The sequence below is a fragment of the Stenotrophomonas sp. C-A genome (genome assembly GCF_054030835.1).
This window is the reverse complement of sequence record NZ_CM132916.1, coordinates 3,830,014-3,886,877: the sequence shown is the minus strand read 5'-3', so window position 1 is coordinate 3,886,877 and position 56,864 is coordinate 3,830,014. Positions and strand designations below refer to the sequence as shown.

General features: G+C 66.8%; 48 protein-coding genes and 1 riboswitch (2 of these 49 only partly in view). Of the genes, 25 read left to right on the top strand and 23 right to left on the bottom strand.

Going from position 1 to position 56,864, the window contains the following annotated elements; genetic code table 11:
* Positions 1-547, bottom strand: partial view of an LpxL/LpxP family Kdo(2)-lipid IV(A) lauroyl/palmitoleoyl acyltransferase gene (locus ACW5IY_RS18085; RefSeq protein WP_010480797.1) — the 5' portion only. It extends 371 nt beyond the left edge of the window; 547 of the gene's 918 nt are visible here — the first part of the coding sequence; the start codon lies at positions 545-547; its stop codon lies beyond the left edge, outside the window.
* 60 nt (positions 548-607) lie between these two features.
* Between ACW5IY_RS18085 and waaA the strand changes: the two genes are divergently transcribed.
* Both waaA and ACW5IY_RS18075 read left to right on the top strand, forming a co-directional pair.
* Complete coding sequence (waaA, locus tag ACW5IY_RS18080; RefSeq protein WP_049435320.1) at positions 608-1,906, top strand: lipid IV(A) 3-deoxy-D-manno-octulosonic acid transferase; 1,299 nt, start codon at positions 608-610, stop codon at positions 1,904-1,906.
* A 230-nt stretch (positions 1,907-2,136) separates the two neighbouring features.
* Positions 2,137-3,372, top strand: coding sequence for a hypothetical protein (locus ACW5IY_RS18075; RefSeq protein WP_049435319.1), 1,236 nt, complete (start codon positions 2,137-2,139; stop codon positions 3,370-3,372).
* Positions 3,373-3,440: 68 nt separating this feature from the next.
* On the opposite strand, the gene ACW5IY_RS18070 is transcribed toward ACW5IY_RS18075, so the two are convergent.
* The 3 genes from ACW5IY_RS18070 to ACW5IY_RS18060 all read right to left on the bottom strand — a co-directional run bounded on the left by ACW5IY_RS18070 (position 3,441) and on the right by ACW5IY_RS18060 (position 6,280).
* The gene (locus tag ACW5IY_RS18070) at positions 3,441-4,799 is read right to left on the bottom strand and encodes a TolC family outer membrane protein (RefSeq protein WP_010480790.1); all 1,359 of its coding nucleotides are present in this window, start codon (positions 4,797-4,799) and stop codon (positions 3,441-3,443) included.
* 16 nt (positions 4,800-4,815) lie between these two features.
* Positions 4,816-5,463 carry a protein-L-isoaspartate O-methyltransferase family protein gene (locus ACW5IY_RS18065; protein ID WP_019338821.1) on the bottom strand — a complete coding sequence of 216 codons (648 nt, stop codon included), beginning with the start codon at positions 5,461-5,463 and terminating at the stop codon, positions 4,816-4,818.
* A gap of 136 nt (positions 5,464-5,599) precedes the next feature.
* The gene (locus tag ACW5IY_RS18060; protein ID WP_019338820.1) at positions 5,600-6,280 is read right to left on the bottom strand and encodes a TetR/AcrR family transcriptional regulator; all 681 of its coding nucleotides are present in this window, start codon (positions 6,278-6,280) and stop codon (positions 5,600-5,602) included.
* A gap of 117 nt (positions 6,281-6,397) precedes the next feature.
* Here ACW5IY_RS18060 and ACW5IY_RS18055 point away from each other — a divergent pair, with 117 nt between their 5' ends.
* Positions 6,398-7,528 (top strand): efflux RND transporter periplasmic adaptor subunit, encoded by a 1,131-nt coding sequence (locus ACW5IY_RS18055; RefSeq protein ID WP_049435317.1) that lies wholly within the window; start codon positions 6,398-6,400, stop codon positions 7,526-7,528.
* Between the two features lie 4 nt (positions 7,529-7,532).
* Positions 7,533-10,694, top strand: a complete 3,162-nt coding sequence (locus ACW5IY_RS18050) for an efflux RND transporter permease subunit (RefSeq protein WP_457326807.1) — start codon at positions 7,533-7,535, stop codon at positions 10,692-10,694.
* Positions 10,695-10,972: 278 nt separating this feature from the next.
* Here ACW5IY_RS18050 and ACW5IY_RS18045 read toward each other — a convergent pair whose 3' ends face one another.
* Positions 10,973-11,878 (bottom strand): LysR family transcriptional regulator, encoded by a 906-nt coding sequence (locus ACW5IY_RS18045; protein WP_049435315.1) that lies wholly within the window; start codon positions 11,876-11,878, stop codon positions 10,973-10,975.
* 118 nt (positions 11,879-11,996) lie between these two features.
* Between ACW5IY_RS18045 and ACW5IY_RS18040 the strand changes: the two genes are divergently transcribed.
* Positions 11,997-12,770 (top strand): SDR family oxidoreductase, encoded by a 774-nt coding sequence (locus tag ACW5IY_RS18040; RefSeq protein WP_019338817.1) that lies wholly within the window; start codon positions 11,997-11,999, stop codon positions 12,768-12,770.
* Positions 12,771-12,877: 107 nt separating this feature from the next.
* Here ACW5IY_RS18040 and leuB read toward each other — a convergent pair whose 3' ends face one another.
* The 9 genes from leuB to ilvC form a co-directional block, all read right to left on the bottom strand.
* Entirely contained in the window at positions 12,878-13,939 is a 1,062-nt protein-coding gene (gene leuB / locus ACW5IY_RS18035; protein ID WP_049435313.1) for a 3-isopropylmalate dehydrogenase, read from the bottom strand.
* Complete coding sequence (leuD, locus tag ACW5IY_RS18030) at positions 13,929-14,507, bottom strand: 3-isopropylmalate dehydratase small subunit (protein ID WP_049435312.1); 579 nt, start codon at positions 14,505-14,507, stop codon at positions 13,929-13,931. Before leuD ends, leuB begins: the two co-directional genes overlap by 11 nt.
* Positions 14,507-15,925, bottom strand: coding sequence for a 3-isopropylmalate dehydratase large subunit (gene leuC, locus ACW5IY_RS18025; RefSeq protein ID WP_049435310.1), 1,419 nt, complete (start codon positions 15,923-15,925; stop codon positions 14,507-14,509). Before leuC ends, leuD begins: the two co-directional genes overlap by 1 nt.
* A 60-nt stretch (positions 15,926-15,985) precedes the next feature.
* Positions 15,986-16,765, bottom strand: a complete 780-nt coding sequence (locus tag ACW5IY_RS18020; RefSeq protein WP_049435309.1) for a class I SAM-dependent methyltransferase — start codon at positions 16,763-16,765, stop codon at positions 15,986-15,988.
* Between the two features lie 10 nt (positions 16,766-16,775).
* Positions 16,776-18,362: a 2-isopropylmalate synthase gene (locus ACW5IY_RS18015; protein WP_049435308.1), complete on the bottom strand. Its 1,587-nt coding sequence runs from the start codon at positions 18,360-18,362 to the stop codon at positions 16,776-16,778.
* Complete coding sequence (locus ACW5IY_RS18010) at positions 18,359-19,450, bottom strand: threonine dehydratase (RefSeq protein ID WP_049435307.1); 1,092 nt, start codon at positions 19,448-19,450, stop codon at positions 18,359-18,361. The genes ACW5IY_RS18015 and ACW5IY_RS18010 overlap by 4 nt, the downstream gene beginning before the upstream one ends.
* Before the next feature lie 96 nt (positions 19,451-19,546).
* On the bottom strand, positions 19,547-19,798 hold the full coding sequence (locus ACW5IY_RS18005; protein ID WP_005410947.1) for an ACT domain-containing protein: 252 nt from the start codon (positions 19,796-19,798) through the stop codon (positions 19,547-19,549).
* On the bottom strand, positions 19,782-21,518 hold the full coding sequence (gene ilvG / locus ACW5IY_RS18000; protein WP_049435306.1) for an acetolactate synthase 2 catalytic subunit: 1,737 nt from the start codon (positions 21,516-21,518) through the stop codon (positions 19,782-19,784). The genes ACW5IY_RS18005 and ilvG overlap by 17 nt, the downstream gene beginning before the upstream one ends.
* A gap of 36 nt (positions 21,519-21,554) precedes the next feature.
* Entirely contained in the window at positions 21,555-22,529 is a 975-nt protein-coding gene (gene ilvC / locus ACW5IY_RS17995) for a ketol-acid reductoisomerase (protein ID WP_049435305.1), read from the bottom strand.
* 688 nt (positions 22,530-23,217) lie between these two features.
* Here ilvC and ggt point away from each other — a divergent pair.
* Entirely contained in the window at positions 23,218-24,936 is a 1,719-nt protein-coding gene (gene ggt / locus ACW5IY_RS17990; protein ID WP_049435368.1) for a gamma-glutamyltransferase, read from the top strand.
* A gap of 629 nt (positions 24,937-25,565) precedes the next feature.
* On the opposite strand, the gene ACW5IY_RS17985 is transcribed toward ggt, so the two are convergent.
* On the bottom strand, positions 25,566-27,143 hold the full coding sequence (locus tag ACW5IY_RS17985) for a BCCT family transporter (protein ID WP_049437218.1): 1,578 nt from the start codon (positions 27,141-27,143) through the stop codon (positions 25,566-25,568).
* A 245-nt stretch (positions 27,144-27,388) separates the two neighbouring features.
* A riboswitch (TPP riboswitch) is annotated at positions 27,389-27,490 on the top strand.
* Between the two features lie 82 nt (positions 27,491-27,572).
* Here ACW5IY_RS17985 and thiC point away from each other — a divergent pair.
* The 6 genes from thiC (at position 27,573) to ACW5IY_RS17955 (ending at position 37,070) form a co-directional block, all read left to right on the top strand.
* Positions 27,573-29,417: a phosphomethylpyrimidine synthase ThiC gene (thiC, locus tag ACW5IY_RS17980; protein WP_010483982.1), complete on the top strand. Its 1,845-nt coding sequence runs from the start codon at positions 27,573-27,575 to the stop codon at positions 29,415-29,417.
* Between the two features lie 93 nt (positions 29,418-29,510).
* Positions 29,511-30,182, top strand: a complete 672-nt coding sequence (locus ACW5IY_RS17975; RefSeq protein ID WP_032128402.1) for an ion channel — start codon at positions 29,511-29,513, stop codon at positions 30,180-30,182.
* A gap of 260 nt (positions 30,183-30,442) precedes the next feature.
* A complete protein-coding gene (locus ACW5IY_RS17970; protein WP_049437216.1) occupies positions 30,443-32,767 on the top strand; it encodes a winged helix-turn-helix domain-containing protein in 2,325 nt (774 codons plus the stop codon).
* 115 nt (positions 32,768-32,882) lie between these two features.
* Positions 32,883-33,782, top strand: a complete 900-nt coding sequence (locus ACW5IY_RS17965; protein WP_010483985.1) for a helix-turn-helix transcriptional regulator — start codon at positions 32,883-32,885, stop codon at positions 33,780-33,782.
* Positions 33,783-33,831: 49 nt separating this feature from the next.
* Positions 33,832-36,690: a TonB-dependent receptor gene (locus ACW5IY_RS17960; RefSeq protein ID WP_010483986.1), complete on the top strand. Its 2,859-nt coding sequence runs from the start codon at positions 33,832-33,834 to the stop codon at positions 36,688-36,690.
* A 170-nt stretch (positions 36,691-36,860) separates the two neighbouring features.
* Positions 36,861-37,070, top strand: coding sequence for a hypothetical protein (locus tag ACW5IY_RS17955; protein WP_019338801.1), 210 nt, complete (start codon positions 36,861-36,863; stop codon positions 37,068-37,070).
* Between the two features lie 55 nt (positions 37,071-37,125).
* Here ACW5IY_RS17955 and ACW5IY_RS17950 read toward each other — a convergent pair whose 3' ends face one another.
* The gene (locus ACW5IY_RS17950) at positions 37,126-38,247 is read right to left on the bottom strand and encodes an HDOD domain-containing protein (protein WP_049437215.1); all 1,122 of its coding nucleotides are present in this window, start codon (positions 38,245-38,247) and stop codon (positions 37,126-37,128) included.
* A gap of 152 nt (positions 38,248-38,399) precedes the next feature.
* Positions 38,400-38,936: an inorganic diphosphatase gene (gene ppa / locus ACW5IY_RS17945; RefSeq protein ID WP_005410935.1), complete on the bottom strand. Its 537-nt coding sequence runs from the start codon at positions 38,934-38,936 to the stop codon at positions 38,400-38,402.
* Positions 38,937-39,119: 183 nt separating this feature from the next.
* Here ppa and ACW5IY_RS17940 point away from each other — a divergent pair, with 183 nt between their 5' ends.
* The 4 genes from ACW5IY_RS17940 (at position 39,120) to ACW5IY_RS17925 (ending at position 44,353) form a co-directional block, all read left to right on the top strand.
* Positions 39,120-39,593 carry a hypothetical protein gene (locus ACW5IY_RS17940; RefSeq protein ID WP_049437213.1) on the top strand — a complete coding sequence of 158 codons (474 nt, stop codon included), beginning with the start codon at positions 39,120-39,122 and terminating at the stop codon, positions 39,591-39,593.
* Between the two features lie 72 nt (positions 39,594-39,665).
* On the top strand, positions 39,666-40,166 hold the full coding sequence (locus tag ACW5IY_RS17935; RefSeq protein WP_049437211.1) for an RNA polymerase sigma factor: 501 nt from the start codon (positions 39,666-39,668) through the stop codon (positions 40,164-40,166).
* A gap of 104 nt (positions 40,167-40,270) precedes the next feature.
* Positions 40,271-41,206: a FecR family protein gene (locus ACW5IY_RS17930; protein ID WP_049437209.1), complete on the top strand. Its 936-nt coding sequence runs from the start codon at positions 40,271-40,273 to the stop codon at positions 41,204-41,206.
* Positions 41,207-41,434: 228 nt separating this feature from the next.
* On the top strand, positions 41,435-44,353 hold the full coding sequence (locus ACW5IY_RS17925; protein ID WP_457326806.1) for a TonB-dependent receptor domain-containing protein: 2,919 nt from the start codon (positions 41,435-41,437) through the stop codon (positions 44,351-44,353).
* Between the two features lie 121 nt (positions 44,354-44,474).
* Here ACW5IY_RS17925 and ACW5IY_RS17920 read toward each other — a convergent pair whose 3' ends face one another.
* Positions 44,475-44,732, bottom strand: a complete 258-nt coding sequence (locus ACW5IY_RS17920; RefSeq protein ID WP_029550886.1) for a DUF2789 domain-containing protein — start codon at positions 44,730-44,732, stop codon at positions 44,475-44,477.
* A 106-nt stretch (positions 44,733-44,838) separates the two neighbouring features.
* On the opposite strand from ACW5IY_RS17920, the gene ACW5IY_RS17915 reads away from it, so the two are divergent.
* The 5 genes from ACW5IY_RS17915 to ACW5IY_RS17895 are packed head-to-tail and all read left to right on the top strand — an operon-like array spanning position 44,839 to position 47,791.
* Positions 44,839-45,426: a biliverdin-producing heme oxygenase gene (locus ACW5IY_RS17915; RefSeq protein ID WP_010483994.1), complete on the top strand. Its 588-nt coding sequence runs from the start codon at positions 44,839-44,841 to the stop codon at positions 45,424-45,426.
* A gap of 31 nt (positions 45,427-45,457) precedes the next feature.
* Positions 45,458-45,925, top strand: a complete 468-nt coding sequence (locus ACW5IY_RS17910) for a YbaN family protein (RefSeq protein ID WP_043400233.1) — start codon at positions 45,458-45,460, stop codon at positions 45,923-45,925.
* Positions 45,912-46,640 (top strand): tonB-system energizer ExbB, encoded by a 729-nt coding sequence (gene exbB / locus ACW5IY_RS17905; RefSeq protein WP_049437203.1) that lies wholly within the window; start codon positions 45,912-45,914, stop codon positions 46,638-46,640. The genes ACW5IY_RS17910 and exbB overlap by 14 nt, the downstream gene beginning before the upstream one ends.
* 9 nt (positions 46,641-46,649) lie before the next feature.
* Positions 46,650-47,075 carry a TonB system transport protein ExbD gene (gene exbD / locus ACW5IY_RS17900; RefSeq protein ID WP_049437201.1) on the top strand — a complete coding sequence of 142 codons (426 nt, stop codon included), beginning with the start codon at positions 46,650-46,652 and terminating at the stop codon, positions 47,073-47,075.
* Positions 47,072-47,791 (top strand): energy transducer TonB, encoded by a 720-nt coding sequence (locus tag ACW5IY_RS17895; protein ID WP_049437200.1) that lies wholly within the window; start codon positions 47,072-47,074, stop codon positions 47,789-47,791. The genes exbD and ACW5IY_RS17895 overlap by 4 nt, the downstream gene beginning before the upstream one ends.
* A gap of 86 nt (positions 47,792-47,877) precedes the next feature.
* On the opposite strand, the gene ACW5IY_RS17890 is transcribed toward ACW5IY_RS17895, so the two are convergent.
* The gene (locus ACW5IY_RS17890) at positions 47,878-49,905 is read right to left on the bottom strand and encodes a sodium-translocating pyrophosphatase (RefSeq protein ID WP_049437199.1); all 2,028 of its coding nucleotides are present in this window, start codon (positions 49,903-49,905) and stop codon (positions 47,878-47,880) included.
* Between the two features lie 308 nt (positions 49,906-50,213).
* Between ACW5IY_RS17890 and ACW5IY_RS17885 the strand changes: the two genes are divergently transcribed.
* Positions 50,214-50,717 (top strand): hypothetical protein, encoded by a 504-nt coding sequence (locus tag ACW5IY_RS17885; RefSeq protein ID WP_010484000.1) that lies wholly within the window; start codon positions 50,214-50,216, stop codon positions 50,715-50,717.
* 69 nt (positions 50,718-50,786) lie between these two features.
* Here ACW5IY_RS17885 and ACW5IY_RS17880 read toward each other — a convergent pair whose 3' ends face one another.
* The 3 genes from ACW5IY_RS17880 to ACW5IY_RS17870 form a co-directional block, all read right to left on the bottom strand.
* Entirely contained in the window at positions 50,787-51,176 is a 390-nt protein-coding gene (locus ACW5IY_RS17880; RefSeq protein ID WP_049437228.1) for a DUF488 domain-containing protein, read from the bottom strand.
* A 121-nt stretch (positions 51,177-51,297) separates the two neighbouring features.
* The gene (locus tag ACW5IY_RS17875; RefSeq protein WP_019338785.1) at positions 51,298-52,092 is read right to left on the bottom strand and encodes a hypothetical protein; all 795 of its coding nucleotides are present in this window, start codon (positions 52,090-52,092) and stop codon (positions 51,298-51,300) included.
* Positions 52,093-52,296: 204 nt separating this feature from the next.
* Positions 52,297-53,553 (bottom strand): 6-phosphofructokinase, encoded by a 1,257-nt coding sequence (locus ACW5IY_RS17870; protein ID WP_049437197.1) that lies wholly within the window; start codon positions 53,551-53,553, stop codon positions 52,297-52,299.
* Between the two features lie 136 nt (positions 53,554-53,689).
* Between ACW5IY_RS17870 and ACW5IY_RS17865 the strand changes: the two genes are divergently transcribed.
* The 3 genes from ACW5IY_RS17865 to ACW5IY_RS17855 all read left to right on the top strand — a co-directional run bounded on the left by ACW5IY_RS17865 (position 53,690) and on the right by ACW5IY_RS17855 (position 56,521).
* On the top strand, positions 53,690-54,253 hold the full coding sequence (locus ACW5IY_RS17865) for an adenylate kinase (RefSeq protein WP_010484004.1): 564 nt from the start codon (positions 53,690-53,692) through the stop codon (positions 54,251-54,253).
* A 328-nt stretch (positions 54,254-54,581) separates the two neighbouring features.
* Positions 54,582-55,946 (top strand): UDP-N-acetylmuramate:L-alanyl-gamma-D-glutamyl-meso-diaminopimelate ligase, encoded by a 1,365-nt coding sequence (gene mpl / locus ACW5IY_RS17860; protein ID WP_049437195.1) that lies wholly within the window; start codon positions 54,582-54,584, stop codon positions 55,944-55,946.
* Entirely contained in the window at positions 55,943-56,521 is a 579-nt protein-coding gene (locus ACW5IY_RS17855) for an LON peptidase substrate-binding domain-containing protein (protein WP_049486877.1), read from the top strand. Before mpl ends, ACW5IY_RS17855 begins: the two co-directional genes overlap by 4 nt.
* Positions 56,522-56,698: 177 nt before the next feature.
* Here the strand turns inward: ACW5IY_RS17855 and ACW5IY_RS17850 are convergent, their stop codons facing one another.
* A protein-coding gene (locus ACW5IY_RS17850; RefSeq protein ID WP_457326805.1) for a bifunctional DedA family/phosphatase PAP2 family protein crosses the window boundary here: on the bottom strand, positions 56,699-56,864 show its 3' end. The gene runs 1,832 nt beyond the window's last position; 166 of the gene's 1,998 nt are visible here — the last part of the coding sequence; the start codon falls outside the window, past its right edge; it ends in the stop codon at positions 56,699-56,701.

The following is a 56,864-nucleotide window of genomic DNA, read 5'->3' as shown; positions in this document are numbered from 1 at the left end:
TGTCTTCATTGGCGAACATCGCCTTGGCATAGCGCAGGCGGCCGAACTTCACCGCCCACTCGTACACCGGGTTCTTGTGCTTGCGGTACATGCCTGAAAGATCGACGTAGTCGCACAGCAGGCGGCCGCACATCTCCAGGGTCATGAAGTGGCCGGACACCAGCAGCACGCCGCGGCCTTCGGCCTGCATCTGCCGCAGATGCTCCAGGCCTTCGATCTTCACCTGTGGGCGGATGCGGTCGATGCTGCCCCACCAGGCGCGGATGCACTCAAGCACGCCCACGCCCAGCGCGTCGAAGCTGTCGCGCACCAGGCGCTGGCGCCAGGCTTCGTCCTTCTCCGGGAAGCACAACTTCAGGTTGACCTCGGCGGCGCGACGACGGCTGCCGAGCAGGCGCCAGCTGATCCAGCCGACGCCACGGCCGAGCGCACGCTGCAGCATCCACGGCAGGCGGGCGATGGCGAAGGCGCCGAGCATGGCGGTGAACATCGGCCAGTTGCGGGGATCGCGCAGCGACGGGCGGATGGCGGTGGTGGCATCGGACATGGCGCCATTCTACCAACCCGGCTGCGTGTCTTTCCCGGGGGGCTCCCGTATCCTTGCCGCATGCGTAAAGACCCTGTCGAATGGATCCTGCGCGGCCTGTATTCGGCCGTGCTCTACATCCTGCTGCCGATCACCGTGTACCACCTGGTCTGGCGCGGTTTCCGGGTCCGTGAATACTTCCGGCGCTGGGATGAGCGCTATGCCTCGTATCCGCAGCCGACAGGCCAGCCGCGGGTCTGGCTGCACGCGGTCTCGGTGGGCGAGGTCAATGCCGCCGCGCCGCTGGTCAATGCCCTGCGCCAGCAGCGTCCGGACATCCGCTGGGTCATCACCACCATCACCCCGACCGGTTCGGAGCGCGTGCGCGCGCTGTGGGGCGATGCGCTGGACCACGTCTACCTGCCGTACGACGTACCGGGCAGCGTCAACCGCTTCCTCGGCCACTTCCAGCCCAGCCTGGCGCTGATCCTGGAAACCGAGCTGTGGCCGAACATGCTGTTCGGCTGCCGCGACCGCCGCATTCCGGTCTACATCCTCAACGCCCGCCTGTCAGCGCGTTCGCTGCGCGGTTACCGGGTGCTGGCGGCGCTGATCCGCCGTGCGCTGCGTACGGTTACCTGCGTGGCCGCGCAGTCGCAGGACGACGCCGAGCGCTTCGTGCAGCTGGGGGCTGCGCGGGAACAGGTGCAGGCGCTGGGCAACCTCAAGTTCGATATCGCCACGCCGGATGTGCAGGGCTTCGTCGAGCAGTTCCATGCCTGCGTGCCCGCCGGGCGCCCGGTGTGGATCGCGGCCAGTACCCACGATGGTGAGGAGCAGGCGGTGATCGACCTGCATCGGCGCCTGCGCCAGCAGCACCCCGACCTGTTGTTGCTGTGGGCACCGCGGCACCCCGAGCGCTTCCCGAAGGTGGAGGCGCTGGTGCGCGAGCAGGGCTGGAACGTGGCGACCCGTCGCGCGAAGCAATGGCCGGAGGCCGGCACGGATGTTTTCGTCATCGACACCCTGGGTGAGCTGATGCCGTTCTATGCCTGTGCACAGGTCGCCTTCGTCGGCGGCAGCCTGCAGCCGATCGGTGGCCACAATCTGCTGGAGCCGGCGGCGATGGGCACTGCCGCTGTGACCGGTCCGCACCTGCACAACTTCGCCGAGATCTCACGGCGCATGCGAGAGGCCGGTGCCTTGCTGATCGGCGAGGACGTGCAGGCGGTAGGTGACCTGCTGCAGCACCTGCTGGGCGACGCCCAGGCGCGCGAGGACATGGCCCGTGCCGGTTGCACGCTGGTCAGCAACGGCCGCGGTGCCCTGCAGCGCACGCTGGCGCTGGTCGCGCCACACCTGCCGCCCCCGCGCAGCTGAGCCGGGCAGCAACACCGCCAGGGCGGATGCTACGCGGACCGACTGACGTGATCGACTGCATCAATTCTGCTTAGCAGCCGGATTCCTGTCGCAGCAGGACCGGATGCGTGGCTGCGAACGTGTTTGTGGTCACATCGCGGTGCGCACAGTACGGATTCTGATACCGCCACTTGGCGCACGCTGCCAGCCTCCTGTCGACCGCGCTTGTGCGGATATAAAGGGGACTTGCGATGGACAGCGACAACAGCTGCGACCGGGATGCCTGCCTCGGCAGGGATCACGTCGCGACGGTGGCACTGACGCTGCTGCTGGGGGGCAGCGTGATCGCTCTGGTCGGTCAGCACACCGCCGCGCAGGCGGGACCGGCCATCGTACTGAGCCTGCTGGTGGCCGCGCTGGGCACCGTGCCCCTGCTGTGCTGTCTGCACGTCCTGAACCAGCAACTGTCCGTCGATGGCCTGCAGGGTCTGCTGCGCGCGGGATGGGGCAGGGTATCCGCCGGCCTGCTGGGTGGCATGTTGCTGCTGGAGCTGGTGGTGACCAGTGCCGGCGCGGCGCAATCCATGGCCAGTCATCTGCGCGTGTTCCTGCTCCGCTGCGGTATCGATGCCGGCAACGCGATGCCGGATCAGCTGGCGGCGGTCTTCGGCCTGCTTCTGCTGGGCGTGGTCGGGTTGCTGCCGCCACGTCGTTTGGTGTTGGTTGCCTGTGCGCTGCTGACGATGAAGATCGGCATCGGCCTGCTCCTGCTGGCCCTGGCGGCGCGTTACGTGCACTACGCACTTTGGATTCCATGGTTGCCGGAAGCAACGGCGCCTTATCGTTTCGGACTGGGTGGGGTGCTGGCGGCAAGCGTACCGCTGCTCGGTGTGTTCGCCAGTGTTGGCCTTGCACTGGGGTTTCCCGGCATGGGCCGGCAGGAGAGGGCACGACAGCCGCTGCTGCTGGCGGGCATGCTGCTGCTGGCGGGCATGCTGCTGCTGGCCATGCTGCTGCTCATCGTGCTGGCCGCGCTGCAGGCAGGCCTGGTGGAGTTCCCTGCATTGGCCAGTACGCGACCGTTGTCGGTGGCGCTGCAGCAGCACCAGCAGCTGCACTGGATGATGCCGTTGCTGCCATTGGCCGGTGCGGCAGGGTTGGCTGCGTTGCTGCTGGTCTTGATGAGGGTGGCCGTGCGCCTGGCGATGCAGCTGTGGCCTGCGGCCAGCCATGCAGCGCCAGGATTGCGGGCGCGACTGGCGTGCGCCGCTGTGGTGTTGTTGGCGGCGATGCTGGCGCTGGTGCTGCCCGTCGGTGCGCTGCCGGTGCTGCCTGGCCCGGCAACCCTGCTGGTGATGGCGGCCTTGTGCCTGGCCGTGCTTCGCGTGCACGCGTCACCCTCTCGCGTCTTGCCGGTGCTTGCGCCCGCGGCTGCGGCACTGTGCGTGTTGGCCGCCGTGGAGCGGATGCGCGTCTGGCCCGGCTGATCGCCGTGCAGCGCCCACAAAAAAGCCACCCTCGCGGGTGGCTTCTTCGTTGCCGGCAGGGCGACGACTCAGTGCGTGGTCGTTGCCGGGTTGCCGGCGTCCTGGGTCAGCAGGCGGTTCACGTCCTGCAGCTCGGCCACGTCCAGCGCACCCAGCGACTGGCTCAGCAGCAGACGGTTCTGCAGGAAGGTGTAGCGGGCCTGGGCGTAATCCAGCTGCGCCGAGAACAGGATGCGCTGGTTCTGGATCACGTCCAGCACGGTACGGGTACCGACTTCCAGGCCAACCTGCGACGCGTCGTAGGCACTCTGCGCCGAGACTACCGCAAGGCGGCGGGCCTCCACTTCGCTGATGCCCTGCACCAGGGTCTGGTAGGCATTGCGGGTGTTGCGGTCCAGGGCACGCTTCTGCTGCTCGTAGCCATCCTGGGCGATGTCACGCTGGGCCAGCGCCTGGCGCACGTTGGACTGGGTGGCACCGCCAGCGAAGATCGGCACGCTCAGGGTCAGGCCGATGCTGTTGGTGCGCGCGTCCGGCGACAGCGAGCCGGCGCCGGTGCTGTCACCCCAGGTCGCGGTCTTGCCCCAGCTGCCGCCCAGCGACAGGGTCGGGTAGTGGCCACCACGGGCGGCCTGCACACCAGCTTCGGCGGCACTGACCTTCAGTTCCTGCGCCTTCAGCGCCGGATTCTGGGTGGTGGCCTGGTGCACCAGCTCGTCGATGTTGCCGCGGTTGGCCGGCACTTCCGGGCGGAAGTCCGCCGGCAGGCCACGCAGGTTGACCACCGGCTGGCCGGTCAGTTCGGTCAGGGCCTGGTAGTTATCGGCCAGGGTGTTCTGCGCAACGATGGTGTTGGCGCGCGCCTGGTCGTACTGGGCGCGGGCTTCGTGCACGTCGGTGATCGGCGCCAGGCCCACTTCCAGGCGCTTGTCGGCGAAGTCGAACTGCTTCTTCGCGGCCGCTTCGTTGGTCTGTGCGGCGTTCAGCGATTCGATCGCCACCAGCACGTTGAAGTAGGCCGCCGAGGTGCGCACGATCAGGCTGTCGTTGGCCGAATCGAGGGTGAAGTCCGCCGCCTTGCTCAGCTCACGCTGCGAACGCAGGTTGTTGATCTGGGTCCAGTTGAACAGCGTCTGGCTGCCATCGATCGTGTAATTGCGGCGCTTGTTGGTGAACGAGCCGGAGTTGATGTCGGCGTTCGGCTCGCTGCGCGTGCGGTTCAGCGTGGCCTGGCCGTTGATCTGCGGCAGCAGGGCGGCGCGCGCCTGCACGGCGCCTTCCTTGTCGACCAGCCGGGTCGATTCGGCGGCGGACAGCTGCGGATCGCCGTTGCGCGCCATTTCGTAGACCTGCAGCAGGTCGGCGGCATGGGCGGACAACGGCAGCAGGGCAGTGGCCAGCGCAACAGCGAGGGATCGGCGGATCATTGCGGCTTCCTTGGACTCAGAGGTGGAACTGGGGTGCCGGGGCGGCACCGCGCAGGTAATCGATATCGGTCTCGAACAGGGACTCGGTGCTGCCGTCGGCCTTGACCAGCAGGGCCTCCATCGCCGGCGAGCGGCCGTGGATCACGAACAGGCGACCACCCGGACGCAGCCACGAGGCGAACTGTGACGGCACCACGTCGACCGCACCAGTGACACAGATCACGTCAAAGCGGCGTTCGGTCTGCCAGGACAGGGCGTCAGCCACGTCCACGCGGACGTTGGTGCCCAGGCCGGAAGCATCCAGGCGGGCACGCGCGGCGGCGGCCAGTTCCGGGTCGATCTCCAGGCTCAGCACGTCGCGCGCCAGCGCGCCGATGCAGGCGGCCAGGAAGCCGCTGCCGGTGCCGATTTCCAGCACTTCGTCACCCGGCTGCAGATCCAGTGCCTGCAGGGTACGGCCCTCGATGACCGGCTTCATCATCTTCTGGCCATGGCCGATCGGCAGTTCGACATCGGCGTAGGCCAGCGCCCGGTGTGCATCGGCGACAAAGGCCTCGCGCGGCAGGCGGGCCAGGACGTCGAGCACCTTGATGTCCAGCACGTCCCAGGGACGGATCTGCTGTTCCACCATCAGTTCGCGGGCGTGGGCGTAATCAATCGTCATGAGGTTCAAATCCAGCGCAGTGGGCCGGCCATTTTACCGGTGCCGGAGGCCGGCGGCGCGCCCAGAGCATCAGCTGCCGGGTGGCCGGGGTCGCAGTGCCGGAAGTCATCGCGACCTCCGGTTCGTTCAGTTTTGGTTATTCAGCCGTCCCGGCCCCTCGCGGCGCATAAGCGCGCAGGAAGAAGTCGATGCTGGCGGTCACATGGGCAAGAGGGTCGCACTCCACCGGTGACAGTGGCATGCCGCACATCATATGCATGTGCACTTCGCCCTTGACCAGGGTCAGGAACTGCTCGCCAGCCAGCGAATAGTCGGTGATGTCCAGTTCGCCGCGCTCGGCGCGTGCCCGCAGGAAGTCAGCCAGGGCCTCGCAGGTGCGCTCCGGGCCTGCCTTCCAGAACAGCTCGCGCAGGCGTTCATCGGTCTCCGGCGCCATCATCATGCGCTGGATCGAGATCGCCGCATCGGAGGTGATCAGCTCGAAGAAGGCCAGGCCGATGCCGATCAACTGGTCGCGCAGCGGGCCGTCCGCGTCGGCCACGAACAGGGCATCGGGCAGCATTTCAATGCACTTGGACTGCACGGCCTCGGAAAACAGGGTTTCCTTGTCGCCGAAGTGGCTGTACACGGTCAGCTTCGAGACGCCGGCCTGGGCGGCAATGGCGTCCATGCTCACGCCGGTATAGCCCTGTTCGATGAACAGTACCTTGGCTGCTTCAAGGATCGCCGCGCGCTTGCCCAGATCCTTGGGGCGCCCGGGTCCGGCGGCCTTGGCAGCAGGCTTGGCCGACGGCTTGCGGGAAGTGGAAGAACTCATCGCAACAATACTAGACCAAGCGGTTCGATATTTATACTATACCGGCCGGTTTATTAAATTGGGCCGGCAGTCGCGGCTCCCCCTTGTTGCAACCCTGCGTTTTCAGGACGTTGACCGATGAAGATCGTGCGCTGGATGGGCGGTATGGTGTGGGTGGCTGCGCTGGCAGCCTGTTCGGGACAGGAACAGGCGCCGCAGGCGGCCGTGCCGGTACTGGTGGTTCACCCCGGCGAACAGGCCGGGCAGGCGCCGGCGGCGTTCCCGGGCACGGTGCGTGCCCGGCAGGAAAGCCCGCTGTCGTTCCGCGTCGGTGGCAACCTGGTCAAGCGCCACGTCGATGCCGGGCAACGGGTGAAGAAGGGCGACGTGCTGGCCGAGCTGGATGCAGCCGACTTCGCATTGCAGGCCCGCGCTTCGCAGGCGCAGCTGGCCGCAGCTGAAGCCGACCTGGTGCGTGCCCGCGATGATCTCAAGCGCTACCAGGTACTGGCCGACCAGCAACTGGTCAGCCGTTCGCAGCTGGACCAGCAGTCCGCCGCCTTCAAAGCGGCGCAGGGCCAGGCCAACGCCGCCCGCGCCAACCTCGATGTGCTGCGCAACCAGGCCGACTACGCGCAGCTGCGCGCACCGGCTGACGGCGTGATCGCCAGCCGCGAGGCCGAGGCCGGGCAGGTGGTGTCCGCCGGACAGACCATCTTCAACCTGGCCGCCGACGGTGGCCGCGAAGTGCTGATCGACCTGCCCGAAGCCACCATCCGCGACTACGCGGTCGGCCAGCCGGTCGAGGTGGAGTTGTGGAACCGCCCGGGGCAGCGCCTGCCGGGCACGATCCGCGAGATTGCCGCCGCCGCCGATCCGCAGGCACGCACCTACGCGACGCGGGTCAGCCTGGCCGCCGATGCGCTGGCCGATGTCGAGCTGGGCCAGAGCGCGCGCGTCTACAGCAGCGCCGGCCGCCACGGCACCCTGCAGCTGCCGCTGGGCGCACTGCAGCGCGGCGCCAACGGTGCCGCCAGCGTGTGGGTGGTCGATCCGGCCAACAGCACGCTGAAGGCCGCCACCGTCACCACTGGTGCGTTTGGCAGCGAGGCGGTACCGGTGCTGTCCGGCGTGAACGCGGGTGACTGGGTGGTTGCCGCCGGTGGCCACCTGTTGCGGGCGGGCCAGCCGGTGATCGCCGTAGACCGGCAGAACCGCCCGGTGCTGAAGCCGGCCGCGCCGGCGGCAGCCGCCAAGGCCAAGGAGTAAGCCGGTGCGCCGCTTCAATCTCTCCGAGTGGGCGCTGGCCAACCGACCCCTGGTGTTGTTCGCGATGCTGGCGTTCGCGCTGATCGGCGCGTGGTCGTACAAGCATCTGGGCCAGTCCGAGGATCCACCGTTCACCTTCAAGGCGATGGTGGTGCGCACGCTGTGGCCGGGTGCCACCGCCGAACAGGTCTCGCGACAGGTGACCGAGCCGCTCGAGAAGGCGCTGATGAACACCGGCGAGTACGAGTTCATCTGCTCGTACTCGCGGCCGGGCGAGTCGCAGATCATCTTCATGGCGCGCGACAGCCTGCGGTCCAAGCAGATCCCCGACCTCTGGTACCAGGTGCGCAAGCGCGTGGGCGACATCCGCCCGACGCTGCCGCGCGAAATCGTCGGCCCGTTCTTCAACGATGAGTTCGGCGATACCTACGGCAACATCTATGCGTTGACCGGCAAGGGCTTCGACTATGCGGTGATGCGTGATTACGCCGACCGCATCCAGCTGGAACTGCAGCGCGTGCCCGACGTCGGCAAGATCGACCTGGTCGGCCTGCAGGACGAGAAGGTGTGGATCGAGCTGTCCAACACCCGTCTGGCGACGCTGGGCGTGTCGATGCAGCAGGTACAGCAGGCGCTGGCCGACCAGAATGCGGTGACCGGCACCAGCTTCTTCGAGACCGCCACCGATCGCGTGCAGCTGCGCGTGACCGGCCAGTTCAACGACATCGAAGCGATCCGCCAGTTCCCGATCCGCGCCGGTGACCGCACCGTGCACCTGGGCGACATCGCCGAGGTCAAGCGTGGCTTCGCCGATCCCGCGTCGCCGAAGATGCGCTTCATGGGTGAAGAGGCGATTGGGCTGGCGGTGGCGATGAAGGATGGCGGTGACATCCTCAAGCTCGGCGCCAACCTCGATGCCGAGTTCGAACGCCTGCAGAAGACCCTGCCGGCCGGTATGCAGCTGCGCAAAGTGTCCGACCAGCCGCAGTCGGTGGAAGAGTCGGTCGGCGAGTTCGTGCAGGTGCTGACCGAGGCGGTGGTGATCGTGCTGCTGGTCAGCTTCTTCTCGCTGGGCCTGCGCACCGGCCTGGTGGTGGGCGTGACCATCCCGCTGGTGCTGGCGATGACCTTCTTCGTCATGCACTACTTCGACATCGGCCTGCACAAGATCTCGCTGGGCGCGCTGGTGCTGGCGCTGGGCCTGCTGGTGGACGACGCGATCATCGCGGTGGAGATGATGGCCACCAAGATGGAGCAGGGCTACGACCGCCTGCGCGCGGCCAGCTTCGCCTGGGAGTCGACCGCGTTCCCGATGCTGACCGGTACCCTGATCACCGCGGCCGGCTTCCTGCCGATCGCTACGGCCGCCTCGAGCACCGGTGAGTACACCCGCTCGCTGTTCCAGGTGGTGACGATCGCGCTCGTGGTGTCGTGGATCGCGGCGGTGCTGTTCATCCCGTACCTGGGCGACAAGATGCTGCCGGACCTGTTCAATCCGCAGCCGCCGAAGCCGGGCAGCCTGTCCGCGCGCTGGCATGCCAAGCGCCAGCAGTGGGCCGACCGCTACCCCGCGCTGGCCAACCTGATCGCGCCGCCGCAGCACGGGCATGACCATGATCCGTACCAGCGCCCGTTCTATCGCAGCTTCCGTCGCTTCCTGGACACCTGCCTGCGCCGGCGCTGGTGGGTGATCGCCGCGACCATCGCGTTGTTTATCGGTTCGCTGATGCTGTTCCGCTTCGTGCCGCAGCAGTTCTTCCCGGATTCGACCCGGCCGGAACTGATGGTGGACATCGAGCTGGCCGAGGGTGCCTCGCTGCGCTCGACCCAGGCCCAGGCCGAGAAGCTGGAGAAGCTGCTGTCCAGCCGCGAGGGCATCGCCAACTATGTGTCCTACGTGGGCACCGGTTCGCCGCGCTTCTACCTGCCGCTGGACCAGCAGCTGCCAGCCACCAACTTCGCCCAGTTCGTGGTGCTGGCCAAGGACATCAAATCGCGCGAAAGCACCCGCGACTGGCTGCTGCATGAGGTGATCCCGAAGTTCCCGGACGTGCAGATGCGCGTGACCCGCCTGGAGAACGGCCCACCGGTCGGCTACCCGGTGCAGATGCGTATTTCCGGCGAGCACATCGAGAAGGTGCAGGCGATCGCACGCCAGGTCGAGGCCAAGGTGCGCGAGAACCCGCACGTGATGAACGTCAACCTGGACTGGAGTGAGCCGAGCAAGGTGGTGCGGCTGGTGATCGACCAGGAGCGTGCCCGCGCGCTGGGCGTGAGCAGTGCACAGGTCAGCCAGTTCCTGTCCAGTTCGCTGGCCGGGCAGTCGGTGAGCGTGTACCGCGAAGGCAACCGCCAGATCGAGATGCTGCTGCGCGGGCCGGCCGATGAGCGCAACCAGCTGGAGCTGCTGTCGAGCCTGTCGATGCCGACTGCCAACGGCGGCAGCATCACGCTGTCACAGGTGGCGACGATGGAGTACGGCTTCGAGGATGGCATCATCTGGCACCGCAACCGGTTGCCGACGGTGACCGTGCGTGCCGACATCAGCGATGGCATGCAGCCGCTGGACGTGGTGCACCAGATCCTGCCGACGCTGGACGGGATCCGCGCTGAACTGCCCAGTGGCTACCTGCTGGAAACCGGCGGTACGGTGGAGGATTCGGCCCGTGGCCAGAACTCGATCAAGGCCGGCATGCCGCTGTTCCTGGTGGTGGTGGCCACGCTGCTGATGCTGCAGCTGCGCAGCTTCTCGCGTGCGGCGATGGTGCTGGTAACCGCGCCGCTGGGCATCATCGGTGCGACGTTGTTCCTGCTGCTGTTCCGCGCGCCGTTCGGCTTCGTGGCGCTGCTGGGCACGATTGCACTGGCGGGCATGATCATGCGCAACTCGGTGATCCTGATCGACCAGATCCAGCAGGATATCGATGCCGGGCATGACCGCTGGCATTCGATCATCGATGCCACGGTGCGCCGTTTCCGCCCGATCGTGCTGACTGCGCTGGCGGCGGTGCTGGCGATGATTCCGCTGTCGCGCAGTGCGTTCTATGGCTCGATGGCGATCTCGATCATGGGTGGCCTGATCGTGGGCACGGTGCTGACCCTGGTGTTCCTGCCGGCGCTGTATGCGGCATGGTTCCGGGTGAAGCCGGACGAATCCGGGGCATAACGCCCCGGGTTCTACGGCCACCGCCTCTGGTAGGTGCCAACCTTGGTTGGCACTGCGGCTTGCATCCACGCATGGCGCGGATTGATCTGCTCACGGGATCTGCTTTCTGTAGAGCCGAGCCATGCTCGGCCGCTCTTCGCGCGATGATGGGATGAGTCGAGCATGGCTCGACGCTACAGAAGCATCCACGCATGGCGTGGATCTACCGCAATTCGCCACCGCTCGGTGGGTGCCAACCTTGGTTGGCACGGATGCATGCATCCACGCGTGGCGTGGATCTACTGCAACTGCAGGCCCGTTCGCAGCACTGGCAGCAGCCATTCGATGAACACCTGCACGCGCAGCGCACGGTGGTGCCGATGCGGTTGCAACAGCGTCACCGGCAAGGGCTGCGCCACGAACTGCGGCATCACCTCCACCAATGCGCCTGATTGCAGTTCGGCCTGCACGTCGTAGCGCGGAATCTGCAGCAGCCCCAACCCCGCCACGCAGCACGCGATCGACGCCTCCGCGCTGTTCACCCGCACCCAGCCGGGCATCGGTAGCGTGCGCAGCGGGCCGCCGTCCTGCCACTCCCACGGCTCCACCCGCGCCGTGGTCGGCGACGCATAGTTCACTGCGCGGTGCTGCTGCAGGTCGGCGGGATGCTGCGGCACGCCGTGTTCGCGCAGGTAGGCCGGCGCCGCAACGTTGACGAAATCCAGCTGCCCCAGCGTGCGCGCCACCAGGCTGGAGTCACCCAGCTGGCCGACCCGCAGCACCGCATCGCAGCCGTCTTCGATCAGGTTCACCGCGCGGTCGGTCATGCCCAGGTCGACTTCCACCTGCGGATACTGCGCGAAGAACCCGGGCAGCGCCGGAGCGATGATGCGACGGCCGATGCGACTGGGTACGTCGATCTTCAGCAAACCGACCGGTTGCGCGTCGTCCTGGCGGAACAGCGATTCGGCGTCTTCAACCTCGGCGATCAGGCGCAGGCAGCGGGCATGGAACACGTCCCCATCATGGGTGGTGGACACCCGACGGGTCGAGCGCTGCAGCAGGCGGGTGCCAAGCCGCTGCTCCAGCTCCGCAATGGCTGCCGAGACGGTGGAGCGGGGCAGGCCGAGCTGGTCGGCGGCGCGGGTGAAGCTGGCGCACTCCACCACCCGGGTGAAGATGCGGAAGCGATCGATCCGGTCCATTGTTCGCTGGCTCTGGAAAGTTAAGTCAAAGTAGCGGGCTTTATCCGCATTTTCTGCACGATATCGTCGTCAGGGCAGGGTTGCCACCCCGGGCAGCCTCCTCCCCGAGACCGAAGCCATGACCGACCATTCCCTCAAGGGCAAGACCGTGCTGATTGCCGGTGGCGCCAAGAACCTGGGCGGCCTGATCGCCCGCGACTTCGCTGCACAGGGCGCCAAAGCCATCGTCATCCACTACAACAGCGCCGCCACCCAGGCCGATGCAGAGGCGACCGTCGCCGCCGTGCAGGCCGCCGGCAGCAAGGCGGTGGCCCTGCAGGGGGACCTGACCTCGGCGGCAGCGATGGAGCGCTTGTTCGCCGATGCCGTGGCCGCAGTCGGCCGTCCCGACATCGCCATCAATACGGTCGGCAAGGTATTGAAGAAGCCGCTGCTGGACATCAGCGAAGCGGAGTACGACGAGATGAGCGCGGTCAACGCCAAGGCCGCGTTCTTCTTCCTCAAGGAGGCTGGGCGCCACGTCAATGACGGTGGGCGCATCTGCACCCTGGTCACCTCGCTGCTGGGCGCGTTCACGCCGTTCTATTCCAGCTATGCCGGTACCAAGGCGCCGGTCGAGCACTTCACCCGCGCGGCGTCGAAGGAGTTCGGTGAGCGCGGCATTTCGGTGACCGCGATCGGCCCCGGTCCGATGGACACGCCGTTCTTCTACCCGGCCGAGAGTGCCGATGCGCAGGCGTATCACAAGACCGCGGCGGCGCTGTCGGCGTTCACCCGCACTGGCCTGACCGATATCACCGATATCGTGCCGTGGATCCGCTTCCTGGTCACCGATGGCTGGTGGATGACCGGGCAGACGATTCTGGTCAATGGTGGGTACACCACCAAGTAAGGCAGCCACGCATGGCGTGGCTGCCTGCTACCTGTAGCGTCGAGCCATGCTCGACTGCTGTTGAATGAGCCGAGCATGGCTCGGCTCTACAGGCGTTGCCCGATGGGTCAGCGCAGCTTGGCCAGCACCGCGTCGGTGGCTGCAGCGGTGCTGACCGCCTGGCCCTTGGCCGCGAGGTCGGCGGTGAACACGCCGTCATCCAGCACCGCATGCACGGCCGCTTCCACCGCGGCGGCTTCGGCTTCCAGGCCCAGCGAATGGCGCAGCAGCATCGCCGCGCTGAAGATCGTTGCGTACGGATTGGCGATGCCCTTGCCGGCGATGTCCGGGGCCGAACCGTGGATGGGCTCGTAGATGCCAACCGCGCCCGGCTTACCCAGCGAGGCCGACGGCAGCAGGCCCAGCGAACCGGCCAGCATCGAGGCTTCATCGGTGAGGATGTCGCCGAACATGTTCTCGGTCACGATCACGTCGTACTCGCGTGGCTTGGCCAGCAGGTGCATGGCCATCGAGTCGACCAGTTGGTGCTCCAGCGCAACGTCCGGGAATTCCTCGCGGCCGATGCGCGCGGCGACGTCACGCCACAGGCGCGAGGTTTCCAGCACGTTGGCCTTGTCCACCGAGGTGACCTTGCCGCGACGCTGCTGCGCCAGGCGGAAAGCGCTGCGCAGCACGCGCTCGATCTCGGCCACGGTGTAGCGGCACAGGTCGCTGGCGCTGTCCGCATCGCGGGTCTTGTCGCCGAAGTAGATGCCGCCGGTCAGTTCGCGCACCACCACGAAGTCCACGCCCTGCAGCAGCTCGGCCTTGATCGGCGACGCGTGCAGTGCGGCCTCGTGGGTGCGCACCGGGCGCAGGTTGGCGTACAGGCCCAGCGCCTTGCGGATCGCCAGCAGGCCCTGTTCGGGGCGCACCTTGGCGTTCGGGTCGGACCACTTCGGGCCGCCGACGGCGCCCAGCAGCACGGCGTTAGCGGCCTGGCAGGCGGCCAGGGTCGACGCAGGCAGCGGTTCGCCGTGGCGGTCGATGGCGATGCCACCGATATCGTGCTCGCTGAAGGTGAAGGTGTGATTGAAGCGGTCGGCGACGGACTTCAGTACAGCAACCGCGGCGGCGGCCACTTCCGGGCCGATGCCATCACCGGGCAGGACAACAATTTCAGCGTGCATGCTCACTCTCGTAACGTTCGATTTCAGGGACACGGCCCAACAGATACCCCAACTGGTCGACACCTTCCAGCAGGCAGGTCTGCGAGAAGCCGTCCAGCGGGAAGGAATAGACGCGGCCCTCGGGGGTGCGCAGTTCGCGCGCGGCCACATCGATGGTCAGCGCGTCGTCCGGGCGCTGCATCAGCGCCTGTACGTGGGCCTCGTCCAGCACGATCGGCAGCAGGCCGTTCTTCAGCGCGTTGCCGCGGAAGATGTCGGCGATTTCGCTGCTGACGATGGCGCGCAGGCCCAGGTCGGTCAGCGCCCACGGTGCATGCTCGCGCGAGGAACCGCAGCCGAAGTTGCGGCCCGCCAGCAGGATGCTGCGGCCGGCGTTGTGCGGCTGGTTGAAGGCAAAGTCGGCCACCGGCGAACCGTCGGCCTGCCAGCGCCAGTCATTGAAGGCGTTGCGGCCGAGACCAGCGCGTTCGGTGGTGGACAGGAACCGCGCCGGAATGATCTGGTCGGTGTCGATGTTGGTCTGCGCCAGCACAACGCTGGACGAGGTCAGCGTACCGAAACCGGCCATCACGCCACCTCCTGTGCGAACAGTTCGCGGGTATCGGCGACGTGCCCGTTCACCGCGGCCCACGCCGCGCTCATCGGCGAGGCCAACAGCGTGCGCGAACCGGGGCCCTGGCGGCCTTCAAAATTGCGATTGCTGGTGCTCACGGCCAGCTGGCCGGGCGCGACCAGATCGCCGTTCATGGCGATGCACATCGAGCAGCCTGGCTCGCGCCACTCGGCACCGGCCGCGCGCACGATTTCGTGGATGCCTTCGGCTTCGGCCTCGCGCTTGACGATCTCCGAGCCCGGCACCACCAGCATGCGCACGCGGTCAGCGACGCGGCGGCCGCGCAGGACCTGCGCGACTTCGCGCATGTCGCTCAGGCGGCCATTGGTGCACGAACCGACGAACACCACGTCCACCGGCGTACCGGCCAGCGCCTTGCCGGCCTGGAAGTGCATGTAGTCCAGGCCCTTCTGTGCAGCGGCATCGTTGGCCGCCGGAATCGGCGCGTCCACGGCGATGGCCGTGCCCGGATGCGTGCCCCAGGTCAGGGTCGGGCGGATGTCGCCAGCGTCGATGCGTACTTCGCTGTCGAAACGCGCGCCCTCATCGCTGCGCAGCTGCTGCCAGCGTGCGACGGCGGCGTCGAAGTCGGCGCCCTTGGGGCCACGCGGCGTGCGGGCGACGAAGTCGAAGGTGACCTGGTCCGGCGCCACCATGCCGGCACGCGCGCCGGCTTCGATCGACATGTTGCACAGGGTCATGCGCTGTTCCATGTCCATCGCTTCGATGGTGCTGCCACGGAACTCGATGACATGGCCGGTGCCACCGTTGACGCCGATCACGCCGATGATGTGCAGCACCACGTCCTTGGCACCGACGCCTGGCGCCAATGGGCCATCGACGGTGATCCCAAACGTCTTGGCCTTGCGCTGCAGCAGGCACTGGGTGGCCAGCACGTGGCCGACTTCGCTGGTGCCGATGCCGAACGCCAGCGAGCCGAAGGCACCGTGGGTAGAGGTATGGCTGTCGCCGCAGACGATGGTCATGCCCGGCTGGGTAAAGCCCTGCTCGGGCGCGATCACGTGGACGATGCCGCGGTTGTCCGAGGCCATGTCGAACAGCTCGATGCCGTGCTCGGCGCAGTTGCGTGCCAGCGTGGCGACCTGTGCCTCGGAGGCGGCGCTGGCATAGGGCAGCGTGCCGTCGGCGGCGGCCGGCAGGGTCGGCGTGGAGTGGTCCATCGTCGCCTTGGTGCGGTCTGGGCGGCGCGGCGACAGGCCGCGCCCGCGCAGCTCGGTGAATGCCTGCGGCGAGGTGACCTCGTGGATCAGGTGCAGGTCGATGTACAGCACGGCGGGCGCGCTGTCGGATTCGGGAACCACCACGTGGGCGTCCCACAGTTTGTCGTACAGGGTGCGGGGTGCGGAAGTCATGCGTATGCCTGGCAGAAGTACGGAATAGCGAACATCAGTAAAGAAAGCGGAACGGTCAAGTCAGCGACGGCGTGCGAGCACGCGCAGCCGCACGTAGTCCGCCAGCGGCTGGCCGGCGGCATTGCGCGGCAGCTCGGCCAGCAGCGCGGTGGCGGCCTCGCGCACAGTAGCGCGTGCCTCGGCTGGCAGGTCCTCCAGCAGCGGCGCGGCGAAGACGCGCAGCCAGCCGGCCACGCCGGTCGGCAGTGCCGTTGGGCGCGGCGTGCACTCGATCAGTTGCACCTGGAAGCCATGCTGGCGCAGGCGGTCGGCGTAGGCATCGGCCGTCGGGAAGTACCACTGGAAGGCGCTGGCGCCGTGGCCGTGGGCCACGCGCGCGGCCTGCACCGCCGCAATGATCGTGGCCACGTTGCCATGGCCGCCGAACTCGGCGACGAAGCGACCACCGGGGCGCAGGGCGCGGCGGACGCCTTCCAGCACGCGGTCAGGGGTGCCCATCCAATGCAATGCCGCGTTGCTGAACACGGCATCGAACTCGCTGTCGAACGACAGTGCGTGGCCGTCCATCACCTGGGCATCGACACCGCGCGCGCGGGCGGCGATCACCAGTTCCGGCGAGGCATCCACGCCGTGGATGCGTGCGCCGCTCAGCGCCAGTTCGGTGCTGAGCACGCCATCGCCACAGCCCAGGTCGAGGATGCGCTCACCGGCGCGCGGATCGAGCAGGCGCGATACCGCACCGCCGAGCAGCGGCACGAAGCCGGCATCGATCGCATAGTCCTGGGCGTTCCACTGCTGGCCAGCGGCGCTGGCCGGGGTGGGGGTGTCGAAGGCGCTCATGGCGGGTTCCTCAGGCGGTGGCGGGGGTGGGAACGTCGGTGCTGCTGTGGGCGGCGGCCTGGCGCTGGCGCAGCAAACGGTTGGCAACATCCAGCCAGGCCAGCGCGGAGGCTTCGATGATGTCCTTGCTGGTGCCGGTGCCGTCGTACTCCACGCCTTCGTGGCGCACGCTCAGGTTGGCTTCGCCGCGCGCATCGGCGCCGATGCCGACGCTGTGCACGTGGTAGCTGTCCAGCATCAGCTGCACGCCGGTAGCGGCCGACAGCGCGCCGAACAGCGCATCGACCGGGCCATCGCCCTGCGCGGTCTCGGCCACGCGGTTGCCGTCCGGGTCGGACAGTTCGACCAACGCGTTGGCGCGGCTGCCGACATCGCTGATGGTCATCGAGGCCAGGCGGTAGCCCTGCGCGTTGGAGCCGCCCTGCATCAACGTCTGCAGGTCGGCATCGGTGACCACGCGCTGCTGTTCGCACAGGCCTTTGAACTGCTCGAACACCAGCTTCAGCTCGTCCTCGTCCAGCCAGAAGCCCAGTGCACGCAGGCGCGCTTCGACGGCGGCGCGGCCACTGTGGCGGCCCAGCACCATCTGCGAGTCCTCCCAACCCACGTCTTCCGGGCGCATGATTTCGTAGGTGCCGCGATGGCGCAGCATGCCGTGCTGGTGGATGCCCGATTCGTGGGCGAACGCGTTGGCGCCGACGATGGCCTTGTTGCGCTGTACCGGCATGCCGACCAGGCGCTGCAGCAACTGCGAGGTGCCGACGATGCGCGGGGTGTTGATCGCACTGTCCTGCTCGTAGAAGGCCTGGCGTACCTTCAGCACCATCGCGATCTCTTCCAGCGAACAGTTGCCGGCGCGCTCGCCGATGCCGTTGACGGTGCACTCGACCTGGCGCGCGCCGCCTTCGATGGCGGCCAGCGAGTTGGCCACGGCCAGGCCCAGATCGTTGTGGCAGTGCGCGCTGAAGATCACGTTGGCCGCGTTCGGTACATCGGCGACGCCGGCGATGACCTGCTGGAACATCGCGCGGATTTCTTCCGGCGTGGTGAAGCCGACGGTGTCGGGCAGGTTGATGGTGGTGGCACCGGCGGCAATGGCCACGCGCGAGACGTCGATCAGGTAGTCCAGCTCGGTGCGGGTGGCATCCTCGGCCGAGAACTCGACATCGTCGATGTACGAGCGTGCCAGCGATACATGCTTGCGTACCGATTCCAGTACCTGCTCGCGGGTCATGCGCAGCTTGTGTTCGCGGTGCAGCGGGCTGGTCGACAGGAACACGTGCAGGCGCGGGTTGGCCGCGGCTTCCAGTGCACGTGCCGAGGTCTCGATATCGGCCTGCAGGCAGCGCGACAGCACCGCCAGGCTCAGGCTCGGTCGGCGCAGTTCGCGGCCGATCAGTGCCATCGCTTCGCGGTCGGACTGCGAGCTGGCCGGGAAGCCGGTCTCGATGATGTCCACACCCAGTTCGTCCAGCGCACGCGCCATCACCAGCTTCTGCGGCGGGCTCATGCTGCAGCCGGGGGACTGCTCGCCGTCACGCAGGGTGGTGTCGAAGATGCGGATGCGCGGGGTGGTAATTCGTTCGATGGTGGTCACAGGGAAATCTCCTCGACAGCGGGTGCGACGGCTTGCAGGGGGGAAGGGGAAGAGGTGGGGGAAGCGGTGGCGCTGGCCTTGCCGGGCGAGCGCGGTGTTTCGCTGCGCCGTCGCCGCGGTTTGCGTGGCGGGCGCGGACGGATGTCGGTGAGCAGGCCGGCCAGGACACCGGCATCGATGTTCCCGCCGGACACCACCGCGCACTTGCGGCGGCCGGCAACGCGGCGGCCGGCGGCCAGCGCCAGCGCACCGGCGCCCTCAGCGATGATGTGTTCTTCCAGCGCCAGCCGCACCAGGGTCTCGCGCAGCTCGGCCTCGCGCACGATCACCACGTCGTCCAGCAGCGAGGTGCACAGGCGGCGGGTCAGGAAGCCGGGGATCTTCACCCGCACGCCATCGGCCAGCGAGGCGACGGGGGCGATCTCACGGACATCGCCACGGATCGCGCGCGCCATCGAGTCAACGCCTTCCACCTGTGCACCAACCACGCGCACGCCCTGTGATTTCAGTGCCAGTGCAACGCCGGAGGCCAGGCCACCGCCGCCGATCGGCACGATCACCACGTCCGGCGCGTGCGCGGCCAGCTCGATGCCGACCGTACCCTGGCCGGCAATCACATCGGCATCGTCGAACGCGGACAGGAAGCGGTAGCCATGGCGTTGTGCCAGTTCGACCGCGAAGGCGTAGGCCTCGTCGTAACTGTTGCCATGCTGACGCACGGTTGCGCCCCAGTGGGCAACACCGGCGATCTTGGTGGCCGGTGCGCCGTGCGGCATCACGGTGATGGCCGGCACATCCAGGCGATAGGCCGCCCACGCCACGCCCTGGGCATGGTTGCCGGCCGAGGCGCAGATCACTGGCCGGGTGTCACCGCGCTCGCGACCGGCCAGCAGCGCATTCAATGCGCCGCGTACCTTGTAGGAACCGGTGCGCTGCAGGTTCTCCAGCTTCAGCCAGGTGCCGAAGCGCTCGGCATGGTGCAGCGGGGTGGGTGGCAGGAAGCGGCGCAGGCGGGCCTGCGCGGCCAGGACGTCGGCGACGCTTACGTCGCCGACATCGCTTTCCTGGCTGGCATCAGCGGCCGGCATGGGCCACCAGCGGTGTGCGGTCGACCGCCGCATGCGGGCACGGGCGGCGAAGAAGACGCCTCCGTACCGGCACCGTGGTCGCTACGGTACGGGTGTTCATGGCGATACTCCTTCCACGGCGGTGACCTGCACGGACACGCAGTCGTAGATCTTCTCGATCTGCCGGCACAGCGTTTCCGCCGGGCGCTGGCCATCGACGACCAGCTGCAGGTGCCAGCGGCCGTCGTCGGCGGCCACCGGCGCACCGCTGATCGCGCGTGGCGCGAAGCCGCGACGCTCGGCCATGCCGATCACGCGCAGCAGCGCGCCTTCGGCCGGGTGCAGCACCAGGTCAAGCCGGTATTGCATTGGGGGTCTCCTGGCGGGCGTGGGCAGGGTTGCTTTCCAGCATCGTGCTGTTGGCGGTGTTCGGCGGCACCAGCGGCCACACGTTGGCGCGTGCATCGATGGCCACGTGCAGCAGCGCCGGGCCCGGCTCGGCCAGCAGCGCGGCCAGGCCACCCTCGACGTCGTCGCGCGCGTCGATGCGGGTGGCAGCAATGCCGAACACCTGCGCCAATGCCACGAAGTCCGGGTTGTCGGACAGATCGATCTCGCTGTAACGCTCGGCAAAGAACAGCTCCTGCCACTGCCGCACCATGCCCAGCGAGCTGTTGTCCAGCAGCACGATTTTCACCGGCAGGCGGCAGCGCGCGATTGTGGCCAGCTCCTGTACGTTCATCATGAAGCTGCCATCACCGGAGACCAGCACCACGGTGCGGTCCGGGCAGGCGAACTGCGCGCCCATCGCGGCCGGCAGGCCGAAGCCCATGGTGCCCAGCGCGCCACTGGTCAGGTGGTTGCGCGGGTGGTTGAAGCGGCAGTGCTGCGCCACCCACATCTGGTGCTGGCCAACGTCGCAGGCGATCACCGCATCGGCCGGGGCCAGCTCGCTCAGACGCTTCAGCATGGCCGGCGCGTAGATGTGCTGGCCCGGCGCGTCGTAGCGCGCAGCGAAACGATCGCGATGCTGCGCACAGCGCCTGCGCCATGCGTCCTGGTGGGCCTTGGGGGAGGGGAAGGCCGCACGCAGGGCGCGGATGGCGTGACCGACATTGCCGGGCACGGCAACATCGGCACTGCGCAGCTTGGAGATCTCGTAGGCGTCAGCGTCGATATGGACCACGCGGGCGAACGGGGCGAACTCGGCCAGCTTGCCGGTGGCGCGGTCATCGAAGCGGGCACCCAGCACCAGCAGCAGGTCGCTTTCCTGCACCGCCATGTTGGCCGCGCGGGTGCCATGCATGCCCAGCATGCCCAGCGACTGCGGGTGGTTGGCCGGCAGTGCACCCAGTCCGCGCAGGGTCATCACGGTGGGAATCGCGCTGGCTTCAACGAAGTCGCGCAGGTCCTGCACGGCATCACCCAGCGCGATGCCTCCACCGGCGTAGACCACCGGCTTTTCGGCCGCCGCCAGCGCGGCGATGGCCTCGGCGATGGCGGCCTCGGCCGGCGCCGGCGGCGGTTCGACGCTGCTGGGCACATGGGCCGGCAGGTGGCTGGCATCGGCCAGCTGCACATCCTTGGGCAGGTCGATCAGCACCGGTCCGGGACGGCCCTCGCGGGCGATGCGGAACGCGTCGGCCACCACGCGCGGCAGATCATCGACGCTGCGCACCAGCCAGCTGTGCTTGACGATCGGCATCGTCAGCCCGAACACATCCAGTTCCTGGAAGGCATCGGTGCCCAGCAGCGGGGTGCCGACCTGACCGGTGATGCAGACCATCGGCACCGAATCCAGCATCGCGTCTGCGATGCCGGTGACCAGGTTCGAGGCGCCCGGGCCGGAGGTGGCCACGCAGACGCCCACCTGGTTGCTGGCGCGGGCGAAACCATTGGCGGCCAGCGCCGCGCCCTGCTCATGGCGTACCAGGATGTGCTTCAGCGACGAATCCACCAGCGCGTCGTAGAACGGCATGATGGTGCCGCCGGGATAGCCGAACAGCGTACGGACACCCTCGGCCTCCAGCGCCTGGGTCAGCCAGCGCGCGCCGTTGGGCGGCGCGCTGCGGTGTGTGGGAGAGTTCATGGGGGACCTTGCAGAGCGGGTGGGGGTGCCGCGTTGTTACGCGGCTTGACCTTGCAACCAGACCATCTTGGCGCGCAGTTCCTTGCCTACCTTCTCGATCGGATGCTCCAGGTCGGCCTGCTTGAACTTGTTGTAGTTCGGCAGGCCCGCTTCGTACTCGGCCACCCAGTTCTTGGTGAAGGTGCCGTCCTGGATGTCCTTCAGCACTTCCTTCATGCGTGCCTTGGTGCCGGCATCGATCACGCGCGGGCCGCTGACGTAGTCGCCGTACTGCGCGGTTTCGGAGATGAATTCCAGCATGCGCGAGATGCCACCTTCGTAGAACAGGTCGACGATCAGCTTCAGCTCGTGCAGCACTTCGTAGTAGGCGATTTCCGGCTGGTAACCGGCTTCCACCAGGGTCTCGAAACCGGCCTGCACCAGCGCCGAGGCACCGCCGCACAGCACCGCCTGCTCGCCGAACAGATCGGTCTCGGTTTCTTCCTTGAAGGTGGTCTGGATCAGGTTGGCGCGGGCACCGCCGAGGCCACCGGCATAGGCCAGGGCGTAGTCGGCGGCCTTGCCACTCTTGTCCTGGTAGACCGCCCAGATGCACGGCACGCCACGGCCGATTTCATACTCGCGGCGGACCAGCGCGCCCGGGCCCTTCGGTGCGACCAGTACCACGTCGAGATCGTCACGCGGCTTGATCATGTCGAAATGAACGTTCAGGCCGTGCGCGAACAACAGCACCGCCCCCTGCTTCATGTTGGGCGCCAGCACGTCGTCGTACAGCTTCTTCTGCACCATGTCCGGGGTCAGCACGGCAACCAGGTCGGCATCCTTCACTGCATCGGCCGGGGCCTTGACGGTGAAGCCATCGGCCTGTGCCTTGACCTCGGTCGGGCCGCCCGGGCGCAGGCCTACCACCACGTCGAAGCCGGATTCGCGCAGGTTCAGTGCGTGGGCGCGGCCCTGGCTGCCGTAGCCGATGACGGCGATCTTGGTCTGGGGCAGGTCGTTGGTGCTCATGGGGGAGGTTCCTTGCGGTGGGAAGAAAAAGAACGGCCGGTCGTCGAGGTGACGTGCCGGCCGGTCAGGGGAAAGCGGTGGGGGAGGCGCCATGCGTCGCACAGGCACAGCCACCACGAGGCGTCGTGGTGGTGCTGGTCCAGGTTTTGACGGTAGCGTTGTTCATGGTGGTTGCGTCTGAAACCAGGTCCTGAAATGAAAAAACCCGCACCTGGGCGGGTGCGGGTTTTGATGAGTTCCGGTGTGTTTGTTGCTTACACGCTGGCTCGTCCCGCACCTGTTGGTTGGGTAATAAGTACGAGCACAAGAATCGAACGCAGCGAGGCGGCGCCGGTGTCGGCGGCTTCGATGTGGGTTCGCGGTGGCGTGTTGTGATGCAACATGTGATCGAGAGAAACACAGCCATTTCGGCGCTGTCAACCCTCGCGACGGATTTTCTATCGGTTTCCGCTGCATCCAGCGCAATCGCTTGCGGCACAAGGATGGTTGCTGCTGAAAGTGTTTCGGTGAACCCGAATTCACTCCTTTCACTGCGTTTTTTGCGCGGATTCCGGGCTGTTTTCGCCTTGATGGGTGCGGACCTGGGTCCGCACCCACCGAAAGACCATCGCCCATGACCTCTGCCCGATACCGCGTGAAGGCCGCAGCGGCGAAGATCGGGGCACCACCCTTCCATCGGAACCCGACCGTGTCCCGACGCCTTGCCCGTTCCCTGCTCGCCACCGCCGTGCTCGCCGCCGTGCCTGCACTGTCCTTCGCCGCCGACCGCATCACCGGCCAGACCTTCGCCACCCGTTCGGAGGTGATCGCCCCGCACGCGATGGCCGCCACCTCGCAGCCACTGGCCACCCAGATCGCGCTGGACGTGATGAAGGGCGGCGGTTCTGCAGTGGACGCGGCGATTGCCGCGAACGCCGCGCTCGGCCTGATGGAACCCACCGGTAATGGCATCGGCGGCGACCTGTTCGCCATCGTCTGGGACCCGAAGACGCAGAAGCTCTATGGCTACAACGGCTCGGGCCGCTCGCCGAAATCGCTCACCCTGGCCGAGTTCCAGCGCCGTGGCCTGAAGGACATCCCGGCTACCGGCCCGCTGCCGGTCTCCGTGCCTGGCGCGGTCGATGGCTGGTTCGCCCTGCACGACCGCTTCGGCCGCAAACCGATGGCCGACAACCTGGCGCCGGCCATCCGCTACGCGCGCGAGGGTCACCCGGTGGCCGAAGTGATCGCCTACTACTGGGACCGCTCTGTGCCCAAGCTGTCGCAGTACCCGGGCTTCAAGGAGCAGTTCACGATCAACGGACACGCCCCGCGCAAGGGTGAGATGTGGAAGAACCCGAATCTGGCCAGCACGCTGCAGAAGATCGCCGACGGCGGCCGCGACGCCTTCTACAAGGGGGACATCGCCCGCACCATCGGCGACTACTTCAAGGCCAACGGTGGCTACCTGAGTTACCAGGACATGGCCGACCACCATGGTGAATGGGTCGAGCCCGTCAGCAGCAACTACCGTGGCTACGACGTGTGGGAACTGCCGCCGAACAGCCAGGGCATTGCCGCGCTGCAGATCCTCAACGTGCTGGAAGGCTACGACTTCTCGAAGATCCCGTTTGGTTCACCGGAGCATGTGCACCTGTTCGTGGAAGCGAAGAAGCTGGCCTTCGCTGACCGTGCGCGCTTCTACGCCGACATGGCGTTCCAACCGGCACCGGTGCAGAAGCTGATTTCCAAGGAGTACGCGGCGCAGCGCCGCGCGCTGATCTCGATGGACAAGGCGTTGAAGGAAGTGCAGCCGGGCACGCCGAAGCAGCTGGAAGAGGGCGACACGATCTACATGACCGTGGCCGACGCCGACGGCATGATGGTCTCGCTGATCCAGTCCAACTATCGAGGCATGGGCAGTGGGATGGCTCCGCCCGGACTGGGCTTCATCCTGCAGGATCGTGGCGAGATGTTCGTGCTGCAGAAGAACCATCCCAACGGCTACGCACCGGGCAAGCGCCCGTTCCAGACCATCATTCCGGCCTTCATCACCAAGGGCGGCAAGCCGTACGCCAGCTTCGGCGTGATGGGCGGCGCGATGCAGCCGCAGGGCCACGCGCAGATCGTGATGAACCTGGTGGACTTCGGCATGAACCTGCAGGAAGCCGGCGATGCGCCGCGCATCCAGCATGAAGGCTCAACCGAACCGACCGGGCAGGCCACGGCGATGACCGACGGTGGTGAAGTGAATCTGGAAACCGGCTTCCCGTATGAAACGGTGCGCGCGCTGATGCGCAAGGGGCATCGCATCGTGTTCGCCGACGGCCCGTATGGTGGGTATCAGGCGATCATGCGTGATCCGGAGACGGGCGTGTATTACGGCGCGTCGGAGAGCCGCAAGGATGGGCAGGCGGCGGGGTATTGAGGTTTTCCGGCCACCGGGCTGAGCCCCCTCTGCGGTGATGGCAGTGATATGGGGCTTGGCCAGGCGGGTGGATTGTCTGGGGGCCGCTGCAAGTACGTCCATGTAAGCTCGGTCGCCGCTTGCTCGTGTGCGCTGTCCTGCGCACACGGCAAGACCGGGGTTGGGCATCCGGCCCAACCCGCCCGAGGCATGCCTCGGGCCCATGCGGCTCACGCCCCCAGCCAACCCACCCGCCCGGCCACGGACAGTTTCCTGCGGCCGCCACCGCAGGAAGAGAAAGAAGAAGATCAAGAGCAAAGGCAACAGCAACAGCCGCGCGCTGTGGGTTGGGGTCGGATCCGTTTTCCGAAGGAAAACGGATCCGACCCCTTCTTGTTTTCCGACACACCTGATCCACGCATGGCGTGGATCTACTGCCGTCACCGGGAAATTGTCGGAGGCGGGGAGTTGGCCGATGGCGGGACCGTCCACGGCATGGATGCCGTGGCCGAGCCTACAGGGACGTACTTGCGGCGTGTCCCGCCATCGGCCAACTCCCCGCCAGACCAGCAGAAATCCAGAGCCGCTTTTGAAGTTGCTGTTGCCGTTGCCTGAGAAAAGCGGTGCAGCCGCAGGCTGCAAAACAACCCTCAATCCTGATCGTGCGCGCGCGCTGCCTCCGCCTGGGTCTCCTCCTGCGCCGCCATCTCGCGTGCGATCCACGCATCGATCATGTGCCGCTGGCGCTGCGCCTGCCGCCGCTCCCGCGTGTACTCCTGGTCCAGCACCCGGTACAGCGACACCATCACAAGAAGCATCAGCAGCGCGAACGGCAGCGCTGCGATGGTGATCATGCCCTGCAGCGCCTCCAGTCCGCCTGCCAACAGCAAAGAACCCGCCACGAGCGCAATGCCGACACCCCACGCCACTTTGTGCTTGCCCGATGGCTCGCCAGCGTCGTCCGTGGACATGCTGGCCAGTACCAGTACCGCAGAATCAGCCGAGGTCACGAAGAAGATCATCAGCAGCACCAACGCGATGCTCGACAGAAGAAGAGGCAACGGAAGGCTGTCGAACATGGTGAACAGCACCGTCTCGTAGCCGTTGCCCAGTGCCTGCAGGAGGTCGGCCTGGCCGAAGATCTGCATCCAGATGGCGGTGCCGCCGAACACCGAGAACCAGAAGAAACCCAGCAGCGTCGGCGCCAACACCACGCCGATCACGAACTCCCGAACACTGCGGCCTCGCGAGATGCGCGCGATGAACGAGCCCACGAACGGTGCCCAGGAAATCCACCAGGCCCAGTAGAAGATCGTCCAGTCGGCCACCCAGGTGCTGGACGAGAACGGCGACATGCGCAGGCTCATCGTCACCAGCTGATTGAGATAGGAGCCCAGCGTGGTGGTGAAGGTATTGAAGATCGCGCCAGTCGGGCCGAGCACCAGCACCAGTGCCAACAGCAGCGCCGCCAGTGCAAGGTTGAAGTTGGACAGCCATTTCATGCCGCGGCCGACGCCACTGAGCGTGGACGCCATGTACAGAACGAAGGCCACCGCAATGATGGTCAGCTGCAGCGGAACGCCCGCCTGCACCCCGAATACGCGTTCCACGCCGGCTGCGATCTGCACCGTGCCAAAGCCCAGTGCTGTGGCCACGCCAATCGCAGTGGCAACGACCGCGGAGATGTTGACCACACGCCCGATCCAGCCACGATGGTGACGGCCGATGATCGGTTGCAGCATGTCACTGACCTGGCCACGGCCGTTGCGGTTGAACTGGAACCAGGCCATTGCCAGGCCGATCAACGCATAGATGGCCCACGGGTGCAGGCCCCAATGGAAGAACACGTAGCGCATGGCAGCACGCGCAGCGTCCATGCTTTCAGGTGCCAGCCCTTCCGGTGGTTTGCTGAAATGCGAAATGGGCTCGGCGGCGCCCCAGAACACCAGGCCGATGCCCATGCCGGCGGCGAACAGCATCGACATCCAGCTGGCCCGCGAGAATTCCGGTTCGGCGTCTTCGCCACCGATGCGCAGGTTGCCGAAGCGGCCGAAGGCCAGGTACATCAGAAATACCAGGGCCAGGAACACGACCAGCAGGTAGAGCCAGCCGATGCCGCGGATGAGTTCGCCGAGGATGCTCTGCACCACGGTATTGAAGGGGCCGGGTGCAACACCGGCGAGCAGCACCAGCAGCAGAACCAGTGCAATGGAAACGCGAAACACCATGAAGGGGCTTCTCCGATCAAGGGATTGAGGGGAGCGAGCAGAGCTTGCTGCGAGGGGCCGGCGACATGCAGCACAGGCCGGGCAGGGGCCGCGAAGGCGGCGAGGAAACACCGGCCGCAGCGGCACGATGCGCGTGCACGTTACTGAATGCGATGTCACGGTTCTGTTAATACAGAAACAGCGGATCCACGCCGTGCGTGGATGGAACAGCCAGGAGCTGCGGTGCGTTCTATGGTCTAATGCGCACCAAGAAGCGGGGGTACCGCGGCCATGTGGCCACGGTTGAGACAGTCCCTTGGAACCTGATCCGGCTCATACCGGCGTAGGGAAGCTTTGCAGTGCAGCCATGCCCGGACTCCGCCCAAGGACCGTCCGGGAGCGGCAGCAGTGCGCCGCCGCTTCGTCCCTGACCTTCCTGGACGATGCCCGATGAACGCACAGCTCTCTGCCCTGCAGCAACAGGCCCAGCAACTCTCCGAATCCGTGACCCGGCCCATCCCCGGCTCGCGCAAGATCCACGTGCCCGGCTCACGTCCGGATCTGCAGGTACCGATGCGCGAGATCGCGTTGACCCGCACGCCGACGCTGTTCGGCGGCGAAGAGAACGCACCGGTCACGGTCTACGACACATCGGGCCCGTACACCGATCCGGAGGTGCGCATCGATCTGTCGGCCGGTTTGCCGGAACTGCGCCGCGGCTGGGTGGAAGAGCGCGGTGATACCGAGCAGCTCGAAGGACTGAGTTCTTCGTTCGGCCGCGATCGCGAGCAGGACCCGAAGCTCGATGCGGTGCGCTTTCCCGCGCGCAGCCTGCCACGCCGTGCGCGTGCAGGTGCCAACGTCACCCAGATGCACTACGCGCGCCGTGGCATCATCACGCCGGAGATGGAGTTCGTCGCCATCCGCGAAAACCAGCGCCTGGACGCGATCCGCGATGCCGGCCTGCTGCAGCAGCACCCGGGCGAGGCATTTGGTGCCTCGATCCAGAAGATCATCACACCGGAGTTCGTGCGCGATGAGATCGCACGCGGCCGCGCGGTGCTGCCCAACAACATCAACCACCCGGAAAGCGAGCCGATGATCATCGGCCGCAACTTCCTGACCAAGATCAACGCCAACATCGGCAACAGCGCGGTGTCCTCGGGCATTGCCGAGGAAGTGGAGAAGCTGGTGTGGGCGATCCGCTGGGGCGGCGACACAGTGATGGACCTGTCCACCGGCAAGCACATCCACGAAACCCGTGAGTGGATCATCCGCAACTCGCCGGTGGCGATCGGTACCGTGCCGATCTACCAGGCGCTGGAGAAGGTCGACGGCCGCGCCGAGGCGCTCACCTGGGAGATCTTCCGCGACACGCTGATCGAGCAGGCCGAGCAGGGCGTGGACTACTTCACCATCCATGCCGGCGTGCTGCTGCGCTATGTGCCGCTCACTGCCAAGCGCGTGACCGGCATCGTCAGCCGCGGTGGCTCGATCATGGCCAAGTGGTGCCTGGCGCACCACAAGGAGAATTTCCTCTACACGCATTTCGAAGACATCTGCGAGATCATGAAGGCCTATGACGTGACCTTCTCGCTGGGTGACGGCCTGCGCCCGGGCTGCATCGCCGATGCCAACGACGCCGCGCAGTTCGGTGAGCTGGAAACGCTGGGCGAGCTGACGAAGATCGCCTGGAAGCATGACGTGCAGACCATGATCGAAGGCCCCGGCCATGTGCCGATGCAGCTGATCAAGGAGAACATGGACAAGCAGCTGCGCGAGTGCGGCGAAGCGCCGTTCTATACGCTGGGCCCGTTGACCACCGACATCGCGCCGGGCTACGACCACATCACCAGCGCGATCGGTGCAGCAATGATCGGCTGGTTTGGTACCGCCATGCTCTGCTACGTGACGCCGAAGGAACACCTCGGCCTGCCCAACCGCCAGGACGTGCGTGACGGCATCATGGCCTATCGCATCGCCGCGCACGCGGCCGACCTGGCCAAGGGCCATCCGGGCGCGCAGGTGCGCGACAACGCGCTGAGCAAGGCGCGCTTCGAGTTCCGCTGGGAGGACCAGTTCCATCTTGGCCTGGATCCAGAGAAGGCCAAGGAATTCCATGACGAGACGCTGCCGAAGGATGCGCACAAGCTGGCGCACTTCTGCTCGATGTGCGGTCCGCACTTCTGTTCGATGAAGATCACCCAGGACGTGCGCGATTACGCCGAGGCCGGCATGAAGGAGAAGTCGGCGGAGTTCCGCGCGGCCGGTGCCGAGGTCTACCGCCAGGGGTGATGCGGAAGCGGGGGTGCCGGCCAGCGGCCGGCACTACCGCTCATCACGCCGCTCCCGGCTATCCTCGGCTCATCACCCTGGGGAAAGGACGCCATGCCCGTTGCCATCACCACCCGCTGGCTGGCCATTGCCCGCCGTCATCCTTCGGCCTGGCTGCTGGGGGCCCAGTTGATCGCCGTGCTGCTGTATCCCGCGCTTGATGACACCGCCGGTGGCCGTGCGGCGCTGGGCATGTTCGGCATGGCGGTACTCGGCCTGGCGCTGTGGGTGGTCCAGCGCAGCCCGCTGGGCACCTGGCTGGCGCTGCTGCTGGCCATTCCTTCGGTGGTGTTCTCGCTGGCCGGTGCATTGCTGGATCGCAGTGCGCTGCTGACCACCGCGCAGCTGCTGGAAAGCCTGCTGTACTTCTATACGGCCGGTGCACTCATCGCCTACATGCTCCAGGACCATAAAGTCACCCGCGATGAACTGTTCGCGGCAGGTGCGACATTCACCTTGCTGGCCTGGGCCTTCGCGTTTGCTTTCGCCGTGTGCCAGCAGTGGTATCCGGGCAGTTTCCAGGGCACCGGTGGTGGTGCGCAGCGCACCTGGATGGAACTGCTTTATCTGAGCTTCAGTTTGCTCTCGGGTGTCGGCTTGAGCGACGTCGTGCCGCTGCATCCGCAGGCGCGTGCATTGGTCATGCTGGAGCAGTTTTCAGGCGTGATGTACGTGGCTTTGGTGGTTTCGCGACTGGTCGGATTGACCATGCTGCGGCGCATGTGAAAATGAACGCCAGATAAAAATTTCGCGCCCCGCAGGGCGCGAATGGTGCAGCAAATTATGTGAATGCGTCGGCGAGAGAGAGCCTGGATGTCGACCACGCGATAGGCGAGGTAACCCGCATAGGCTAGTATTCGCCCGCTTCATTGTTTTTGCGGTATGCGCCGATGCTTTGTGCGGAGTCTGGCTTTTTGCTGTTCCCAGGACGGGAGGGTATCGAAGGCAAACGCTGCCCCGGACCTGTCTCTACTGTGTAGCGGAAAATGAACAGCAGTGAAAACCAGCCCCCCGGATTCGATCGGATCCGGATCGGAGAGTGCACTGTCACTCTGTCCTCGCGAGAAGTCGAGGTCGTCGGTGCGCGTCGCCCGCGTCGGCTGACGCCGAAGGCGCTGGGCGTGCTGCGTGTACTGCTGCGCCAGCCCGGGCGCGTTGTCACCCGCGATGAACTGTTCGCGGAAGTCTGGCCGGACACGCTGCCGACCAATGATGTGCTTACCCAGGCCGTCACCCAGCTGCGCAAGGCGTTCAGCAACGACGACGACAACGGCCAGGCCTATATCGAGACCATCGCCAAGACCGGCTATCGCCTGCTGGTGCCGGTGCAGGTACTGGACGATGTCGAGCCGGCGCCGTCCGCAGGAGCCGATGACGAAATCGCGGACCTGCAACCGGTGATGGTCATCGCCGAGGAGAAGCCGGCACACGTGCAGGCGTCGCGCCGCCGCTGGCGCCACGTCCGCCGGCGCGTGCTGCTGGTGCTGGGCGTGCTGATGCTGGCCACGGTGGTGGTGCTGGCCGCGCTGCTGCTGCGGCGGGCACCGGCCAGCAGTTCAGCGGTGGATGCGGCCGTGGAGAACGGCACGCGCGTGATCGGCAGCCCGCAGCGCCCCTATCGGTTGATCACCGCAACCAGCGGTTTTGAAACCTATCCCACGCTTTCACCCGATGGTTCGTTGGTGGCCTATGAAGGCGCCAACGAAGACGGGCAAGGGGGTGGGGCGATCAAGGTGCAGACCTCCGGCAACGCGCCAGCGCGGCAGCTGCTGGCTCCGCCGGCCGGCTCGGTTGACCGCTTCCCGAGCTGGTCGCCGGATGGACGCGAGATTGCCTTCGCGCGGTTCAGCAACAACGGCGGCTGCCAGGTGCTGATCGCCAGCGCGACCGGTGGTGCCCTGCGCCAGGCCACGCGGTGCGATGGCACCGAGCTGCTCAGTTTCGACTGGACGCCGGACGGCCGTGGCCTGGTGTTCGGCAGCATGGTGGGGCGCTATGCCCATCGGGGCATCCGCAGGCTCGATCTGGCCAGTGGCCAATGGGAGGCGCTGGACTACGGTGTTGCCGAGGATGACTTCGACTATGCGCCGCGCTACTCGCCTGATGGCAAGTGGCTGGTGTTCGTGCGCAATCCGCAGCTGGGCGACCTGTGGCGCATGCCGGCAGCGGGTGGCACGCCCGAACAGCTGACCAGCGAGGCCGCTGAACTGCGTGGCTGGGCCTGGTTGCGTGATGGCCGGACGATCGTGTTTGGACGCCGTGTCGACAGTGAAGTGCGCCTGTATTACCTGGACGTCGAGAGCCGCACGCTGCGCGATGCCGGGCTCGACGACGCACAGTGGCCGGCCACTGCACGCCGCGCGGGCATGCTGGCCTTCGTCCACCGGCGCGCGCAGTTCGGCATCTTCAAGGTGCCGATGGAGGGCGGCTCGCCGCCGCAGCGCTTGTTTGCATCCAGTGGCCGGGACGGGCAGCCGATGGCGGCGCCGGATGGACGCCAACTGGTGTTCACGTCCGATCGTTCAGGCAGCTTCGCGCTGTGGTGGGCGGACATGGAGCGCCCCGATTCGCTGCGGCCGATCGAAGGCTTGCGGCCCGAGGCACGTCAGGCACCGGACTGGTCGGCCGACAGCCGGCGATTGCTGGTGGTGGGGCGCGACGAGCACGGACGCACAGTGGTCTATGAGATCGCCCCACGTGACGAACGCGTCCAGCCGTTGCCTGTCCCGTCGGAGCAGCCGCTGCAGGCACTGTACGGGGCAAGCCCGGACCAGCTGCTGGTGGTCGAGCGCGATGACCAGCAACAGACCCGGCTGAGCCTGTTTGATCGAAGCGTGCAGCCCTGGCGCCGCCTGGCCAGCATCGACGGTGTTTCGCAGGCGCGGTTCGATCGCAGCAGCGGGCGTGTGCTGTTCACCCGCCTGGCCGCAGGAGGCCTGTGGTCGGTGGATGCGGCGTTGGCACCGGCAAGTGTGCAGCAGATCAGCGATGACCGGCCCAGCCGGTGGCGGTACCGGGCCTGGACCGTGGCCGGCAACAACGCGATCGGCTACCTCGGTACGTCCACCCGTTGTGGCACGACACTGGTGCTGATCCAGGCCGGGCGCGAGGAACCGGAACGCTGCCTGGATGCGGAACGCCTCAGTGCCGGCAACGGGCTGAGTGCCGGCGCCGATGGGCACACGCTGTTCGTGGCAATGGCGGTCAGCGACGGTGCCGACATCGGCGTGATGCGCTTGCCCGAGCGCTCACCGACGCTGCTTCCGGCGTTCTCCAAGTTGTTGTTGTTCAACGGAAATGGGCCTTCGTAATTTCTTCGTGGCGACCTCGCCGCGAATTCGTGGCGATCTCGTCTGACTTTCCTGACGTGGTGCCGCCTGATTTGGCAAAACGGAGGCCTGTACTAGGCAAACCGTGGTGCCCCCCATGCGTCAACTCTCGCTGGCCGATCGCGGCCAAACCGTCTCTCTGGACCGGTCGCTCGACGATGCTGCGCCGACCTGCCTGGGCGTGGCCCGGCTCGGTAGCCTGCAGACCGCAGGCAGCAGCTTCACTGTGTGGATGCAGGTGCGCGGCAGCTCCTGGGTGGAAGCCAAGGAAGGACGCTTCCGCTTGCGCCAGGGCGAGTGGATCGCCTTCGAGAAAGAGTCGCGGCCGCTGGTGCAGGCAGGCCGCAACGGCTTGTGCGTTGGCCTGAACCTGACTGTCGAAGCGCTGCGCGTGCTGGCCGAGATGGCCGACTGCGGCCTGTACGCCGGGCGTGGCCGCATGAGCCGTGGCGATGCCCGCGTTGCGTTGCGCCTGTGGCGCGATGCGCTGGCCAGTGGCCAGCCGGCACAGGCACTGCGCCCGCTGCTGCTGCATCTGGCGGGCCTGCAGCGTGGGCTGGCCGACAACGTGCAGCGTTGCCCGGGTCGCTCGCGCAGCCGCAAGCGCCAGGTATTCGGCCGCATGCAGCGCGCCCGCCTGTACCTGGAAGGCAACAGCCACCGCGTGGTGCGCATCGGTGAACTGGCCGAGCTGACCAACTTCTCCAGCTGGTATCTCTCCAAGACTTTCCAGAGCCTGTACGAGGAAAGCCCGCAGTCGCTTTCAGCACGTTTGCGCCTGGAACGGGCGGCCGACCTGCTGCGTGACACCGACATGATGGTTGGCGAGGTCGCTGCGGCCAGTGGCTTCGACAACTGCTGCAGCTTCGCGCGTGCGTTCCGCGCCCGCTACGGCCAGTCCGCATCGCGCTTCAGGGAAAACGGCGGCTTGCTGCCGCCACAATCTGCAAAGTCTCCGGTTGGCTCGCGCAAATACAGCGCTGCAACGCAATCGTAACGTGCTGGGGTGTTTTAACACGCTGCTAACACGTACCTTGGAGAGATAGATGAACGTTCGTAATCCCGCAGTGCGGCTGGGCCTTCTGCCGGCTGGCATTGCGTTGGCGCTGACGCCCGCCTTTGCTTCTGCGCAGGAAGCAAAGGATGCGACCACCCTGGATCGCATCGAAATCACGGGCTCGCGCATCCGCGGCGCCTCGATGGAGACCCAGCAGCCGGTCCTCACGCTGAGCCGTGAGAACCTGGAAAAGCAGGGCTACACCACCGTCGCCGATGTCCTGCAGAACCTGACCTCGGCAGGTTCGCCGGCCATTTCCCGCGCGGACTCGCTGTCCTCCGGCGAAAACGTTGGCGGCTACTACGTCGACCTGCGCAACCTTGGCGCGCAGCGCACCCTGGTGCTGATGAACGGCAAGCGCCTGGGCGCGACCACTGCCGGCTACCAGGATCTGAGCCAGATTCCGATGGCCGCCGTCGAGCGCATCGAAGTGCTGAAGGATGGCGCCTCCGCCATCTACGGTTCGGACGCCATCGCTGGCGTAGTCAATGTGATCACCCGCAAGCGCTTCGACGGTGCTGAAGCCAGCGTCTACGTTGGCCAGTACGGCCGCGGCGACGGCGACACCAACACCTACTCGTTCACCCTCGGCTCTGAAGGCGAGCGTGGCGGCGTGACCCTGTCGGCCGAGTACTCCAAGCAGGATCCGGTGTGGGCGAAGGATCGTTGGTTCAGCCGCGACGGCGGCCTGGGCCCGAATTCGACCTCTGCCGACTGGAGCCCGCTGAGCCAGAACAGCACCTGGTGCGACCCGCGCGTGTGGGGCGACTGCAAGCCGCGCGCTGCAGGCCAGCCGCAGCCGGAGTGGAAGACCCTGAATCCGGGCGGTGACCCGAAGAATGCGGCCGACTACCACCTGCTGACTCCGGCCGAGTACTCCAACGCCAACCAGCAGATGATGGTGCAGACCGGCATCGAGCGTAAGTCCGTGTATGTCAACGGCAGCTACGATCTGGCTGACTCGATCACCTTCAATGCTGACGTGCTGTACAACCAGCGCACCACCGACCAGCAGATCGCGGGTTACCCGTACCAGTCGCTGTCGTTCGGTACCCCGCTGTCGAAGGACAGCGCGTTCAACCCGATCGGCCAGGACGTTGAGTTCCGTCGCCGCCTGTGGGAAGTGCCGCGTACCACCAAGAGCGACCTCAAGACCCTGCGCTTCGCGCCGAGCCTGAGTGGCTTCTTCGAGTTTGCCGGCAAGACCTGGGACTGGGACGTTGGCGCGCTGTGGAACCGCAACGAGCTGACCAAGACCGGCTACGGCGACATGAGCCTGATCGCTTCCGAGCAGGCACTTGGCAAGTCGTTCATCAACGGCCAGGGCGTTGCTCAGTGCGGGACCGCCGCCAATCCGATCCCGCTGAGCCAGTGCCGCCCGTGGAACCCGCTGCTGCCTTACGGCGTCAACGGCCAGGGCTCGCTTGCCGACCGTGATCTGCAGAACTTCCTGTTCCCGACCTACACCGACACTGGTGTGACCAAGACCACCAGCTACACCGCCAACCTGTCCGGTTCGCTGTTCGAGCTGCCGGCCGGTGACCTGGGTGTGGCCATGGGCTACGAGCACCGCAAGGAAGAAGGCCGCTTCGTGCCGGACGCCTTCCGTCAGTCGGGCCAGTCGACCGGCCTGGCGTCGACCACCACTTCGGGCAACTACTCGCTGGATGAGTTCTACCTGGAACTGAACGTGCCGATCCTGTCGGACCTGCCGTTTGCCAAGGAACTGACCTTCAACGTCGCAAGCCGCTACTCTGACTACAGCAACTTCGGTGACACGATCAACTCGAAGTTCGGCCTGGTGTGGCGCCCGATCGACGAACTGCTGGTCCGCGGTACCTACGCAGAAGGCTTCCGCGCACCGACCGTTGACGATCTGTACGGCGGCACCAACTCGAGCTTCGAGCGTTATACCGATCCGTGCGGTTCGACCTCGCCGGGCAACGTCGCTGGCAATGCTGCCTGCGCCGCGGCTGGCGTGCCGGCCAACTACGTGCAGGTCGGCCAGGGCTTCGCGCCTTGCAGCACCTTCCCGTGCGCGACCCCGGACCAGTTCGTCAGCGGTTCGAATTCGGCTCTGAAGCCGGAAACCTCCAAGAGCAAGACGGTTGGCCTGGTCTGGAGCCCGCGTTGGGTGCAGGGCCTGGACATCTCGCTCGACTGGTACCGCTACGAGTTGAAGAACATGATCATCGCTGACAGCGTTGATCGCATCCTGCGTGACTGCTACGTGCTGGGCAACGCAGCTCGCTGCGAAGGCGTCACCCGTGCCGCTGATGGCCATATCGAGGCGCTGACCTACGGCCTGGCCAACCTCGGCTCGATGGAGACCGAAGGCTACGATCTGGGTGTCAAGTACCGCCTGCCGGAACTGTCGATCGGCAAGTTCAGCATCGACTGGCAGACCAGCTACCTGGCCAAGTACGACGAAGCCGGCCAGAACAAGAAGGGTGAGAACATCACCATCGGTCGCGTTGGTGAGCCGGGCCTGTTCCGCGTCCGTTCGAACCTGGGTGTCAACTGGGAGCTGGGTGACTTCGGCGTCAACTGGACTGCCCGCTACTACTCGGGCATGAAGGAAAGCTGCATCGATGACGCATGGTGCGACGCTCCGAACCACTACGCCAATGGTGAGCCGGATCCGCTGCGCCACACCGGCTCCAACACCTTCCACGACGTGCAGGTCAGCTGGAAGGCTCCGTGGGATGCCACCATCGCCCTGGGTGCGAACAACGTGTTCGATCACCGCGGTGCGCTGCAGTACTCGGCGCCGAACTCGAGCTTCGCCTACTACGGTGGCTTCGACGTCGGTCGCTTCCTGTACATGAAGTACACCCAGCGCTTCTGATAGTTCGAAGTGCGACAGCAGTACCGGGAGGGCGGACCGCAAGGTCCGCCCTCTTTCTTTGTAGGGGAATTCCGAAATGTCTTGGAAGGTGAGGGAAGTCACGTTCCGGTCGTGTCGTAATCAACACGGTTGCTGGGTCCACTTGCGGACACTTGCACCTGGAGAGAGCGATGAAGAGCACGCTGTTGCACAAACTGTCTGCTGCTGCACTGATCTATGCAACATTGGTGGGTGCAGTGTTTGCCCAGACCGGTGGCGTCTGTGGGGGCGGGCTGTACTGCCAGGAGCTGCGTCAGGAATGCCTGGCTGCAGGCAAGTCGAAGGTCCTGTGCGATCTGCAGTATCGCCACTGCGTGCAGGATGCCTGCGGCGCGCGCTGATGCAAAAAAGGCGCGCCTTTGGGCGCGCCTTCGAGGTTCTTCCTGCGTTGACAGCTCAGGTCTCGCTGGGTACCAGTCCCATCAGGCTGTTGGCATGCTCCCGCCACTGCGGCAGCCTGTTGAGAACACCTGCGCGCTGCAGGTAGTCCTCGTCCACCGGATCACCATTGACCAGTGCCAGTGCCACGTGCACCGCGCCGGTCACCCAGAAGCTGCGCGTATTGGCACGCTGCGGCTGCAGATGGAACGCGACCGCTTCGATGATCGGCATCGGCAGGCCCCACAGGCCGAGCAGGTAGGCGCCGGCTTCGGCGTGGCCTGGGCGCGTATCACCCGCCAGCGACGGTTCGCTGCGCTCGTTGCGCACGCCGGGCAGCAGCAGGCCGATGTCGGCAAGCAGCGCGGCGGTCGCGCCCAGTTCGGCGCTGGATTCGGGCAGCAGGCGTGCCGCCAGGCGCGAGGCAAGCAGGGCGCGTTGCTGTAGTGAATTGCGCTCGGCCGTGGACAGTGTCGGTGCCGAGAACACCTCGCTGGCCAGTACCAGATCGCGCAGCGTCGACAGGCCGAGGCGGGTCACGGCGGTGCGCAGGTCGGCGATGGTGCGGCCTTGGCTGAAGAACGCCGAGTTCGACAGCTGCAGCACCTTGGCCGCGATCGCCGGATCAGCGGCCACCAGCTTGGCGACGTCGGCGCTGTCGGCGTCGTCGTCATGTTCCAGTGCCTGGGTCAGGCTCAGGTACAGGTGCGGCGGCGACGGCAGCTTCTCGATACGGCCGATGGCGTCGCGCAGGCGAGGGCTGTCCAGCACTTCGCGCAGCTCTTCCAGGCTGGTCAGCGCTTCCAGCAACACTTCCGGTGCCAGCGGCAACGGCAGGAAGCGGTGGGCCACGCCGATCAGGCGTGCCGGCGGCGGCCGGTTGCCGTGCTGGGCGTCCACCAGCGCAATGCGGATGGTTTCCGGGCGCAAGGTCCGGATCTGGCCCAGCAGCGTGGTGGCATTGAGATCCGGCAGCTGAGGGCAGACGATCACCGCATCCACACCCTGCGTGGCCACCGCGGTCATCGCGGTCTGGCCATCGGTGGCGGTCAGCGGCTGCCAGTCTTCCCCAAGATCGGCAATGAATTCGGTCAGCTCAGCCGGCAGGCTGGCTGCATCCCCAACAAGCAGAATACGCACGACACATTCCCCTGGCTGTCTCGACGATGGATGTCGACGACGTGTGAAGTGACGCAATTTACCTAATACGGCGGCAGGAGTGATGTGCCGTCGTCATGAAACGTGACCCGCATCGCTCCGGCGGGGTGCCGCCGGAGCGATCCGGTTCAGGCTCAGGCCTTGCTGTCGAGATGGCGCTGGTGCGCCTCGATCAGGATCTGCTTGGCCTCAGCGGCGCCGCCCCAACCGTCGAGCTTGACCCACTTGCCCTTTTCCAGGTCCTTGTAGTGCTCGAAGAAGTGGCCGATGCGCTCCAGCCAGTGGCTGGACACCTGGGCGATGTCTTCGACGTGGGCGTAGCCACTGAAGATCTTCGACACCGGCACGGCCAGGATCTTCTCGTCGCTGCCCGCCTCATCGCTCATCTTCAGCACGCCGACCGGACGGCAGCGCACGACCGAGCCCGGCACCAGCGGCAGCGGCAGCACCACCAGCACGTCGGCCGGATCGCCGTCGCCGCACAGGGTGCTCGGCACGTAGCCGTAGTTGCAGGGGTAGCGCATCGGGGTGGACAGGATGCGGTCGACGAAGATCGCGCCGGTTTCCTTGTCCACTTCGTACTTCACCGGCTCCGAGTCCTTCGGGATCTCGATGATGACGTTGATTTCTTCCGGCGGGTTCTTGCCGGGCGAGACGAGTTCCAGACCCATGGTGTGCTCCAGGTGGGGGATATAGACGGATAGCCCCCCATTTTATGCCTTTGCCGGGCGCTGTGCAGGGGCGGGGGCTGACGGCAGGGCGCGGAAGGCACCGACCCGGCGGGCCGGGGTTGACCGATGGGGCCGGGCGGCGTGCGCGCGCAGGCTGGATGCACCTACCCGAGGAGTTCCCGCATGAAGCCATCGGCCCTGTCACTCGGCCTGTTCTGCGCGCTGCTGATCGCGCCCGCCGCCCAGGCCTTTCCCTACGTGGACCTGATCGACTACCCGCACCAGGAAGCCAACTGGGACCGCTTCTTTGCCCTGGAAGGCCGGTTGCAGCATGGCTTCGACAGGATCTGCGGCGACACCTTCTGCGAGGGCGAGTACAGCGACATCCAGGCGCTGCGCCTGCGGTGTTCAGTGGATGCGGTGCGCGGCACGGTGCGTGAGTGCCTCTGGGCATTTGCCGCCAGTGACCTGGCCGTGTCGCGGAACGACGGTGTGATCGTGGCCCGGCAACCGACCTGGCTATGCCGGCTGCCGCTGGTGCCTGGCACCCCGGTTGAGGACTTCCATGCGGCGCTGGCGGCCCGTAATCCGCTGCATGATCCGTTGCCCGGCACGTCGGAGAGCGTCTATGACGGGCTGACCGGCTGCATCCACTGATGCGAACGTGACTAATTCTCATTAACGGAGTAGCATGCGCGGCGCCTTCCGTCTGTCGTCCCGGTTCCGCGCATGTCCTCCAATGCCGCCTCCCTTACCGAACTGCTGATCCGTGAGCGGCCGGCACTGCTGCGCCGGGTGCAGCGCATCCTCGGCGGAGACAATGGTGCCGAGGATGTGATCCAGGCGGTGTGGTTCAAGGCCCGTGGGGTCGACGACAGCCAGGCCATCGACAACCCGCGGGCCTATCTGTACCGGCTGGCCGCCAACCTGGCCACCGACCACGGCCGCGAATCGACCCGGCGCAACCGCCTGCTGGCCGACCACTACCTGTGGGGGCCGGACGAGGTCATCTCGACCGAGGAACAGGCCGTGGCCCAGGACGAGCTGCAGCGTGTGCTCGACGCGGCGGGGCACCTGCCGGAGCCGACCCGCACCATCTTCCGGCTCAACCGCCTGCAGGGCCTGACCCAGGCCGAGATCGCCCGCCACCTCGGGGTGTCGGTGACGACCGTCGAGAACCATGTGCGCACCGCCCTGCAGCGCCTGGCCTGGGCACGCAGCGGCCGATGATCGCCCCGGCTTGGGGCTGGCCCTCGCTGAAACGTCTTGATCACTGGACCGTGGATGCGGTCTAGTTCCTCCGCCCGCGCTTGAATGCGCCTGTCCGCCAGCCGATGAGCCCGCCGAACACGCTGCCCGCCGCCAATGACGATGCCCTGGCCGAACAGGCCCGGGGCTGGATCGCGTGGCTGGCCTCGGGTGACATCGGCGAGGGGCGCATGCACGAGTTCGAGCGCTGGCTGGCACAACCGGGGCACCGACGCGCCTTCGAACACGAGCGCGCGCTGTGGCGCAGTGTCGGGCCACGCCCGCAGGTCCGGCCCGCCGAACGCCCGCGGCCGCATCGAATGCGCTGGGCAATGGCCGCTGCAGCCGCGCTGGCGATGCTGGTGGCATGGCCGGAGGCCTGGTTGCGGCTGCAGGCCGACCATCGCAGCACGCACGTCGTGCAGAACGTGCAATTGCCCGATGGCAGCCGCGCAGTGCTGGATGCGGACAGCGCGATTGCCGTGCGCTTCAATGCACATGCACGCGAGATCGAGCTGCTGCGTGGGCGTGCCTGGTTCGAGGTCAGCCCGGATGCGCAGCGACGTTTCAGCGTGCGTGCGGGCAACGGCGTGATCGAGGACATCTCGACCGCGTTCACCGTCGCGCGCGGCGATGACCAGGTTGAAACCCAGGTCGGGCAGGGCAGGGTGCGCGTGGCCAGCCCGGCCGACGGTGGCTGGACCTATCTGCAGGTGGGCCAGCGTGCGGTCTATGGCGAGCACAGTGGCGTGACGCGCCTGCAGGACGTGGCCGCCGACAGTGTCGGCGCGTGGCGACAGGGCGAGCTGCTGCTGGAGCAGGCCAGCGTCGCCGACGCCGTGCAATGGGTGGGGCGTTACCGCGCCGGCCCGACCTTCGTGCGCGGCGATCTGTCGCGACTACCCGCGGTGAGTGCCGCATTGCGCATCGATCGCCCGGAGCAGGCGCTGGATGCACTGGCGGCAACAGCAGGTCTGCAGGTCACCCGCCTGCCGCTCGGCGTCGCCATCATTCACCAGTAGATCCACGCCCTGCGTGGATGAAGGTCCCAGTGTGCCGACCAACGGTCGGCACCCACCACGATCACCGGCCGGTCGGCACCTGTCGCGACCGCAAATCGCTCTTGGGGTTGCCGCGCGCCCAACCGTCTTACCCCGCGAACGTACCCGCCGCCGCCACGTACGTCGCCGTGTCCGCCTGTGTTGCGGATGACGCCGCGCCTGCGGCACCGATTACCTGACAGGTTCCCCATGTTCGACTCCCACCGCCCGGGCCGTGTGCTGCGCCCGTCCCGCCTGTGCATCGCCCTGCTGGCCGCCGGCCTGGCCAGCGCCGCACCGTCCGTGCTGGCACAGAGCGCCACCGGCAACCACGCTGCCGTGCAGCGCTTCGACATTCCAGCGCAGCCGCTGGATGAAGCGCTGCGCAGCTATATGCGCCAGTCCGGCGTGCAGGTCGTGTATCCGGCCACCCTGGCCCAGGGCGTAACCTCGCGTGCGGTCAATGGCAGCCTGCCGGCCAACGAGGCGCTGCAGCAGCTGTTGCAGGGCAGTGGCCTGGCGGTGCGCCGGGTCAGCGCAGATGCAGTCACTCTGGAAGCGGCGACGCCGGTGCAGGCCGACAGCGGTGTGATCGTCACCGACACGCTCAGCGTGGCCGGCGATCGCGTCGACAGTGGCGCGACCAGCGATGAGGCGCGCCTGCTCGACAGCTATCGCAGCGTCGGTTCCACCACCACGCTCAACCGCACGCACCTGGAACGCTTCCGCGGCACCTCCAATGGCGACATCATCAAGGGCGTGGCCGGCGTCACCGCTGGCGATCCGCGCGTGGGCAACGGCTTCGACGTCAACATCCGCGGCATCCAGGGCCAGGGCCGCGTGCCGGTGATCATCGATGGCGGCCAGTCCAGCATGGATACCTACCGCGGCTATGCCGGCCAGTCACAGCGCACCTACCTCGACCCGGACCTGATCTCCAGCCTGACCATCACCAAGGGCCCGAGCCTGCAGGCCAACGCCTCCGGTGGCATCGGTGGCGTGGTCGAGATGGAGACGCTGAAGATCGGTGACGTGCTGCGCGAAGGCCGCGACTTCGGCGTGCGCGTGCGTGGCGGCCTGGCCAACGCCAGTGCCAACAACCTGCCGTCCTACAGCGCCGCGCCGCGTTCCGACCGCAGCGCCATCGGCAGCCAGTTCTTCAACGTGGCCGCAGCCGGTCACTGGGACCGTTTCGATCTGGTCGCCGCCTATGCTTACCGCGGCAACGGCAACTATTTCTCCGGCAAGCACGGTTACGACGACTTCCCGCAGACCCGGCGTACGCTGGCGCCGCTAAACCCGCCGCGTACCGAGGTCTTCAATACCTCGGCGCGCTCGAAGTCGGCGCTGCTCAAGGGCACCTGGCGCATCGACGATGCGCAGACGCTGGAAGCGGGCTACCGCCGCTACGAAGGCACCGCCGGCGAGATCATGGCCTCGCAGATCATCCGCGTCGACCGCGATCGCATTCCGCAGTGGGACCCGGGCCATGTCGACATGGACAGCTACACCCTGCGCTACCGCTTCAATCCGGACAGCGATCTGGTCGACCTGCGTGTCAACGCTACATACACCGATACCGACAGCGTGATGTACAACAGCTTGACCGGCATCACCCCGTGGTACTTCGACCGCCGCACCGAGTGGTATGACGCGCCCAGCTTCAGCGGCGACCCCGGCTACAAGGATGCCTACCGCAATCCGCTGCGACAGAAGCGCTTCGGACTGGATGCCAGCAACACTTCCAAGTTCGACACACGTGCTGGCGCGTTCACGCTGGACTACGGCCTGTCCTACAGCGACGAAGACATCGCGCCGGGCAGTTCGGGACCGGTCATGCACGACGATCTGGTCAACAACCGCTTCCTGCGCAACGCCGAGCGCAAGGAATACAGTGCCGTGGCCTCGCTGAAGTGGCAGCCCGATGAGCATTGGGAACTGCTGGCCGGCGGACGCTGGAACCGCGTGGATGTGCATGACCGCAACCGCCTGGCCACGCCCGATGCCTATGAGGTGCAGGGCCAGTACCGCTATACCGAACTGCTCAATGGCAACCCGGCGCTGCCGTCGTGGCGGGCCAAGCGCATCGCGCTGCTGAACTGGTATCCGGATGCCAACGGCAACTTCACCCAGGAGTCGCTGCTGGCCTCACCGTACAAGAAGGGCACGGTGGGCGACATCGGTGGCTGGAACTTCTACGACGCCGGCAAGCCGCAGGACCTGGAAGTGCCGGTCAGCTGGACGTGGTCGCAGCCGATCCGCCGTCGTGACACCGCGTTCTCGCCGACGGCCAGCGTGGCCTATCGCTTCAGCGAAGACACCATGGTCTACGTGAAGTACGCCGAAGGCACCAAGCTGCCGAGCCTGTTCGAGACCACGCTGGGCCTGTTCACCGCCGCCAAGCCGGTGGGCGAGCTGAAGCCGGAGCGTGCGCGCAGCTGGGAAATCGGTGCCAGCACCCTCCGCTACGACCTGTTCACCGCCGGCGACCGCCTGGCGCTGAAGCTGGCGTACTTCGATACCCACATCGACGACCTGATCACCCGTGACTACCGCACGCTGTCGGCGGGCCTGATCCGCAACGTCGACCAGTTCAAGGTCTCGGGCATGGAGTTCCAGTCCAGCTATGACAGCGGCAAGGTGTTTGCCGATCTTTCCGCGCACTACTACTTCAACGCCAAGACCTGCGCGCCGGACATCGCCGCAGAGCGCCGCGCCTATGGTGCACAGCGCAAGAACGATGAACTGGCCAACACGCCCAACTGCGTGGACGGCGGCTTCGAGGGTTCGTACACCAATACACAGAATCCGCCGCGCTACATGGTCAACCTGACCCTGGGCTCGCGCCTGTTCGACGAGCGCCTGACCTTCGGCACCCGCGTGGTCCACAACGCCGGCCCGATCAGCAAGCTGGACAAGGACTGGAACGTGGGCCTGTCGGCGATCCAGCAGCTGTACCGGCCAACCACGCTGGTGGACCTGTTTGCCAGCTGGAGCTTCAACGACCAGTTGTCGGTGGAAGCGGGCGTGGACAACCTGACCGACCGCTACTACCTGGACCCGCTGGCGCTGGGCGTGATGCCGGCACCGGGCCGCACCGCGCGGCTGGCGTTGACCTGGAAGTACTGATCGACAGCACAGAGCGCCCTCGGTGGGTGCGGACCTGGGTCCGCACCGCCTTTGTAGTGCGGAAGACTTCGCACCGCTTCCGCCGTGTGATCGCCAGCGCCGGGCCATGCCCGGCGTCTGTTTACAGCCCGGTCGAAGCCTTCACCGCATCTTCGTGCAGCGACTCGTTCAGCTCATCCACCACCGTGCTCCATGCCGCATCGGCCTGCAGCGATTCGGACAGAAACTGGCGCTGGGCATCGTTCCAGTAGGGCGCCTCGACCACTTCAACGTCGGTGGCCAGCTGGTGCTCGCGGATGAAACGGGCGATGGCCTCGGCGCTGGCGTCCAGGCCCAGCTGCAGGAACAGGTTGGTCATGCGCGGTTCGGTGGTGATCATCATCGGTTCCTGCTGGAAGAAGGGATGGTCCATTATCGGCGCACACGGCCTTGGGGAAAGCCCCGCGGCGAACGTCTACAGCACGACGACCCCCTTGGCATCCCCCATGAACGCACACATCGCTCCCGAAGACAGCCGCAGCCTGCGGCTCAAGGCCGCCACCCGCGACAGCCACGGTGCCCTGGACAAGCGCATCATGGCCGGCGACATCTTCGCCGACCGCAGCAATTTCGCCCGTTTCCTGCGCGTGCAGTATCGCTTCCACCGCAGCATCGATGCGCTGTATGCCAACCCTGCGCTCGACGCACTGCTGCCCGATCTCGGTGAGCGCCGCCGCCTGACCCAGGTCGCGCGCGACCTGCAGGACCTGGAGCAGACCCTGCCAGGATCGGACATCGACGCGCTGCCCGCGGACCTGGCGCTGCCGGCCGCCCTTGGCTGGCTGTACGTAGCCGAAGGCTCCAACCTCGGCGGCACCATCCTGTACAAGATGGCCGCCAAGCTCGGGCTGGACCGTGACTTCGGCGCCCGCCACCTGGCCGCGCATCCGGATGGCGCGGCGCGCCACTGGCGTGAGTTCACCGCCGCGCTGGACGCGGTGCCGCTGAGTGCCGAGCAGGAGCAGCAGGTGATCGACGCAGCCGATGCCGCATTCCGCAGCGTGCACGGCCACGTCGAAGTGGAATTCGCCTGATGCACGGCGCGCGCCCACAGGCGCAACGCTGATGCGCTGGCTCTGGTTCGCGCTGGGCTGGCTGATGGTCGGCCTCGGGGTAATCGGCGCGTTGCTGCCGGTGATGCCGACCACCATCTTCCTGATCCTGGCCGTCGGCTGCTTTGCGCGCAGCTCGCCGAAGTTCGAGCAGCGCCTGCTGGCGCATCCGCGCTACGGCCCGTCACTGCGGCTGTGGCGTGAGCAGGGGGCGGTGTCGCGCAAGGGCAAGGCGTTCGCCAGTGCCGGCATGGCGGTGGGCTTTGCCCTGTTCTGTTGGGGCGCGCACCCGTCGTGGCGCTTGTTGTTGGGCGTGGGCCTGTTCTTCGCGGTCAGCGCCGGCTACGTGCTCAGTCGACCTGCACCGCGGCTGGAGCCCAATCCGGTCGTGGAAGTGGACGACGCCAATGATCCGCGCGCGGCCCGTCGTCGCGCAGCGACCTCTGATGCTGATGGAAACCGAGACGATGCTGCCTGCTGACCTGGCCCCTGTGGCCGCCCCTGCACTGACCCCGTGGGGCATGTACCTGGCCGCCGACGTGGTGGTGAAAGCCGTGATGATCGCGCTGGCATTGGCGTCGCTGGCCACCTGGACCGTGCTGCTGGCAAAGGGCTGGGAGCTGGCTCGCCAGGCCCGGCAGCTGCGGGCGGCGCGCGCGCTGTTGCTGCAGGCGCCGAGCCTGCCCGGCGAGAGCGCTGACGCCAATGTGCAGCAGGGCATCGCAGGGGCGATGCTGGATGCGGCCCGTACCGAACTGCGCCTGTCGCAGGATCTGGAAGGGCGCGACGGCATCAAGGAACGCATTGCATCGCGCCTGGACCGTATCGAGCTGGAGACCGCGCGCGTGCAGCGGCGCGGCATCGGTGTGCTCGCCAGCATCGGCGCGGTGGCGCCCTTTGTCGGCCTGTTCGGAACGGTGTGGGGCATCATGAACAGTTTCATCGGCATCGCGCACAGCAACACCACCCACCTGGCGGTAGTTGCGCCCGGCATCGCCGAGGCCCTGCTGGCGACGGCACTCGGCCTGGTCGCGGCGATTCCCGCAGTGCTGGTCTACAACCACTTCAGCCGTGTGCTGGCCGGCCTGCGGGGGCTGCTTGGTGATCTGTCGGCCGCCGTTCAGCAGCTGGTCTCGCGCGATCTTGATCGTGCTGTGCCGCGTAGCGCAGCGACGCCGCTGCGCGCGGTGCACTGAGGCCCGGCGATGGCGATCAGGACCGCGTCCGACCGCGACGACACGCCGGAAGAAGCGCACGAGATCAATGTCACGCCCTTCATCGACGTGATGCTGGTGCTGTTGATCATCTTCATGGTGGCCGCACCGCTGGTCACCGTATCAGTGCCGGTGCAGCTGCCGGCCAGCAGCGCCAGGGCCACGCCGCCGGACCAGGCACCGGTGTATGTGACCGTGCAGGCCGATCTGTCGCTGCGTGTTGGCGAACAGTCCGTGGCGCGTGACGGGCTGGCCGCTGCATTGCAGGCGGCCACCCACGGCGACACCGCGCAGCGCATCTACCTGCGCGCCGATACCCACGTGCCCTACGGCGAACTGATGGCGACGCTGGATGCATTGCGTGCGGCCGGTTACCTGAAGGTGGCGCTGGTTGGCCTGGAGCAGGGCGCACGATGAGTGGACTGCGGCGCTGGGCGACCAGCCTGGCGATCGTGCTGCTGGTGCATGCGCTGCTGATCGTTGCGGCCTGCTGGTGGGCGACGCGTGCACCGGTGCTGGCTGCGACGGCGCCGCCCGCCGCGCTGATGCTGGAACTTGCGCCGATGGCACAGGCACCGCCGGTGCCGCCGCGCGAGGTGGCAACCGGGCCCCTGCAGCAGCAACAGCAGCGACAGGCGCCGAAGCCGGCCCTGCGCGAGCAACCCAAGGCACCGGTGCAGCCACAGGGTGACCTGCCGCCGCCGCGCACACCTGAGCCGACGCCCTCGCCGGACACCGCCGAGGCCAACGTCACGCAGACCAGCGCGCCGCCGCAGGTGGCGGCCGCCGCGGCCGCACGCTACACCGCACCGCAGACCACGGCCGGCGAACGCAGTCGCGCCGAGGCAACCTGGGAAGGGCGCCTGCTCGGGCATCTGCAGAAGCATCGGCGCTATCCGCGCCAGGCCGAGCGGCTGCGTCAGCAGGGTGTGGTCTACGTGCGCTTCGCAGTAGCCCGCGATGGCGCGGTCTCAGGTTTGAAACTGGGCCGCAGCAGTGGCTTCGCGCTGCTCGACCAGGAGACGCTGGACACCGTGCAGCGGGCCAGCCCGGTACCGGCGCCGCCAGCCGAAGTGGCCGGCGACCCGGTGGAAGTGATGGTGCCGGTGTCCTTCTTCCTGCGCGGCCGGTGACGTTGTAGAGCTGAGCCTCTGCCTGGCTGTTCTCCGATCCCGCGAAGCCGTTGAGCCGGGCATGGTCTCGGCTCTACAGAAGGCCTTTACAGCAACGGCACCAGCAGCAACGCCACGATGTTGATGATCTTGATCAGCGGATTGATCGCCGGGCCGGCGGTGTCCTTGTACGGGTCACCGACGGTATCGCCGGTCACCGCGGCCTTGTGCGCTTCGCTCCCCTTGCCACCGAAGTGGCCGTCCTCGATGTACTTCTTGGCGTTGTCCCAGGCGCCGCCGCCGGTGGTCATCGAGATGGCAACGAACAGGCCGGTCACGATCGTGCCGATCAGCAGGCCGCCCAGTGCGCGCGGCCCAAGCAGCAGGCCGACCACCACCGGCACGGCGACCGGCAGCAGTGACGGCACGATCATTTCGCGGATCGCCGAACGGGTCAGCATGTCCACCGCCTTGTCGTACTGCGGCTTGCCGGTGCCCTGCATGATGCCGGGGATCTCGCGGAACTGGCGCCGCACCTCTTCCACCACCGCCCCGGCCGCACGACCGACCGCTTCCATCGCCATCGCACCGAACAGGTAGGGGATCAGGCCGCCGATCAGCAGGCCGATGATCACCGTGTGGTCGCTGAGATCGAAGCGGAATTCCTGGCCCGGGTTGGCGGCCTGCAGGTTGTGGGTGTAGTCGGCGAACAGCACCAGTGCGGCCAGCGCTGCCGAACCGATCGCATAGCCCTTGGTCACCGCCTTGGTGGTGTTGCCCACCGCATCCAGCGGATCGGTGATGTCGCGGATCTCCGAAGGCAGCTCGGCCATTTCGGCAATGCCGCCGGCGTTGTCGGTGATCGGTCCGTAGGCATCGAGGGCGACGATCATGCCAGCCATCGACAGCATCGCGGTGGCGGCGATGGCGATGCCATACAGGCCGCCCAGCGCGAACGCACCCCAGATCGCCGCACACACCGCCACCACCGGCAGCGCGGTGGACTTCATCGAGACGCCGAGGCCGGCGATGATGTTGGTGCCGTGGCCGGTGGTCGAGGCCTGCGCCACGTGCTGCACCGGCTTGTACTGGGTGCCGGTGTAGTACTCGGTGATCCACACGATCAGGCCGGTCAGCACCAGGCCGATCAGCGCGCAGCCATACAGCGCCATCGGCCCGTGCACGTTGTCGGCCATCAGCCCGGTGGTGATCGGGTAGAACGCGATCGCGGCCAGCACGCCGGAGACGATCACGCCCTTGTACAGCGCGCCCATGATCGAGCCGCCAGGCTTCACCTTGACGAACAGCGCACCGATGATCGAGGCGATGATCGACACCCCACCAAGCACCAGCGGATACAGCACCGCATTGGCGCCTGCCTCGGCCAGCATCAGGCTGCCCAGCAGCATCGTTGCGATGACGGTGACCGCATAGGTCTCGAACAGGTCGGCGGCCATGCCGGCGCAGTCGCCGACGTTGTCACCGACGTTGTCGGCGATCACCGCCGGATTGCGCGGGTCATCCTCGGGAATGCCGGCTTCGACCTTGCCGACCAGGTCGGCGCCGACGTCCGCGCCCTTGGTGAAGATGCCACCGCCCAACCGCGCGAAGATCGAGATCAGCGAGGAGCCGAAGGCCAAGCCGACCAGGGCGTGCAGCGCCTGTTCCATCGGCAGGCCCATGCGCAGCAGCAGTGCGTAGTAGCCGGCCACGCCCAGCAGGCCAAGCCCGACCACCAGCATGCCGGTAATGGCGCCGCCGCGGAAGGCGACGTCCATCGCCGCGCTGATGCCGTGGCGCGCCGCCTCTGCGGTGCGCACGTTGGCGCGTACCGACACGTTCATGCCGATGTAGCCGGCCGCGCCGGACAGCACCGCGCCGACCGCGAAGCCGATCGCGGTGTACCAGCTGAGGAACACACCGACCAGCACGAACAGCACCACGCCGGCCACGCCGATGGTCAGGTACTGGCGGTTAAGGTAGGCACGCGCACCTTCCTGGATCGCGGTGGCGATCGCGACCATGCGTTCATTGCCGGTGGGTTGGCGCAGGATCCAGCGCGCCGAGACGATTCCGAACAGGATCGCGAGAATGGCGCAGCCCAGCGCCAATGAAAGCCCGTGACGTTCCAGCATTAGACCCCTCCGCAGAATGGATGTAGGCATCCAGTGGCGATGAACGGCACCACGAGGGGGACGACGGGCTGCAGCCTGGAACCAACCCGTACCGACCTTGGTGGTCGTCCGACGTATGGCGGTGTTCAGCATTCCCTGGTGCCCGCAGTATGCGTTCGGCGCACTGTAGAGTCGAGCCGTGCTCGACTGGCTCCTGCGAGCCGCGGCGCATGGCGCCGGGCCAGGGGCAAGATTCGAGAGCCGCAGGCCTTTGCACCCCGTTAAGCCAGCCTCTGCAAGCCTGCGCACAGTCCCGTAGGAGATTCCCCATGCGCCTGTCCCTGTTGATGCTTGCCGCCCTGGTCCCGGCCGTACCGGCACTCGCCGCGGAAACCCCGGAGCTCCAGCGCGCCGTGGGCGCTCCCCAGGCAGTGGGCGCAGTGCACACCCTGCGGCAGATCCCCGAGGCCTGCGCGCGCCTGGAAGGTGCCTTCACCGGCCAGGCGGCCGAGCCGTACCGCTTTGCGCCGGTGCGGACCAGCGAGCAGTGCCAGCCACGCGCGCGCTTCGTCGACTACGCCAAGGCACAGCCAAGTGCCGACAAGGGCTGGAAGCTCAATGATGTGATCCGCGTGCCCAGCGCAGCATGCCCGGCACAGCAGGCGGTGGTGCGCGTCTGGCGACTGCCGTCGAGCAACAAGGTCGAGCTGGACGGTCAGGGCCAGTCGCGCATCTATCTGGAAGAGGCCAAGAAGCAGGCCGCGGCCGGCCAGATTCCGCAGGTGACCATGTTCGCCGCGCAGCTGCAGATGGAAGGCAAGGCCTGCAATTGAAGTTGCGTGGGCGGTGCACCCACGCAGTCATCCACCGGTAGTGCCGGCCGCTGGCCGGCATCTGGGTGATCACTCCGCCAGCATTGCTCCCCGCGCTACCAGCAACTCGCGCAATGCCTTGCGATGGCAATGCGCTTCATCCTCGCAGTAGCACCCTACGCTGATGTCGCTGTGCCGTGACATCGCGGCCAGCAGGTCCAGCGCGTGGGCCGCATCCGGCGCCCTCATCTCGGCCTTGTAGTGGCGGAAGAACGCAGTCCAGTCGGCGGCCGACTTCGCCTCATGCGCCTGCTTCACCAGCTCGGCGCTGGGTGACAGGGTCGGGAACCAGACGTCATACCAGTCCTGCCGGGCGAACTCGCTGCGCGGTACGCCTCGCGGCGGGCGCCGCACGGTACCGATACGCAGCCCCTCGCTGGGGTGGCGCGGCGTACCCAGTCGAACAACACGCAATGCCATGATGATCTCCAGGCGGCGCATCCATCATCCAACGATGCACGTGCGCCAGGCGTGAACCGCTGTGGAAACGAAAAGGCCCGGGCGCCTGCGCACCCGGGCCTTTTCCAATGCCGGCAGCGGATCAGTTGCCGCGGCAGTCCTTCAGCCACAGCACACGACCAATCTGGTCGTAGCTGTCGACCACGCCGGTCAGCGTCACTTTCTCGCGCGGGCGCAGGGCCAGCGCATACGCGGCCTGGTTGGCTGCGAACGAGCAGGAAATGGCCACACGCTCAAAGTCGATGCTGCCATCGCTGGGCAGGTCGAAGCTGGTGTTGTAGGTGCCGCCACTGCGCAGCACGGTGGTGATGCGACCGGTGATGGCGTAGGTCTTGCCCTTGTAGCGCGGCTCGACCGCGGCCGGGTTGTCCTTGTTCTGGTTGCGCAGCTGGAAGCCGAAGCGGTCGGCGGCAATCGTTACCACCGACGCCTGCGGAGTGGCCTTGGCTGCCTGTTCGCCAGCCTTGCCCGGCTTGATCTGGTTGAGCAGCTTGCACATTTCTTCACGCACGCCATCGGCCGAGGCAATGGCGCCCTTGTTGACCTTCACCACCATGCCGACGGTGCCCTGGCCGCCTTCGGAAGTGGCGCTGATGATCATCGGGATCGGCTTGTGGGCCATGGATTCCGGCTCTTCGATCAGCATCGAGCCGCCTTCCACGTCCTCGCTGAGGACGTCCATGTTGGCGTTCTTGGCGATCACCCGCATCTGGCCGATGGCACTCGCCACGGTCAGGTCCGGATGGGTGACCGATGAAGTGAAGGTCGTGCCGACGAAGGGATTGCCCTTCTTCTGGAAGTTGCTTTCGCAGGTCGCAGCGAAGGCGGGTGCGGCAGCACCGCACAGCAGCGCGGCGATCAGGATCGGGTGCTTCATGATTACAGTCCTTGTGAAATGGCAGCACAGGCCCAGGCCAGGTGGCCGGGCAGCGTCGAATCTGGCTTGCGGCGGCCCCTTTGCCCCGGGCCGGAGCCCGATTGTGGGGTGCTTCGGTGGTCGCTGCAATGTGCCCTGCGCTCCGCACAGGGCTCAGCACAGAGGGGCGTATACGACTTAATCCCCTCCGTCCCCTTTTTCGGCTCAGCCTTCGAAGGCCGGCAGCTTCTGCTTCACCGCCACGTTCTTGAGGGTGACGTACTTGGGCAGTCCATCGGTGCCATACGGCAGCGGGGCTTCGCCCTTGATCAGCGGCGACAGGTAGGCGCGTGCCTTGGCGGTGATGCCGAAGCCATCGCGGCGGATGAAGCTGGCGGGCATCTTCTTCTCGTGGTTGGCGATCTTCGACAGCGGTGCTGCTTCGATCTTCCAGCGGTAGGGCGCGTCGCTGCTGCGCACGATCACCGGCATCACGCCGTTCTGGCCCTTCAGCGCCAGCTGCACCGCGGCCTTGCCGACTGCCTGTGCCTGTTCCCAGTCGGTCTTGCTGGCCAGGTGGCGGGCCGAGCGCTGCAGGTAGTCGGGCAGCGCCCAATGCACCTTCAGGCCCAACTGGTCCTTGACCCGTGCGGCCAGGTGGGCAGCCACGCCGCCCAGCTGCGAGTGCCCGAACGAGTCCTTGCCGCCACCGGCGTCGGCGACGAAGCGGCCATCGGCGGTGGCGATGCCTTCCGACGCCACCACCACGCAGTAGCCGACGCGGTCGACCACGGCCTTGACCTTGGCCAGGAACGCCGCCTCGTCATAGGCGCGTTCGGGCAGCAGGATGATGTGCGGCGCTTCGTCATCGCCGTTGCCGGCAAGGCCGGCGGCCGCAGCCAGCCAGCCCGCATGGCGGCCCATGGCCTCGTAGATGAAAACGCGGGTGGAGGTCTCGGCCATCGCCGCCACGTCCAGCGCCGCTTCGCGCACCGAGACGGCGGTGTACTTGGCCGCCGAGCCGAAGCCGGGGCAGGTGTCGGTCACTGCCAGGTCGTTGTCGATGGTCTTGGGCACGCCGATGCAGGTCAGGTCGTAGCCGGAGGCCTTGGCCAGCTGCGAGACCTTCAGTGCGGTATCGGCCGAGTCGTTGCCGCCGTTGTAGAGGAACCAGCGAACGTCGTGCGCGCGCAGCACCTCCAGCAGGCGGTCGTAGCGGGCGCGGTCGGCGTCCAGCGATTTCAGCTTCACCCTGCACGAGCCGAAGGCGCCACCCGGGGTATGGGCCAGGGCGCGGATCGCGGCGGCGCTCTCCTTGCTGGTGTCGATCAGCTCCTCGCGCAGCGCGCCGAGGATGCCGTTGCGGGCGGCAAGGACCTTGATGCCCTTGGCCCGGGCCTGCTCGATCACCGCTGCCGCCGTGGCATTGATGACCGCGGTGACACCGCCGGACTGGGCGTAGAGGAGAGTACCGTTGCGCATGCTTCTACCTGCTCGGGGGAGGGGACATTGCAGGGACATTACCCGGATGCGGTAAAGTGGCGCTATTGCGGTGCAGCGATACCGGTCCGTCCGGGACGCGAACCTTCTTTGTTTTCAACACGTTGGAGTCAGGTCAATGCGATTGGTTCTGTTGGGACCGCCCGGTTCGGGCAAGGGGACACAGGCGACGCGCCTGAAGGAAAAGCTGGGGATCGCCCACATTTCGACCGGTGACATGCTGCGCGCGGAAATCGCCGCCGGCACGGAGCTGGGCAAGCAGGCCAAGACGGTGATGGATGCCGGCAACCTGGTGTCGGACGACATCCTGCTGGGCATGCTGGAGTCGCGCCTGACCCAGGCCGATGTCGCCAAGGGCTTCATCCTCGATGGCTACCCGCGCAATGTGGCCCAGGCCAATGCGATGGACGGCCTGCTGGCCAAGATCGGCCAGCCGCTGGATGCCGTGGTGCAGCTGGACGTGGCCACCGAGCTGCTGGTCGACCGCATCGCCGGTCGCGCCAAGGAGCAGGGCCGCGCCGATGACACGCCGGAAGCGGTGCGCCAGCGCCTGCAGGTCTACAACGACCAGACTGCCCCCGTGGTGGACTTCTACGCCGGCCGTGGCACCCTGGCCCGCGTCGATGGCGTCGGCGAGCTGGACGAGATCGAAGCCCGCATCCTGGCGGCGATCAAGGGTTGATCCTGCAGGGCCGGTGCACTGCCGGCCCTTCGGGCGCAAAAAACACAGGCCTGGTCCGCGAGGACCAGGCCTGTGTCGTTTGATAGGCGCCAGCAGAGGGCTTGCTCAGGGCCCCGCAGCATGAGCTCCCTTGGGGATGGCCTCTTGGGGAGTAGGACCGGTTCGGGTACTGCGGCTGGCAGTTCGAATTGTGTCCGGGTTCACAGAACATCGCTATCGGGATTTCCCTGACAGAAGATTGGAGTTTTCTCACATCCTGTGTAGGACTTGTCTTACCCCGGATCGGACATTGGCCCTATACAGCCGTCATCGGTCACAATCCTCGGTCATGAGCAGCGTACATATCCTTGCAATCGCCGGCACCTTCATGGGCGGCGTGGCCGCCCTGGCGCGGGAACTGGGCCATACGGTCAGTGGCAGCGACCAGGCCATCTATCCGCCGATGTCGACCCAGCTCGAGCAGCTGGGTATCACCCTGGACCAGGGCTACCGCGCCGACAGCGTGCCACCGGGCACCGACGAGGTGGTGATCGGCAACGCACTCTCGCGCGGCAATGCCGCCGTTGAGGCCGTGCTCGACGCCGGCCAGCGCTACATTTCCGGTGCCCAATGGCTGTCCGAACAGGTGCTGCCGGGCCGCGACACGCTGGCCGTGGCCGGTACCCACGGCAAGACCACCACCACCACCATCCTCACCTGGCTGCTGGAAAGCGCCGGTCGTTCTCCCGGTTTCCTGATCGGCGGCGTCGCCGAGGATTTCGGCGTCTCCGCCCGCCTGGGCCAGGGCCGCGAGTTCGTGGTCGAGGCCGACGAGTACGACACCGCATTCTTCGACAAGCGCAGCAAGTTCGTGCACTACCGGCCGCTGGTGGCCATCCTCAACAACCTTGAATACGACCACGCCGACATCTTCCCGGACGTGGCCGCGATCCAGCGCCAGTTCCACCATCTGGTGCGCACGGTGCCGGCGCGTGGCCGACTGATCGTCAATGGCGAGGATCAGCATCTGGCCGAAGTGCTGGCGATGGGCTGCTGGACCCCGGTCGAACGCTTCGGCTTCGATCCGTCGCTGGAATGGCATGCCGAGCTGCTGGCTGCCGATGGCAGCGCGTTCCGCGTGCACCATCGCGGGCAGGCGCTGGGCGACGTGCAGTGGTCGTTGCTGGGACGCCACAACGTCCTCAACGGCCTGGCGGCTCTGGCAGCCGCACATGCGGTGGGTGTCGCGCCGGCCGAGGTGATCCCGGCGCTGGCGCGCTTCCGCAGCGTCAAGCGGCGCATGGAAGTGATCGGCAGCCACGAGGGCATCACCGTCTACGACGATTTCGCCCACCACCCGACCGCAATCGCCACCACGCTGGAAGGGCTGCGCGCCAAGGTGGGCGATGCGCGCATCGTGGTCGCGATGGAGCCGCGCAGCAATTCGATGCGGCTGGGCGCACACGCGCAGGCGCTGGCACCCTCGCTGGCGCTGGCCGATGAAGTGGTGTTCCTGCATCGCCCGGAACTGGCCTGGGATGCTGCTGCGGTGATCGCCGCAGTGCGTGGCGAAGCGCACGCGGTGCCCGATACCGACGCGCTGCTGGCGCAATTGCAGGCCAGCGCGCGCAGGGGTGACCACGTGGTGTTCATGTCCAACGGTGGCTTCGACGGCGCACCGCGCCGCTTCCTTGCCGCGCTGCAGGCCCGATGAGCGTCGACGGTTCGCTGCCGCTGTTTCCGCTGCACACCACGCTGGTGCCAGGTGCGGCGGTGGGCCTGCGCGTGTTCGAACGGCGCTACCTGGATCTGGTACGCGACAGCGGCCGCAGTGGTGAGGGCTTTGGTGTCTGCCTGATCCTCGACGGCCAGGAAGTGGGAGCCCCGGCAACGCCGGCCGCGTATGGCGTGCAGGTGCGCATCGAAGACTTCGATGTCGGCGCCGACGGCGTGCTGCAGTTGCGTCTGCGCGGCACCCGCCGTTTCCATGTCGAGCGCACCCGTGTGCGTGACAACGGGCTGGTGGTAGCCGATGTGCGCTGGTGCGATGAAGACCCCGACGACGAACTGCGGCCGCAGCATGCGCTGCTGGCCACGGTGCTGGGGCACATCATCGAACAGGCCGGCGAGGCCTATGCGCCGGCCAACCCGTCGCTGCTGGACCAGGCCAGCTGGGTCGGCTGGCGGCTGGCCGAGCTGCTGCCGCTGAGCGAGCAGCAGCGGTTGCAGTTGCTGCAGCTGGACGACCCGCACCAGCGGTTGCAGCAGTTGCTGGGCTGGATGCCGTAGCAGCCTGCCCCGGGTGGGTGTGCACCATGGTGCACACGCTGGGGGATGCGGGGAATGCCATCCACGCATGGCGTGGATCTGCTGTAGAGCCGAGCCCATGCTCGGCTTGATGGATCCCGCGAAGGGCAGCCGAGCATGGGCTCGGCTCTACAGTGGGTGGCCGCGCACCGGTACCGGTCAGGGCGTGGTGGTCTTCAACCGCAGCACCGGCAACCCGGTTTCGCTGTGCACATCCTCGCGCTGCGGCAGGTCCTGCACGGCGTCCTTCACGGCATTCAATGCCGGGTCGACACCACGCAACGGGTGCCACATGCCGATCCATTCGAAGTGGCGCTCGTAGCGC

Coding starts and splice junctions, on each gene's coding strand:
- ACW5IY_RS18060 (WP_019338820.1), bottom strand. CDS start 6,280: ATGAGTTCTTCCACTTCCCGCAAGCCGTCGGCCAAGCCTGCTGCCAAG.
- ACW5IY_RS17890 (WP_049437199.1), bottom strand. CDS start 49,905: ATGCTGGAACGTCACGGGCTTTCATTGGCGCTGGGCTGCGCCATTCTC.
- ilvC (WP_049435305.1), bottom strand. CDS start 22,529: ATGAGCACCAACGACCTGCCCCAGACCAAGATCGCCGTCATCGGCTAC.
- exbD (WP_049437201.1), top strand. CDS start 46,650: ATGGCGATCAGGACCGCGTCCGACCGCGACGACACGCCGGAAGAAGCG.
- ACW5IY_RS17930 (WP_049437209.1), top strand. CDS start 40,271: ATGAGCCCGCCGAACACGCTGCCCGCCGCCAATGACGATGCCCTGGCC.
- ACW5IY_RS18045 (WP_049435315.1), bottom strand. CDS start 11,878: ATGGACCGGATCGATCGCTTCCGCATCTTCACCCGGGTGGTGGAGTGC.
- ACW5IY_RS17975 (WP_032128402.1), top strand. CDS start 29,511: ATGCCCGTTGCCATCACCACCCGCTGGCTGGCCATTGCCCGCCGTCAT.
- ACW5IY_RS17925 (WP_457326806.1), top strand. CDS start 41,435: ATGTTCGACTCCCACCGCCCGGGCCGTGTGCTGCGCCCGTCCCGCCTG.
- ACW5IY_RS18070 (WP_010480790.1), bottom strand. CDS start 4,799: ATGATCCGCCGATCCCTCGCTGTTGCGCTGGCCACTGCCCTGCTGCCG.
- ACW5IY_RS17910 (WP_043400233.1), top strand. CDS start 45,458: ATGCGCTGGCTCTGGTTCGCGCTGGGCTGGCTGATGGTCGGCCTCGGG.
- ACW5IY_RS17970 (WP_049437216.1), top strand. CDS start 30,443: ATGAACAGCAGTGAAAACCAGCCCCCCGGATTCGATCGGATCCGGATC.
- ACW5IY_RS17965 (WP_010483985.1), top strand. CDS start 32,883: ATGCGTCAACTCTCGCTGGCCGATCGCGGCCAAACCGTCTCTCTGGAC.
- mpl (WP_049437195.1), top strand. CDS start 54,582: ATGAGCAGCGTACATATCCTTGCAATCGCCGGCACCTTCATGGGCGGC.
- ACW5IY_RS17870 (WP_049437197.1), bottom strand. CDS start 53,553: ATGCGCAACGGTACTCTCCTCTACGCCCAGTCCGGCGGTGTCACCGCG.
- ACW5IY_RS18020 (WP_049435309.1), bottom strand. CDS start 16,765: ATGAGCGCCTTCGACACCCCCACCCCGGCCAGCGCCGCTGGCCAGCAG.
- ACW5IY_RS17955 (WP_019338801.1), top strand. CDS start 36,861: ATGAAGAGCACGCTGTTGCACAAACTGTCTGCTGCTGCACTGATCTAT.
- ACW5IY_RS18010 (WP_049435307.1), bottom strand. CDS start 19,450: ATGCCGGCCGCTGATGCCAGCCAGGAAAGCGATGTCGGCGACGTAAGC.
- ACW5IY_RS17865 (WP_010484004.1), top strand. CDS start 53,690: ATGCGATTGGTTCTGTTGGGACCGCCCGGTTCGGGCAAGGGGACACAG.
- ACW5IY_RS17885 (WP_010484000.1), top strand. CDS start 50,214: ATGCGCCTGTCCCTGTTGATGCTTGCCGCCCTGGTCCCGGCCGTACCG.
- ACW5IY_RS18005 (WP_005410947.1), bottom strand. CDS start 19,798: ATGCAATACCGGCTTGACCTGGTGCTGCACCCGGCCGAAGGCGCGCTG.
- ppa (WP_005410935.1), bottom strand. CDS start 38,936: ATGGGTCTGGAACTCGTCTCGCCCGGCAAGAACCCGCCGGAAGAAATC.
- ilvG (WP_049435306.1), bottom strand. CDS start 21,518: ATGAACTCTCCCACACACCGCAGCGCGCCGCCCAACGGCGCGCGCTGG.
- ACW5IY_RS18040 (WP_019338817.1), top strand. CDS start 11,997: ATGACCGACCATTCCCTCAAGGGCAAGACCGTGCTGATTGCCGGTGGC.
- exbB (WP_049437203.1), top strand. CDS start 45,912: ATGCTGCCTGCTGACCTGGCCCCTGTGGCCGCCCCTGCACTGACCCCG.
- thiC (WP_010483982.1), top strand. CDS start 27,573: ATGAACGCACAGCTCTCTGCCCTGCAGCAACAGGCCCAGCAACTCTCC.
- ACW5IY_RS18075 (WP_049435319.1), top strand. CDS start 2,137: ATGGACAGCGACAACAGCTGCGACCGGGATGCCTGCCTCGGCAGGGAT.
- leuC (WP_049435310.1), bottom strand. CDS start 15,925: ATGACTTCCGCACCCCGCACCCTGTACGACAAACTGTGGGACGCCCAC.
- ACW5IY_RS17935 (WP_049437211.1), top strand. CDS start 39,666: ATGTCCTCCAATGCCGCCTCCCTTACCGAACTGCTGATCCGTGAGCGG.
- ACW5IY_RS18065 (WP_019338821.1), bottom strand. CDS start 5,463: ATGACGATTGATTACGCCCACGCCCGCGAACTGATGGTGGAACAGCAG.
- ACW5IY_RS17875 (WP_019338785.1), bottom strand. CDS start 52,092: ATGAAGCACCCGATCCTGATCGCCGCGCTGCTGTGCGGTGCTGCCGCA.
- waaA (WP_049435320.1), top strand. CDS start 608: ATGCGTAAAGACCCTGTCGAATGGATCCTGCGCGGCCTGTATTCGGCC.
- ACW5IY_RS17880 (WP_049437228.1), bottom strand. CDS start 51,176: ATGGCATTGCGTGTTGTTCGACTGGGTACGCCGCGCCACCCCAGCGAG.
- ACW5IY_RS17855 (WP_049486877.1), top strand. CDS start 55,943: ATGAGCGTCGACGGTTCGCTGCCGCTGTTTCCGCTGCACACCACGCTG.
- leuB (WP_049435313.1), bottom strand. CDS start 13,939: ATGCACGCTGAAATTGTTGTCCTGCCCGGTGATGGCATCGGCCCGGAA.
- ACW5IY_RS17895 (WP_049437200.1), top strand. CDS start 47,072: ATGAGTGGACTGCGGCGCTGGGCGACCAGCCTGGCGATCGTGCTGCTG.
- ACW5IY_RS17920 (WP_029550886.1), bottom strand. CDS start 44,732: ATGATCACCACCGAACCGCGCATGACCAACCTGTTCCTGCAGCTGGGC.
- ACW5IY_RS17985 (WP_049437218.1), bottom strand. CDS start 27,143: ATGGTGTTTCGCGTTTCCATTGCACTGGTTCTGCTGCTGGTGCTGCTC.
- ACW5IY_RS17915 (WP_010483994.1), top strand. CDS start 44,839: ATGAACGCACACATCGCTCCCGAAGACAGCCGCAGCCTGCGGCTCAAG.
- leuD (WP_049435312.1), bottom strand. CDS start 14,507: ATGGCCGGTTTCGGTACGCTGACCTCGTCCAGCGTTGTGCTGGCGCAG.
- ACW5IY_RS18055 (WP_049435317.1), top strand. CDS start 6,398: ATGAAGATCGTGCGCTGGATGGGCGGTATGGTGTGGGTGGCTGCGCTG.
- ACW5IY_RS17940 (WP_049437213.1), top strand. CDS start 39,120: ATGAAGCCATCGGCCCTGTCACTCGGCCTGTTCTGCGCGCTGCTGATC.
- ACW5IY_RS17960 (WP_010483986.1), top strand. CDS start 33,832: ATGAACGTTCGTAATCCCGCAGTGCGGCTGGGCCTTCTGCCGGCTGGC.